Annotated in this window: 58 protein-coding genes and 2 tRNA genes (2 of these 60 running past the window's edge); 39 read left to right on the top strand and 21 right to left on the bottom strand. The window is 65.1% G+C overall.

All coding sequences use genetic code 11. The features are described from left to right. Positions 1-249: the 5' portion of an ABC transporter permease gene (locus AC5Y3Z_RS07870; protein WP_463824934.1), read on the bottom strand. 2,301 nt of this gene lie to the left of the window's left edge; 249 of the gene's 2,550 nt are visible here — the first part of the coding sequence; the start codon lies at positions 247-249; its stop codon lies beyond the left edge, outside the window. 125 nt (positions 250-374) lie between these two features. Further along, complete coding sequence (locus AC5Y3Z_RS07875) at positions 375-851, bottom strand: MarR family winged helix-turn-helix transcriptional regulator (protein ID WP_463824727.1); 477 nt, start codon at positions 849-851, stop codon at positions 375-377. 96 nt (positions 852-947) lie between these two features. Between AC5Y3Z_RS07875 and AC5Y3Z_RS07880 the strand changes: the two genes are divergently transcribed. From AC5Y3Z_RS07880 to AC5Y3Z_RS07895, 4 genes are read left to right on the top strand one after another with little or no spacing between them, the layout of a single operon-like run. Further along, positions 948-2,993, top strand: a complete 2,046-nt coding sequence (locus AC5Y3Z_RS07880; protein WP_463824726.1) for an ATP-binding cassette domain-containing protein — start codon at positions 948-950, stop codon at positions 2,991-2,993. Beyond that, positions 2,990-3,838, top strand: a complete 849-nt coding sequence (locus AC5Y3Z_RS07885; protein ID WP_463824725.1) for a CbiQ family ECF transporter T component — start codon at positions 2,990-2,992, stop codon at positions 3,836-3,838. Before AC5Y3Z_RS07880 ends, AC5Y3Z_RS07885 begins: the two co-directional genes overlap by 4 nt. A gap of 37 nt (positions 3,839-3,875) precedes the next feature. After that, positions 3,876-5,288, top strand: a complete 1,413-nt coding sequence (locus AC5Y3Z_RS07890; protein ID WP_463824933.1) for an amino acid permease — start codon at positions 3,876-3,878, stop codon at positions 5,286-5,288. After that, complete coding sequence (locus AC5Y3Z_RS07895; RefSeq protein ID WP_463824724.1) at positions 5,285-6,151, top strand: universal stress protein; 867 nt, start codon at positions 5,285-5,287, stop codon at positions 6,149-6,151. The genes AC5Y3Z_RS07890 and AC5Y3Z_RS07895 overlap by 4 nt, the downstream gene beginning before the upstream one ends. A 150-nt stretch (positions 6,152-6,301) precedes the next feature. Here the strand turns inward: AC5Y3Z_RS07895 and AC5Y3Z_RS07900 are convergent, their stop codons facing one another. The 4 genes from AC5Y3Z_RS07900 to AC5Y3Z_RS07915 all read right to left on the bottom strand — a co-directional run bounded on the left by AC5Y3Z_RS07900 (position 6,302) and on the right by AC5Y3Z_RS07915 (position 10,056). Continuing rightward, positions 6,302-6,592, bottom strand: a complete 291-nt coding sequence (locus AC5Y3Z_RS07900) for a hypothetical protein (RefSeq protein WP_463824723.1) — start codon at positions 6,590-6,592, stop codon at positions 6,302-6,304. A gap of 479 nt (positions 6,593-7,071) precedes the next feature. Then, positions 7,072-8,388 (bottom strand): extracellular solute-binding protein, encoded by a 1,317-nt coding sequence (locus AC5Y3Z_RS07905; protein WP_463824722.1) that lies wholly within the window; start codon positions 8,386-8,388, stop codon positions 7,072-7,074. Further along, on the bottom strand, positions 8,385-9,197 hold the full coding sequence (locus AC5Y3Z_RS07910; protein ID WP_463824721.1) for a carbohydrate ABC transporter permease: 813 nt from the start codon (positions 9,195-9,197) through the stop codon (positions 8,385-8,387). The genes AC5Y3Z_RS07905 and AC5Y3Z_RS07910 overlap by 4 nt, the downstream gene beginning before the upstream one ends. Beyond that, positions 9,184-10,056: a carbohydrate ABC transporter permease gene (locus AC5Y3Z_RS07915; protein WP_463824720.1), complete on the bottom strand. Its 873-nt coding sequence runs from the start codon at positions 10,054-10,056 to the stop codon at positions 9,184-9,186. The genes AC5Y3Z_RS07910 and AC5Y3Z_RS07915 overlap by 14 nt, the downstream gene beginning before the upstream one ends. Before the next feature lie 33 nt (positions 10,057-10,089). On the opposite strand from AC5Y3Z_RS07915, the gene AC5Y3Z_RS07920 reads away from it, so the two are divergent. From AC5Y3Z_RS07920 to AC5Y3Z_RS07955, 8 genes are all read left to right on the top strand, one after another. Then, on the top strand, positions 10,090-11,607 hold the full coding sequence (locus tag AC5Y3Z_RS07920; RefSeq protein WP_463824719.1) for a TldD/PmbA family protein: 1,518 nt from the start codon (positions 10,090-10,092) through the stop codon (positions 11,605-11,607). Beyond that, complete coding sequence (locus tag AC5Y3Z_RS07925) at positions 11,604-12,977, top strand: metallopeptidase TldD-related protein (RefSeq protein WP_463824718.1); 1,374 nt, start codon at positions 11,604-11,606, stop codon at positions 12,975-12,977. The genes AC5Y3Z_RS07920 and AC5Y3Z_RS07925 overlap by 4 nt, the downstream gene beginning before the upstream one ends. Positions 12,978-12,986: 9 nt before the next feature. Further along, a complete protein-coding gene (locus tag AC5Y3Z_RS07930) occupies positions 12,987-13,832 on the top strand; it encodes a carboxymuconolactone decarboxylase family protein (RefSeq protein WP_463824717.1) in 846 nt (281 codons plus the stop codon). 7 nt (positions 13,833-13,839) lie between these two features. Beyond that, on the top strand, positions 13,840-14,565 hold the full coding sequence (locus tag AC5Y3Z_RS07935) for an Rv1352/Rv1906c domain-containing protein (RefSeq protein WP_463824716.1): 726 nt from the start codon (positions 13,840-13,842) through the stop codon (positions 14,563-14,565). A 12-nt stretch (positions 14,566-14,577) separates the two neighbouring features. Further along, positions 14,578-14,790 (top strand): hypothetical protein, encoded by a 213-nt coding sequence (locus tag AC5Y3Z_RS07940; RefSeq protein WP_463824715.1) that lies wholly within the window; start codon positions 14,578-14,580, stop codon positions 14,788-14,790. A 28-nt stretch (positions 14,791-14,818) separates the two neighbouring features. Next, positions 14,819-15,328 (top strand): nitroreductase family deazaflavin-dependent oxidoreductase, encoded by a 510-nt coding sequence (locus tag AC5Y3Z_RS07945; RefSeq protein ID WP_463824714.1) that lies wholly within the window; start codon positions 14,819-14,821, stop codon positions 15,326-15,328. 53 nt (positions 15,329-15,381) lie between these two features. After that, positions 15,382-15,455, top strand: a tRNA-Ile gene (locus AC5Y3Z_RS07950). 354 nt (positions 15,456-15,809) lie between these two features. Further along, a complete protein-coding gene (locus AC5Y3Z_RS07955; RefSeq protein ID WP_463824713.1) occupies positions 15,810-16,622 on the top strand; it encodes a DUF4062 domain-containing protein in 813 nt (270 codons plus the stop codon). Between the two features lie 27 nt (positions 16,623-16,649). Here AC5Y3Z_RS07955 and AC5Y3Z_RS07960 read toward each other — a convergent pair whose 3' ends face one another. Both AC5Y3Z_RS07960 and AC5Y3Z_RS07965 read right to left on the bottom strand, forming a co-directional pair. After that, entirely contained in the window at positions 16,650-16,775 is a 126-nt protein-coding gene (locus AC5Y3Z_RS07960; protein ID WP_463824712.1) for a hypothetical protein, read from the bottom strand. Positions 16,776-17,232: 457 nt separating this feature from the next. Continuing rightward, positions 17,233-18,387, bottom strand: coding sequence for a hypothetical protein (locus tag AC5Y3Z_RS07965; RefSeq protein ID WP_463824711.1), 1,155 nt, complete (start codon positions 18,385-18,387; stop codon positions 17,233-17,235). A 204-nt stretch (positions 18,388-18,591) separates the two neighbouring features. On the opposite strand from AC5Y3Z_RS07965, the gene AC5Y3Z_RS07970 reads away from it, so the two are divergent. The 10 genes from AC5Y3Z_RS07970 to AC5Y3Z_RS08015 all read left to right on the top strand — a co-directional run bounded on the left by AC5Y3Z_RS07970 (position 18,592) and on the right by AC5Y3Z_RS08015 (position 26,991). After that, a complete protein-coding gene (locus AC5Y3Z_RS07970) occupies positions 18,592-18,843 on the top strand; it encodes a hypothetical protein (RefSeq protein ID WP_463824710.1) in 252 nt (83 codons plus the stop codon). Next, positions 18,840-19,538: a hypothetical protein gene (locus tag AC5Y3Z_RS07975; RefSeq protein ID WP_463824709.1), complete on the top strand. Its 699-nt coding sequence runs from the start codon at positions 18,840-18,842 to the stop codon at positions 19,536-19,538. Before AC5Y3Z_RS07970 ends, AC5Y3Z_RS07975 begins: the two co-directional genes overlap by 4 nt. A 318-nt stretch (positions 19,539-19,856) precedes the next feature. Next, on the top strand, positions 19,857-20,096 hold the full coding sequence (locus AC5Y3Z_RS07980) for a hypothetical protein (protein ID WP_463824708.1): 240 nt from the start codon (positions 19,857-19,859) through the stop codon (positions 20,094-20,096). Between the two features lie 77 nt (positions 20,097-20,173). Then, entirely contained in the window at positions 20,174-22,753 is a 2,580-nt protein-coding gene (locus tag AC5Y3Z_RS07985; RefSeq protein WP_463824707.1) for a bifunctional DNA primase/polymerase, read from the top strand. 230 nt (positions 22,754-22,983) lie between these two features. Then, entirely contained in the window at positions 22,984-23,439 is a 456-nt protein-coding gene (locus tag AC5Y3Z_RS07990) for a hypothetical protein (RefSeq protein ID WP_463824706.1), read from the top strand. A 323-nt stretch (positions 23,440-23,762) separates the two neighbouring features. Next, positions 23,763-24,299, top strand: a complete 537-nt coding sequence (locus AC5Y3Z_RS07995) for a hypothetical protein (RefSeq protein ID WP_463824705.1) — start codon at positions 23,763-23,765, stop codon at positions 24,297-24,299. A 110-nt stretch (positions 24,300-24,409) separates the two neighbouring features. After that, entirely contained in the window at positions 24,410-25,099 is a 690-nt protein-coding gene (locus AC5Y3Z_RS08000; protein WP_463824704.1) for a recombinase family protein, read from the top strand. Further along, positions 25,096-25,293 (top strand): hypothetical protein, encoded by a 198-nt coding sequence (locus AC5Y3Z_RS08005; protein WP_463824703.1) that lies wholly within the window; start codon positions 25,096-25,098, stop codon positions 25,291-25,293. Before AC5Y3Z_RS08000 ends, AC5Y3Z_RS08005 begins: the two co-directional genes overlap by 4 nt. Next, positions 25,290-25,631: a hypothetical protein gene (locus tag AC5Y3Z_RS08010; RefSeq protein WP_463824702.1), complete on the top strand. Its 342-nt coding sequence runs from the start codon at positions 25,290-25,292 to the stop codon at positions 25,629-25,631. Before AC5Y3Z_RS08005 ends, AC5Y3Z_RS08010 begins: the two co-directional genes overlap by 4 nt. A 1-nt stretch (position 25,632) precedes the next feature. Further along, the gene (locus tag AC5Y3Z_RS08015) at positions 25,633-26,991 is read left to right on the top strand and encodes a tyrosine-type recombinase/integrase (protein ID WP_473139515.1); all 1,359 of its coding nucleotides are present in this window, start codon (positions 25,633-25,635) and stop codon (positions 26,989-26,991) included. On the opposite strand, the gene AC5Y3Z_RS08020 is transcribed toward AC5Y3Z_RS08015, so the two are convergent. Next, positions 26,988-28,064 carry a TIGR02391 family protein gene (locus AC5Y3Z_RS08020; RefSeq protein WP_463824700.1) on the bottom strand — a complete coding sequence of 359 codons (1,077 nt, stop codon included), beginning with the start codon at positions 28,062-28,064 and terminating at the stop codon, positions 26,988-26,990. The genes AC5Y3Z_RS08015 and AC5Y3Z_RS08020 overlap by 4 nt on opposite strands. A gap of 512 nt (positions 28,065-28,576) precedes the next feature. Continuing rightward, positions 28,577-29,296, bottom strand: a complete 720-nt coding sequence (locus AC5Y3Z_RS08025) for a hypothetical protein (RefSeq protein ID WP_463824699.1) — start codon at positions 29,294-29,296, stop codon at positions 28,577-28,579. Between the two features lie 457 nt (positions 29,297-29,753). Between AC5Y3Z_RS08025 and AC5Y3Z_RS08030 the strand changes: the two genes are divergently transcribed. Both AC5Y3Z_RS08030 and AC5Y3Z_RS08035 read left to right on the top strand, forming a co-directional pair. Continuing rightward, positions 29,754-30,503, top strand: coding sequence for an esterase (locus AC5Y3Z_RS08030; protein WP_463824932.1), 750 nt, complete (start codon positions 29,754-29,756; stop codon positions 30,501-30,503). Between the two features lie 169 nt (positions 30,504-30,672). Beyond that, entirely contained in the window at positions 30,673-32,142 is a 1,470-nt protein-coding gene (locus AC5Y3Z_RS08035) for a PE family protein (protein WP_463824698.1), read from the top strand. Positions 32,143-32,163: 21 nt separating this feature from the next. Here AC5Y3Z_RS08035 and asnB read toward each other — a convergent pair whose 3' ends face one another. Both asnB and AC5Y3Z_RS08045 read right to left on the bottom strand, forming a co-directional pair. Then, positions 32,164-34,080 carry an asparagine synthase (glutamine-hydrolyzing) gene (asnB, locus tag AC5Y3Z_RS08040; protein WP_463824697.1) on the bottom strand — a complete coding sequence of 639 codons (1,917 nt, stop codon included), beginning with the start codon at positions 34,078-34,080 and terminating at the stop codon, positions 32,164-32,166. Positions 34,081-34,194: 114 nt separating this feature from the next. Continuing rightward, on the bottom strand, positions 34,195-34,761 hold the full coding sequence (locus AC5Y3Z_RS08045; protein ID WP_463824696.1) for a dihydrofolate reductase family protein: 567 nt from the start codon (positions 34,759-34,761) through the stop codon (positions 34,195-34,197). Between the two features lie 145 nt (positions 34,762-34,906). Between AC5Y3Z_RS08045 and AC5Y3Z_RS08050 the strand changes: the two genes are divergently transcribed. Continuing rightward, positions 34,907-35,344, top strand: a complete 438-nt coding sequence (locus tag AC5Y3Z_RS08050) for a hypothetical protein (protein WP_463824695.1) — start codon at positions 34,907-34,909, stop codon at positions 35,342-35,344. 10 nt (positions 35,345-35,354) lie between these two features. On the opposite strand, the gene AC5Y3Z_RS08055 is transcribed toward AC5Y3Z_RS08050, so the two are convergent. The 4 genes from AC5Y3Z_RS08055 to AC5Y3Z_RS08070 form a co-directional block, all read right to left on the bottom strand. Then, positions 35,355-36,011 carry a TNT domain-containing protein gene (locus AC5Y3Z_RS08055; protein WP_463824694.1) on the bottom strand — a complete coding sequence of 219 codons (657 nt, stop codon included), beginning with the start codon at positions 36,009-36,011 and terminating at the stop codon, positions 35,355-35,357. Between the two features lie 85 nt (positions 36,012-36,096). Then, positions 36,097-38,049 (bottom strand): aconitate hydratase, encoded by a 1,953-nt coding sequence (locus tag AC5Y3Z_RS08060; protein WP_463824693.1) that lies wholly within the window; start codon positions 38,047-38,049, stop codon positions 36,097-36,099. 67 nt (positions 38,050-38,116) lie between these two features. Further along, a complete protein-coding gene (locus AC5Y3Z_RS08065) occupies positions 38,117-39,358 on the bottom strand; it encodes a putative hexosyltransferase (protein ID WP_463824692.1) in 1,242 nt (413 codons plus the stop codon). A gap of 166 nt (positions 39,359-39,524) precedes the next feature. After that, positions 39,525-40,043, bottom strand: a complete 519-nt coding sequence (locus AC5Y3Z_RS08070) for a hypothetical protein (protein WP_463824931.1) — start codon at positions 40,041-40,043, stop codon at positions 39,525-39,527. A gap of 392 nt (positions 40,044-40,435) precedes the next feature. Here AC5Y3Z_RS08070 and AC5Y3Z_RS08075 point away from each other — a divergent pair, with 392 nt between their 5' ends. Then, a complete protein-coding gene (locus tag AC5Y3Z_RS08075) occupies positions 40,436-41,683 on the top strand; it encodes a fatty acid desaturase family protein (protein ID WP_463824691.1) in 1,248 nt (415 codons plus the stop codon). On the opposite strand, the gene AC5Y3Z_RS08080 is transcribed toward AC5Y3Z_RS08075, so the two are convergent. Further along, the gene (locus AC5Y3Z_RS08080) at positions 41,668-42,489 is read right to left on the bottom strand and encodes a mycofactocin-coupled SDR family oxidoreductase (RefSeq protein WP_463824690.1); all 822 of its coding nucleotides are present in this window, start codon (positions 42,487-42,489) and stop codon (positions 41,668-41,670) included. The two genes, AC5Y3Z_RS08075 and AC5Y3Z_RS08080, sit on opposite strands and share 16 nt — an antisense overlap. 310 nt (positions 42,490-42,799) lie before the next feature. Next, a complete protein-coding gene (locus AC5Y3Z_RS08085) occupies positions 42,800-43,288 on the bottom strand; it encodes a glutathione peroxidase (protein WP_463824689.1) in 489 nt (162 codons plus the stop codon). A 42-nt stretch (positions 43,289-43,330) separates the two neighbouring features. On the opposite strand from AC5Y3Z_RS08085, the gene AC5Y3Z_RS08090 reads away from it, so the two are divergent. The 3 genes from AC5Y3Z_RS08090 to AC5Y3Z_RS08100 all read left to right on the top strand — a co-directional run bounded on the left by AC5Y3Z_RS08090 (position 43,331) and on the right by AC5Y3Z_RS08100 (position 45,981). After that, positions 43,331-44,197, top strand: coding sequence for a TPM domain-containing protein (locus tag AC5Y3Z_RS08090; protein WP_463824688.1), 867 nt, complete (start codon positions 43,331-43,333; stop codon positions 44,195-44,197). 134 nt (positions 44,198-44,331) lie between these two features. Next, entirely contained in the window at positions 44,332-44,775 is a 444-nt protein-coding gene (gene arr, locus AC5Y3Z_RS08095; protein ID WP_463824687.1) for an NAD(+)--rifampin ADP-ribosyltransferase, read from the top strand. A 375-nt stretch (positions 44,776-45,150) separates the two neighbouring features. Next, positions 45,151-45,981 (top strand): LLM class F420-dependent oxidoreductase, encoded by an 831-nt coding sequence (locus AC5Y3Z_RS08100; protein ID WP_463824686.1) that lies wholly within the window; start codon positions 45,151-45,153, stop codon positions 45,979-45,981. A gap of 22 nt (positions 45,982-46,003) precedes the next feature. Here AC5Y3Z_RS08100 and AC5Y3Z_RS08105 read toward each other — a convergent pair. Continuing rightward, a tRNA-Cys gene (locus AC5Y3Z_RS08105) sits at positions 46,004-46,077 on the bottom strand. Between the two features lie 80 nt (positions 46,078-46,157). Between AC5Y3Z_RS08105 and AC5Y3Z_RS08110 the strand changes: the two genes are divergently transcribed. After that, complete coding sequence (locus tag AC5Y3Z_RS08110; protein WP_463824685.1) at positions 46,158-46,730, top strand: hypothetical protein; 573 nt, start codon at positions 46,158-46,160, stop codon at positions 46,728-46,730. 12 nt (positions 46,731-46,742) lie between these two features. Beyond that, a complete protein-coding gene (locus AC5Y3Z_RS08115; protein WP_463824684.1) occupies positions 46,743-47,693 on the top strand; it encodes a TIGR03564 family F420-dependent LLM class oxidoreductase in 951 nt (316 codons plus the stop codon). Here AC5Y3Z_RS08115 and AC5Y3Z_RS08120 read toward each other — a convergent pair. Beyond that, positions 47,649-48,614, bottom strand: coding sequence for a LysR family transcriptional regulator (locus tag AC5Y3Z_RS08120; RefSeq protein ID WP_463824930.1), 966 nt, complete (start codon positions 48,612-48,614; stop codon positions 47,649-47,651). The two genes, AC5Y3Z_RS08115 and AC5Y3Z_RS08120, sit on opposite strands and share 45 nt — an antisense overlap. Positions 48,615-48,705: 91 nt before the next feature. On the opposite strand from AC5Y3Z_RS08120, the gene AC5Y3Z_RS08125 reads away from it, so the two are divergent. The 8 genes from AC5Y3Z_RS08125 (at position 48,706) to AC5Y3Z_RS08160 (ending at position 55,987) form a co-directional block, all read left to right on the top strand. After that, a complete protein-coding gene (locus tag AC5Y3Z_RS08125; RefSeq protein ID WP_463824683.1) occupies positions 48,706-49,986 on the top strand; it encodes an aromatic ring-hydroxylating oxygenase subunit alpha in 1,281 nt (426 codons plus the stop codon). Beyond that, the gene (locus AC5Y3Z_RS08130; RefSeq protein ID WP_463824682.1) at positions 49,983-50,306 is read left to right on the top strand and encodes a hypothetical protein; all 324 of its coding nucleotides are present in this window, start codon (positions 49,983-49,985) and stop codon (positions 50,304-50,306) included. Before AC5Y3Z_RS08125 ends, AC5Y3Z_RS08130 begins: the two co-directional genes overlap by 4 nt. A gap of 5 nt (positions 50,307-50,311) precedes the next feature. Next, complete coding sequence (locus tag AC5Y3Z_RS08135) at positions 50,312-51,142, top strand: TauD/TfdA dioxygenase family protein (RefSeq protein WP_463824681.1); 831 nt, start codon at positions 50,312-50,314, stop codon at positions 51,140-51,142. Next, positions 51,139-52,011 carry a TIGR03619 family F420-dependent LLM class oxidoreductase gene (locus tag AC5Y3Z_RS08140; protein WP_463824680.1) on the top strand — a complete coding sequence of 291 codons (873 nt, stop codon included), beginning with the start codon at positions 51,139-51,141 and terminating at the stop codon, positions 52,009-52,011. The genes AC5Y3Z_RS08135 and AC5Y3Z_RS08140 overlap by 4 nt, the downstream gene beginning before the upstream one ends. A gap of 111 nt (positions 52,012-52,122) precedes the next feature. Beyond that, positions 52,123-54,693 (top strand): SpoIIE family protein phosphatase, encoded by a 2,571-nt coding sequence (locus AC5Y3Z_RS08145; protein WP_463824679.1) that lies wholly within the window; start codon positions 52,123-52,125, stop codon positions 54,691-54,693. Then, positions 54,693-55,013, top strand: coding sequence for an STAS domain-containing protein (locus AC5Y3Z_RS08150; protein WP_463824678.1), 321 nt, complete (start codon positions 54,693-54,695; stop codon positions 55,011-55,013). Before AC5Y3Z_RS08145 ends, AC5Y3Z_RS08150 begins: the two co-directional genes overlap by 1 nt. Before the next feature lie 4 nt (positions 55,014-55,017). After that, positions 55,018-55,701 (top strand): GAP family protein, encoded by a 684-nt coding sequence (locus AC5Y3Z_RS08155; RefSeq protein WP_463824677.1) that lies wholly within the window; start codon positions 55,018-55,020, stop codon positions 55,699-55,701. Positions 55,702-55,771: 70 nt separating this feature from the next. Beyond that, on the top strand, positions 55,772-55,987 hold the full coding sequence (locus tag AC5Y3Z_RS08160) for a DUF3072 domain-containing protein (RefSeq protein WP_463824676.1): 216 nt from the start codon (positions 55,772-55,774) through the stop codon (positions 55,985-55,987). A gap of 26 nt (positions 55,988-56,013) precedes the next feature. Here the strand turns inward: AC5Y3Z_RS08160 and AC5Y3Z_RS08165 are convergent, their stop codons facing one another. Further along, positions 56,014-56,385 carry the 3' portion of a sensor domain-containing protein gene (locus AC5Y3Z_RS08165; protein ID WP_463824675.1) on the bottom strand. The gene runs 285 nt beyond the window's last position, so the window shows 372 of its 657 coding nt (coding positions 286-657); the start codon falls outside the window, past its right edge; its stop codon occupies positions 56,014-56,016.

Raw genomic sequence — 56,385 nt, forward strand, 5'->3', positions numbered from 1 at the left:
GATTGTCTGGCCATCCCGGATGTCCACTGTCGACAACCGGGTGCCGTCCACGAACAGGCCGTGCTGACTCTGATCGACGGCCAACCAGTGGGTGCCGGCGAACCGCAGCACCAGGTCGGGGACCGGTTGGGACGCATCCTCGACCCCACCCAGGCCGGGGCGGTCCAACCGGATGTCGCAATGCCCGCCGTGGCCCACGATCACGTCGCGGCCCGGCGTGAAGAAATACCGCAACGATCCGACCCACACGGTCAACGGGGAGGCATCAGGTATGGCCGGCACCCTTCTCTAAAGAGCGGTCCAGGGCGCACCATTCGCGCCCTGGAACCAGTGTCTACCCGCTGAGGCGGTACATCCACCTGCAAAATCGGGGCTCAGAGCGTGTTGCGTCCCGGCGCGCTCGCCGCGTTCTGCAACACCCGCCGCAGCACGTCGACGGCGTCGACCAGCACCTGGCGTTCGGCGGGTCGCAAGCGGGCCAGTTGCGGTTCGATGGCGGCGGCGCGGTCGCGGCGCACCGCGTTGAGCATGTGCAGTCCCTCAGGCGTGATTCGGATGCGGACCGCCCGCGCATCGCCGGGGTCGACGGTGCGCGAGACCAGTCCGGCCTCTTCGAGCCGGCGCACCTGGGTGGTCATCGTGGGCTGGGAACAGTGGTCGACGGCGGCCAGGTCGCCGATGCGAGCTTCGCCCTCGGCGTCGATGGTGGCCAGCAGCCGGGCCTGCGCCGCCGGCAGCGGCATCTGGATGCGCTGAGTTGCCAGCCGATTCAGCCGTGCGACCACGGCCAGCAGATCCGCTCCCAGGCCGTGCGGGACCTCGGCGTCATTTGCCGTGGCGGACGAACTCATGAACTCATCGTTGCATAGCTTTGCTATGCGCCACCAATCGCGGTTAGTCCTACGTGCTGCGCCGGTGCAGGGCCTGTGCCTGGCAGAATCGGTCGAGTGACACCGCCCGGCCCATCACCTTCGCGCCATCGGCGCGGACCCCTGCGCCCCCCTGAATTGGCGCAGGCCGCGGTGATGGCGGCGTTATGTGCGGTGACCGCGATCATTTCCGTTGCCGTGCCGTTTGCCGCGGGTCTGGCGCTGTTGGGCACTGTGCCCACCGGCCTGCTGGCCTACCGGTACCGATTGCGGGTGTTGCTCACCGCGACGGTCGCCGCGTCCATCATCGCTTTCCTGATCGCCGGCGGCGGTGGGCTGGGCGCGGTGGTGCAGAGTGCGTACATCGGCGGGCTCACCGGGGTGATCAAACGCCGGAACCGGGGCACGCCGACGGTGGTCGTGGCCTCGCTGATCGCCGGGGTGATCTTCGCGGCCGGCAACGTCGGGCTGCTGATGATCCTGACCCGGCTGCGGCACCTGATGCGCGACGCCATCACCGCCAATGTGGACGGTCTCGCGTCCTTCCTGAACGGCGTGCATGGTGAGCGCCTCGGTGCCTGGCTGAAATCTGCCTACGCCTTCTCGTTGCATTACTGGCAGCTGGTGCTGCTCGGCATCGTGACGATCGGGATCGTGTTCATGTCGCTGATCGGCTGGTGGGCGCTGTCGCGGCTGCTGGAACGCATGCGCGGCGTGCCCGACGTGCACAAGCTCGACGCGGCCGTCGGCGACGCGCAGGATGCCGCCGTCGGGCCGGTCCCGGTGCGCTTGGACAAGGTGCGCTACCGCTATCCCGGTGCAGACCAGGACGCGCTGCCCGAGATCAGCATGGAACTCCGCGAAGGCGAACACGTCGCCATCACCGGGGCCAACGGTTCCGGAAAGACCACGCTGATGCTGATCCTGGCCGGCCGGGAGCCCACGTCGGGCACTGTGCACCGGCCCGGCGCGGTGGGTCTGGGCAAGTTGGGTGGGACGGCGATCGTGCTGCAGCACCCGGAAAGCCAAGTGCTGGGCACCCGCGTCGCCGACGACGTGGTGTGGGGGCTGCCGCCGGGCACCAAGATCGATGTCGAAAAGTTGCTCCGCGAAGTGGGACTGGACGACCTCGCTGAACGGGACACCGGCAGCCTGTCCGGCGGTGAGCTGCAGCGCCTCGCGCTGGCGGCGGCACTGGCCCGCGAGCCGGCGATGCTGATCGCCGACGAGGTCACCACGATGGTCGACCATCAGGGCCGCGAGGGTCTGCTCAACGTGCTGTCTGGTCTGACCAAACGGCACCGCATGTCGCTGGTGCACATCACGCACTACAGCAACGAAGCCGAATCCGCCGACCGCACAATCAAACTCAGCGACTCGCCGGACAACACCGGCATGGGCCAGGCGACCGAGGCCCCGGCGCCGGACGTGGGTGACACCCGCCATGCGCCAGCCCTGGAACTCGTCAACGTCGGGCACGAGTACGGCGTCGGCACGCCGTGGGCCAAGACCGCGCTGCGCGATGTTTCGTTCGTGGTCGAGCAGGGCGACGGCGTGCTGATCCACGGCGGCAACGGCTCGGGGAAGTCGACGCTGGCGTGGATCATGGCCGGGTTGACCACACCCACCAGCGGCGCCTGCCTGCTGGACGGGCGGCCCACCCACGAGCAGGTCGGCGCGGTCGCGTTGTCGTTCCAGGCGGCCAGGTTGCAGTTGATGCGCAACCGGGTGGACCTGGAAGTCGCCTCTGCCGCCGGCTTTTCGCACAAGGACGAAGACCGCGTGGTGGCCGCGCTCGGCGTGGTCGGGCTGGATCCGGCGCTGGCCAAGCGCAGCATCGACCAGCTCAGCGGCGGCCAGATGCGCCGGGTGGTGCTGGCCGGGTTGCTCGCGTGCTCGCCGAAGGCGCTGATCCTCGACGAGCCGCTGGCCGGTTTGGACATCGCCAGCCAGACCGGCCTGCTGCGCCTCTTGGAAGACCTGCGCCGCGACACCGGGCTGACCGTGGTGGTCATTTCGCACGACGCCGTCGGGATGGAGACGTTGTGTCCCCGGACGCTGCATCTGCGGGACGGCGTGCTGGAATCGGCGTCGGCGTCCAGTTCGGCAGGGGGTGCGTCGTGACGGTGGCGTCGTCTCCGGCGGGGCGGGAGAAGCGCAAACCCGGCCGTCCGGTCGTGCTGCTGGTGCCGATACCGGGCGGCTCGCCCATCCACGATCTGTGGGCCGGAACGAAGCTGCTGGTGGTCTTCGGGATTTCGGCGTTGCTGGCGTTCTACCCCGGCTGGGTGACGATCGGGTGCATGGCGGCGCTGGTACTGGCGGCGATCCGGATTGCCCGCATTCCCCGCGGGGCGCTGCCGTCGATACCCCGCTGGTTGTGGATTGTGTTGGCAATCGGCGGTATTACCGCCGCCCTGGCTGGCGGCGATCCGGAAATCCCGGTCGCCGGTGTCGAACTCGGACTCGGCGGAACGCTGAACTTCCTGCGCATCACCGCGCTGACACTGGTACTGCTGGCGACCGGTGGGCTGGTCTCCTACACCACCAATGTGGCCGAAATCGGTCCTGCGGTAGCCACTTTGGGCCGCCCGCTACGGCTGTTGCGGCTGCCGGTCGACGAGTGGGCGGTGGCGCTGGCGCTGGCGCTGCGCGCCTTCCCGATGCTGATCGACGAATTCCAGGTCCTCTACGCCGCGCGTCGATTGCGGCCCAAGCAGACCCCGAAGAGTCGCAAGGAGAAACGTCAGCAGCGCCGGCTGGAGATGATCGACCTGCTGGCCGCCGCCATCACGGTGACGCTGCGGCGCGCCGACGAGATGGGCGATGCGATCACCGCCCGCGGTGGCACCGGTCAGCTGTCGGCCAATCCGCGGGGGCCCAAGCTGGCCGACTGGGTGACGCTGGCGATCGCCGTCGTGGTGGGTGGCGCGGGCGTCGCAATCCAGACCATCCTCACCGCGGCCTGACGAGTTGGCGGCTACTTCGATCGGTCTCAAACAGCAGATGCTGCGTCGCCGGCCGGTGGGTGGTGCCCCAGTCGCTGTGGGCGCCGACTCCGGTCTGAAGCGAAGTTTCGGCACCTTCCAGCTGACCCTGTTCGGGGTCGGATCGACGATCGGGACCGGGATCTTCTTCGTGCTGTCCCAGGCGGTGCCCGAGGCCGGCCCCGGGGTGATCGTGTCGTTTCTGGTAGCTGGTGTCGCAGCCGGGCTGGCCGCCTTCTGTTACGCCGAATTGGCTTCGGCGGTACCGGTTTCGGGCTCGTCGTACTCGTATGCGTACACGACCATGGGCGAGGTGGTCGCGATCGTGGTGGCGGCGTGCCTGCTGCTGGAGTACGGGGTGGCCACCGCCGCGGTGGCGGTCGGGTGGAGCGGGTATTTGAACAAACTGCTGCACAACCTGTTCGGATTCGAATTGCCGCATGCACTGTCCGCGGCGCCGTGGGACAAGCCGCCGGACGGCGTCGCGCACGGTTGGGTGAATCTGCCGGCGGTAATTCTGATCGTGATGTGCGCCCTGCTGTTGATCCGCGGCGCCAGTGAATCCGCGAAAGTCAACACGGTGATGGTGTTGGTCAAGTTGGGCGTGCTGGGCATGTTCGTGGTCATCGCGTTCACCGGGTTCGACGACGGAAACCTCAAGGACTTCGCCCCGTTCGGGGTGGCGGGCATCGGCTCGGCGGCGGGCACCATCTTCTTCTCTTACATCGGCCTGGACGCGGTCTCGACCGCCGGCGATGAGGTGAAGGACCCGCAAAAGACGATGCCGCGGGCGTTGGTGTCGGCGTTGTTCATCGTGACCGGGGTGTACGTGCTGGTCGCGCTGGCCGCGTTGGGCACCCAGCCGTGGCAGAACTTCGGGGCGCAGGAAAACGCCGGGCTGGCAACCATTCTCGACAACGTCACCCGGGGCACCTGGGCCGGCACAGTGCTGGCCGGTGGCGCGGTGATCTCGATCTTCACCGTCACGCTGGTCACCCTGTACGGGATGACCCGGATCCTGTTCGCGATGGGCCGCGACGGGCTGCTGCCGGCGCGGTTCGCGAGGGTGAATCCGCGCACCATGACGCCGGTGAACAACACCGTGATCGTGGCGATCGTCGCGTCGGCGTTGGCGGCGTTCGTGCCGCTGGACAAGCTGGCCGACATGGTGTCCATCGGCACGTTGACCGCGTTCATCGTGGTCTCCACCGGGGTGATCATCCTGCGGGTGCGGAATCCTGACCTGCCCCGCGGCTTCCGGGTGCCGGGTTATCCCGTGACTCCGGCACTTTCGGTGCTGGCCTGCGGCTACATCCTGTTCAGCCTGCACTGGTACACCTGGCTGGCGTTCTGCGGCTGGATTGTGGTGGCGTTGGTCTACTACCTGGCCTGGGGCCGGCACCACAGCGCGCTCAACAAGGACGCACCGTGACCGTCGTCGTGGGGTACCGGGCCGGCAAAGTCGGCTTGTCCGGGCTGAACTTGGCCGCCGGCGCCGCTCGCACGCTCCAGACGTCGCTGACCGTGGCCACCATCGTGCCCAGGCCGTGGCTGACGCCGTCGCTGGCCCGGGTGGACGCTGAATACGAGCAGTGGGCGGATTCGTTGGCCGAGAATTCGGCTCGGGAAGCCGAGCGGATTCTGTTCCCGTTGGCTGAGGGGATCGACATCAGCTACCTGCATCGGGCGCATCGGTCGGTGTCGGGCGGACTGCTGGAAGTCGTCGCGGACGTCGACGCCGAGATGCTGGTGCTGGGGTCGCTGCCCAGCGGCGGGCGCGCACTGGTGGTGGTCGGCACCACCGCGGATTGGCTGCTGCACTCCTCACCGGTGCCGGTCGCGATCAGCCCGCCCGAATATCGTTCTCATGCAGCGGGTTTGACGCGACTTACCTGTGCGTATTCGGCTACCCCGCAGTCAACGGAGGTGGTGCGCCGCTGCGTGGAGTACTCGGAGCGGTTCTCGGTGCCGCTGCGGGTGATCACCTTCGCGGTGCGGGGTCGGACCATGTATCCGCCGGAGGTGGGGCTGGACGCCGAGGACGCCGTGCTGGAGGCGTGGGCGTCACAGGCGCGCGAGATCCAGTCTCAGCTGAGCGTCCCCGACGACGTCGACTTCGAGGTCGTCACCGCGCACAGTTGGGCGGAGGCACTGTCGAGCACCGTATGGGTGGACGGGGAGATCCTGGTGATGGGCACCTCGCCGCGCGGCGACATCCGGCGGGTGTTCCTGGGGGCGCGCAGCGGCAAGATCATTCGGCACAGCCCGGTGCCGGTGTTGGTGCTGCCGGGTTAGCGTTTCTGGCCGCTCTGTTGCGTTTTGCGGGCGTTGGCTGCGTCGAGCGTCACGCCAGCGTGGCTGCGGGCGTCGAGCGTCACGCCAGCGTGACGAGCCGGGGGCTGGCTGCGTCGAGCGTCACGCCAGCGTGGCTGCGGGCGTCGAGCGTCACGTCAGCGTGGCGAGCCGGGGGCTGGCTGCGTCGAGCGTCACGTCAGCGTGGCTGCGGGCGCCGAGCGTCACGCCAGCGTGGCGAGCCGGGGGCGGCGTTGCGTCGAGCGTCACGCCAGCGTGGCTGCGGGCGTCGAGCGTCACGCCAGCGTGACGAGCCGGGGGCGGCGTTGCGTCGAGCGTCACGTCAGTGTGGCTGCGGGCGTCGAGCGTCACGCCAGTGAGACGAGCCGGGGGCGGCGTTGCGTCGAGCGTCACGTCAGCGTGGCTGCGGGCGTCGAGCGTCACGTCAGCGTGGCGAGCCGGGGGCTGCTGCGTCGAGCGTCACGCCAGCGTGGCTGCGGGCGTCGAGCGTCACGCCAGCGTGACGAGCCGGGGGCGGCTGCGTCGAGCGTCACGCCAGCGTGGCTGCGGGCGTCGAGCGTCACGCCAGTGTGACGAGCCGGGGGCGCTGCCCGGGTGCGGTGTCCGTTGACGACGGTCCCCCGTCCGGCGGCCGATGTTTCCGTGCCCGGCTCGTAGCGACTTTCTCACCTACGCGCGACTTTCCTTGCCGCAGCGATGTTCTGCAGCATCCGTCTCGGCTAGCACCCTCTACAACGCTGCCCTGCCGGCTCGGTCAAAAGTCGCGCACGGTGAGAAAGTCGCTCGGAGGCGGGCTTTCAAGTAACCATTCCGGGCTCGTGACGGATGAGGCGCATGTGGTCCCGCCCGCCGTTCTTGGCCTCTTTGTGCCCGGCGTCGACGCACAGTCAGGTGCGGCGGAGTTAACGCCGGGCTGCGGCATTAGCCGCCACCTGCGCCTGCTGCAACGTCGTCGCGATATCGCCGCGGCCCAAGTACATGTCGTCGAAGTACGGCTGGAGCGCCTCGTTGCCGGCAGCGAACCCGGCCCCGCCGGGGGCCGGGATGCGCGGCCCGTCGAGCACCGTGAAGAACGGCGCCACGTCCACGCCCCTGGCTTTCCAGTAGGCGAAGTAGCCCGGCTGGGCCGACAGCACCGCCGGGATGGCCGCACCCTCGCGTCCCAGGTACGCATTCCCCTCGGCGCTACCCATCCAGGCCAGCACCTGACGTACGGCATCGGGATGCTTGGACGCCGAATTACCGGCTGCGGCAATGCCATTGGTGACACTCACCCGGCCGCGCGGACCGGTCGGCAGCAGCGCGATACCCCACCGGAAGGTGGCGTCGCGGGACACCGCGGCCAGGCTGTAGGTGCCGGACTGGAACAGCGCCATCTTGCCGGCCAGGAACTGGTTGAGCGAGAAGTCGCCGTTGTCGTTGGTGTCCGACGCCGGTGGCGCGACGTGGTCGTGGTTGATCAGGCCGACGAGGTAACCGAATGCTGCCGAGGCTTCGGGATTGTCGAACGCGAACTCGTTGCCGCGCTGGAACACCCCGCCGTTGGATCCGATGTAGTTGAGGTAAATGCCCTGCGGGTCGTTGGCGGCGTTGTACCCCCACTGGCGGACCCGGCGGAACTCGAAATCCGGTGCGTCGGCGCGATGCCCGTCGGCGTCGATGGTGAGCCGGGCCAGTAGCGGCCGCAGCGTGTCGTCACTACCGGGACTCCAGCGCATGTCGGAAAGTTCCGCGGGATCGACACCGGCGGCGGCCAGCAGGTCGGCGTTGTAGAACACCGCGATTCCCGCGTCGGTCAGCTGCGGCACCGCCCACAACGACCCGCTGTGGGTGAACTGGGTGACCACCGAGCGTTCCCAGTCCGCAGCAGGCTCGCCGATCCGGATCAGCCGACCGCTGTCGGCGTAGGCGTCGAGGTAGGCGTTGGAGATCCAGAAGATGTCGTCGGCACTACCGCCGGCCACGTCCGTGCGCAGGGTGTCGAAGTAGTTGGAGAACGCCACCATGTCCAGGCGCACCTCGATGTCGGGGTGGGCCCGGCTGAACGCGGCGAACGAATCCCGATACGCCCGCGCGATCGGCTCGGCCCACAATCGCACGGTGACCACGATCTTGCCGTCGTCGCTCGAGCGCCCCATCATCACCGCCGTCGTCAACAGCAGCGCCACCACCAACAGCAACGAACCGGCGAACAGAGTGGAGAACCGCAGCCGCTTCACTTCAGACCCGACACCAGGATCGACGAGACAATGTGACGCTGGAATACCACGAACAGCGCGATCAGCGGCACGATCGCCACCGTCGTCGCCGCCATCACCAGCGTCCACTGCGAGTTGTACCGGGACTGCAGATCCGCGGTGGCCACCGTCAGCACCCGCCACTTGCGCCCGCTGGTGATCACCAACGGCCACATGAAGTTGTTCCACTGGGAGACCACGGTGATCATCGTCAACGCGGCCAGCACCGGCTTGGAAGACGGCAGGATCACGTGCACCAGCACGTCCAGAGTGTTGGCACCGTCCAACGACGCGGCGTTGATCAGATCGTCGGGGATCAGCCGAAAGTGCTCGCGCAGCAGGAAGATGGCATACGGCGAGCCGAACATGAACGGAATCACCAACGCCCAGAACGTGTTCCGCAACCCGAGCTGGGCCATCATCAAATACAGCGGCACCACCGTCACGGTGCCCGGCACCATCAGCGTCGCGACGTACACCCAGAACAACCCGTCGCGGCCGGGGAAGTGCAACCGTGCGAACGCGTAGCCGGCCAGCACCGAGAAACTCAACTGTCCCAACAGGATCAGCGCCGTCATCAACGCGGTCACTGCCGCCGCCCGGCCGAACCCGCTGCCCACCAGGTCGGTGTAGTTGGACACCGTGAACGGCTCCGGCCACTGCAGCGGCGATCCGGTCGCGAACTGGTGTGCCGAGGTGAACGACGTCAGCAAGCCCAGGGCGAACGGCGCCAAAGTGATCACCGCGCCGAAAATCAGGCCGACGTAGATCAGCGCGTTACGTGAGTTCATAGGTGATCCGCTTGCGGAAATACATGTGCTGGACAAACGTGACGCCGACCAGGATGACGAACAGCACGACCGCCATCACCGCGGCCCGCCCGATCGCGGCCGCACCGAACGCCTCAGCGTAGATCTGATGCGCGACCAGGTCGGTGCTGCCTTCCGGCCCACCGCCGGTCAGCGCATAGACGGTGTCGAAAACCTGTGCGGTGCTGACGATCCCGGTCACCAGCACGAAGAACGTGGTGGGTCGCAGCATCGGCAGCGTGATGCGCCAGAACCGCTGCCAGGCGTTGGCGCCGTCGGTGCGCGCCGCACGGTGAATGTCCTCCGGGATCGCCAGCAGGCCGGCCAGGAACGACAACGAGACGTAGCCGACGTTGGTCCAGATAACCACCGCCGACACCACCGGCAGCGCCAGGTCGGGGTTGGTCAGCCATTCGATGCGCCGGCCCAGCAGGGTGCTGACCGCGCCGTCGGTCGGTGCCAGGATCCAGCGCCACATCACCGCGATCGCCAACGGCGCGCAGATCCACGGCAGCACATACAGGGTGCGGAACAGCCCGGTGCCGGGCAATTCCCGGGCCAGCATCATCGCGGCGATCAGCCCCAACACCGTCTGTGCCGGCACCACGATCGCCACGAAGATGGCGGTGACCACCAGCGAGTCGGCGAAGTCGCCGTCGTGCAGCACCGAACGCCAGTTGGCGAAGCCCACATAATGCAGTGGCCCCAGCAGGTCCCACCGGTACAGACTGAGCCACACCACCACCAGGATCGGCAGCAGCAGGAAGGCGATCACGCCGAACAGGCTGGGCGCCAACAGGGCGTACGCCAGCGCGGTGGAACGGCGCGGCGAGTCTGACATGAATGTATTAAAGCCGGTCGATACGGTGGACCCGTGACACCGAACCGGGGGATCGATGCCGACTTCCTGGACCTGCCGCGCCACCAGTTGGCGGACGCCGCGTTGTCGGCGGCCCGAGCGGCCGGGGCCAGTTATGCAGACCTGCGGATACACCGCATCAGCACCGAAAGCATCCAGCTGCGCGACGGCGAGTTGGAGACGGCGGTGCTCAGCCGCGAGGTCGGGCTGGCGGTGCGGGTGATCGTGGCCGGCACCTGGGGGTTCGCCTCGCATTCCGAGCTGGTGCCCGACGCGGCGGCCCGCACCGCACGGCACGCGGTGCAGGTGGCGACGGTACTGGCTGCGCTGAACACCGAGCAGGTCCGGTTGGCGGCGGAGCCGGTGTACGCCGACGTCAGCTGGACGTCGGACTATCAGATCGACCCGTTCGGCGTGCCCTCGTCGGAGAAGATCGGGGTGTTGCAGGACTACTCGGGACGGTTGCTGGACGCCGACGGTGTCGACCACGTGTCGGCCAGCCTGACCGCGGTCAAGGAGCAGACCTTCTACGCCGACACGTTCGGCTCCTCGATCACCCAGCAGCGGGTGCGGCTGCAGCCGTCGCTGGAGGCGGTCAGCATCGACGCGAAGGCGGGCGGGTTCGACTCGATGCGTACCTTGGCACCGCCGACGGCGCGCGGCTGGGAGGCCGTCGCCACCGACGAGGTGTTCAATTGGAGCGCCGAGCTCGCCGAGCTGCCCGACCTGCTTTATGAGAAGGTGCACGCGCCGTCGGTGATGCCCGGGCCCACCGATCTCGTGATCGATCCGACCAACCTGTGGCTCACCATCCACGAATCCATCGGGCACGCAACCGAATACGACCGGGCTATCGGCTACGAGGCCGCCTACGCCGGTACCTCGTTCGCCACCCCCGACAAACTCGGCAGCATGCAGTACGGCTCGTCAGTGATGAATGTGACCGCCGACCGTACCGTCGAACACGGCTTGGCCACTGTCGGTTTCGACGACGAAGGCGTGGCCGCGCAGAGCTGGGATCTGGTGCGCGACGGGGTGTTCGTGGGCTACCAGCTGGACCGGGTGTTCGCTCCGCGGCTGGGCGAGCAGCGCTCCAACGGCTGCTCGTACGCCGACTCCGCACACCACGTGCCGATCCAGCGGATGGCCAACGTGTCGTTGCAGCCTGGCCCGGAGGATCTGTCCACCGCAGACCTGATCTCCCGCATCGACGACGGGATCTACATCGTCGGCGACAAATCCTGGTCAATCGACATGCAGCGCTACAACTTTCAGTTCACCGGGCAGCGTTTCTACCGGATTCGCGACGGTGCCCTGTACGGGCAGCTGCGCGACGTCGCGTACCAGGCGACCACCACTGACTTCTGGAACTCGATGGAAGCAGTCGGTGGCCGCTCGACCTGGCGGCTCGGTGGCGCGCTCAACTGCGGCAAGGCTCAGCCCGGTCAGATCGCCGCGGTCAGCCACGGATGTCCGTCGGCGCTGTTCCGCGGCATCAATGTGCTCAACACCCGGACCGAGGGCGGCCGATGATCACACCTCAGCACGTCGTGAACATCGTCCTGGACGAGGCCGCCAAGAACGGCCGGGCCGACGAGACCATGGTGTTGGTGACCGACAAGGTCGAGGCAAACCTGCGCTGGGCGAATAACACGATGACCACCAACGGCGTCGCCGTTCAGCGCAGCGTGACGGTGATTTCGATTGTGCGCAAAGGAGACAGCGCCTACGTCGGCTCCGTGGTCTCCGGGGAGGCGGACCCGTCGGTGCTGCCCGGGCTGGTGGTGTCCTCGCAGGACGCCGCGCGTTCGGCGCCGGAGGCCGGGGACGCCGCGCCGCTGCTCGCCGACACCGGGGAACCCGCGGATTGGGATGCGCCGGTGCCCGGCACCGGGGTGGGGGTGTTCACCGGGATCGCCGGCCCGTTGAGCAAGGTGTTCCGGGGCCGCGACAAGCTGTACGGCTATGCGCACCACAGTCTTTCGACGACGTTCCTGGCGTCCTCGACGGGACTGCGGCGGCGCTACACGCTGCCGACCGGGGCGATCGAACTCAACGCCAAGCGGGGCGATGCCAGCGCCTGGGCGGGCGTCGGAACCCCGGATTTCGTTGACGTGCCTATTGATTCGCTACTGTCCGATCTGTCGACGCGGCTGGATTGGTCGTCGCGAACCGTGGAGCTGCCCGCCGGCCGGTACGAGACGTTGATGCCGCCGTCGACGGTGGCCGACATGATGATCTATCTGGCCTGGACGATGGCCGGGCGTGGCGCGCAGGAAGGGCGCACCGCGTTGTCGGCGCCCGGCGGTGGGACGCGGGTGGGGGAGCGGCTCACCTCGCTGCCGCTGACGTTGTTCTCCGATCCGATGGCCCCGGGCCTGGTGTGCACGCCGTTCGTGGCGGTGAGCAGTTCCTCGGAGACAGCGTCGGTGTTCGACAACGGCATGGAGATCGGGCAGGTCGACTGGATTCGCGACGGCGTGATCAACGCGCTGGCCTATCCGCGGGCGACCGCCGCCCGCTACGACGCCCCGGTGGCGGTGGCCGCCGACAACCTGGTCATGACCGGTGGCACCAACGAGTTGGCCGACATGATCGCGTCCACCGAGCGCGGGTTGCTGCTGACCACGCTGTGGTATATCCGCGAGGTCGACCCGACGTTGTTGCTGTTGACGGGCCTGACCCGGGACGGGGTGTATCTGATCGAGGACGGCGAGGTGACCGGCGCGGTCAACAATTTCCGGTTCAACGAGAGCCCGCTGGACCTGTTGCGGCGCGCGACCGAGGCCGGGGTCAGCGAGAAGACGTTGCCGCGGGAATGGGGTGACTGGGCGACGCGGGCGGCGATGCCGTCGTTGCGGATCCCGGACTTTCATATGTCGTCGGTGAGTCGGGCGCAGTAGCGTTGGGCTATGACCGGCCTGGATGCTGACTTTTTGGCGCGGTTCGTCGCGCTGTCGGCCGGGGACGGGCGCCTGGCCGGGATGGTGCGACGGGTGTGCGCGCAGGCGTTGGGTTTGCCGCCGCTGCCGTCGGGCCCGGATGATGACGGAGTCTCCGAGGCGGACGCGGTGGTCGCGGCGTTCGCCGAGCAATTCAGCGTCGACGTCTCGGTGATCACCGTTGAACAACGCTCGCAGTTGCTGAAGAACCTGGGGGACAGGGCTTTTCGAACCGTTGTCTCGATCTTCATTGCCGACTTCGTGCCGCGGGTGCGGGCCGGGTTGGAAGCGTTGGACGTCGGGTCGGAGTATCTGGGCTGGGTCGGTCAGCCGGTGGTGTGGGACCACGACAGCGACCCGTCCGCGGTGTTGCTGGGCGAGTTCGCGCCGGCGGTGGCGCGGCTGCGGGCGCTGGATCCGGTGACTTCGGAGCTGGTGCGGTTGCGGGTGGCTGGTGCGCACAACTGCCGGCTGTGCAAGTCGTTGCGCGAGGGCAACGCCCTGGATGCCGGCGGTTCGGAGACGCTGTACGACGAGCTTGCGCGGTTCGAGAAGTCCGCGGTGCTGGACGCACGCACAAAAGCAGCGCTGCGCTATACGGATGCGTTAATTTGGACCCCTGCGCACCTCGCCGTCGACGATGCCGCCGAGGTGCGCTCTTGGTTTAGCGAGGCCGAGGCTGTGGAGTTGACCTTCGACATCATGCGCAACTCGAGCAACAAGATTGCGGTGTCGTTGGGCGCGGACGCGGCGCGGGTGGAGTCCGGCACCGAGCGGTACCTGATCGATGTTGATGGCCAAACGGTGTTCAGCTGAGATCGTGGTGAGGCGGACGGTTTTCGCGCTGGCGCTGGTATGCGTGGTGAGCGGCTGTTCCGGCGGGGGCACGTCGGCCCGGCCTCCAGTTGCGCCGCACGACACCGCGACGTCTCATCTCGAGCCGATCTATCCGGGCACGACGGTGTCGATCCCGCCGTCGTCGTCGGGCACGTCGACGTCTTCGACGACCACGACGACGACGCCCGCCGGTCGCAGTCTGCCGGGGGACGGCACCTTCCGGATGGGCGTCGATCTGCAGGCCGGGACGTATCGGTCGCCGGGTGGCGAGTCCTGCTATTGGGAGCGGCTGCGCGGGTTCGGGGGACAGACCGCCGACATCATCGTCAACGGTGCGGGAATTCTGCCGCAAACGGTGAAGATCGCGCCGACGGACGCGGGGTTCCGGACGCAGGGATGTGGGCGGTGGACGCTGGATGAGGGGGCTTCGCCTTCGCCGGTTGCGTTGCCGCCCGGGGCGACGGCGTGCCCGTCGACGTCCGGGCCGGCCGGCGGGTTCGCGCACTCCGCGGTCGGGTCCGGTGACACCACGTGTCCGTTCGCCGAGGCGGTGCGGGCGGCGTATGGCGCGGGTGGTCCTGCCGGTTCGGCTCCCAGGCAGGTCGAGGCGGTCAGCCCGGTGACCGGCCAGCGCTACACGATGACGTGTGCGGCGAACGGGTCGCTGGTGGTGTGCAACGGTGGAAATGGGGCGGTTGTCTATGTCTACTGATGGGAGCGTGGGGTGATCGGGGAGATCCTGGAAACCGGGCACAGCTATTGCCTGCGGTGCCGTGCCGACGCCGAGTATCAGGTCATCGATGTATCCGGTAACGGCGACCGGATGGACCGGCAGTGGATGTGTCCTGGCGAGCACCGCGATACCCATGTGCAGGACGAATATCCGCAGCACACGTGGGAAGCGCGGCGCGAGCGTGCGAAGAAGGAGCAAGGTTGATGGCGGCGTTCCTGGGTACGGTCTAGCCGTGTCTTTTCGGCGAGAGAGTCGGGTTCGCGGGCGGCGGTTGCGCTTCCATGAGGCGCTCGGCGAGCGCCTGGCGATGAGTGCTGTGGGTTATCAGCTCGCGGTGCATCTGGCGCCGCATATCGACAAGGTGCTGATTCCCCGGACCAACGGCCGGCTGAGCTCGGCGGGGTTGGACCGGGCGGGGCTAGTGGTTTCTGTTGGCGCCAAGACCGGGCAGCGGCGGGCGACGCCGCTGGTGCTGGTCGAGGATGCGGACGGCCTGCTGGCGATCGGCTCGAACTATGGCGGACCGAAGCATCCGGGGTGGAGTGCCAATCTGAAGGCGAATCCCGAGTGCACGGTCGAGTACAAGGGGCCGCCGCGGCGGTATCGCGCTGAGTTGCTGACGGGTGCCGAGCGGGAAGCCGCGTGGGAGACCGCGGTGGACTTCTACGCCGGGTACGAGGCGTACCGGGAGAAGGCGGCGCCGCGGGAGATTCGGGTGTTCCGGCTGCGGCCTCTGGAGTGACTGGCTGTTGCTTGGTGGGGGCTGTTGCCGCGCTAGGGTGGTCGTGCTTCGCAGGGGCGGTAGCTCAGTCGGTTAGAGCCGCGGACTCATAATCCGTTGGTCGTGGGTTCGAGCCCCACCCGCCCCACCGCAAAAGACCTGCTAGACGCATACCAGCGAACACACGCGGGTACTTCACCCCGGCGTCACCCCGGCGCGGAGGTGAAAAGCACGCCCCGGGCGAGGCACTTCGTGCGTCAGTAGCCACACTGGCCTCGTGAGCCACTCGCGTCACACGGGGTCATCTATCAAAGCAGATTTTGCGCCAGAATCTGGGACGCGACCGGCGTGTCGCAGCAGGGAGTTGTCGGTGGGCGGAGTCATACTGGGATCGACCCGATCGAACATGTGATCGAGTCCGGTAGCGCCTGCACGCACTACCCACGCTCAACCGAACATCAGAAGGAAACTGATCAGATTGTTCCCTGCAACTGTACTGAAGGTGTTGATCGCCACGCCGGGAGATACCGGCGAAGAGGTCGATGCGATCACGAAGAGCATCCACAGCTGGAACGGGCGGCGCGCCGAAACGGTAGGCGTGATCCTGCTTCCGCGTCATTGGAAATCGGACGCTGTGCCGCTGGTCAACGCCACGGGCGCACAGAGCGTCATCGACTCCCAACTGGTGGACAGCGCCGACATCGTCATCGCCGTGTTCGATAGCCGCCTGGGCCAGGCGACCGAGGATGCGGTGAGCGGCACCGCGCATGAGATCGAGCGGACCACCGAGGCTGGCAAGCCCGTGCATGTCTACTTTTCGGACGAGCCGATAAGCCGAAACACCGACCCCAAAGAGCTTGCGCGGCTTAACAAGTTTCGCAAGGAGATGGAATCGAAAGGGTTGTTGGGCGTGTACGCCGACCCAATCGACCTCGGCCACCAGGTCCGCGAAGCCATTGAGCACGACCTCACTCAGATGGACCTCGGGGTAACACCGCTGCCCATCTCAGCCCCGGAGGAGCACGCCATGCCTCGGCTGACATACGACAAGGGAAACAAACAGCTGGTGGCCGAGAACAAGAGTGCAGCCGTAGGCGCAGATCAGCTCGTGTTGGAGGTCGAGGGTGCCCGGGGCGATGGCAGCGATCCATATCTCCTCGACTATGACGGCGAGCCCGTGAACCTGCTTCCGCTGTCGGAAGCGCAGTGGCCGTTGATTTTGTTCTGGCAATCGCCCAGGCAAGCCAACATCACAATGCGATGGATCGAAGGGAACACACCACGCCAAGAGAAGCAGACCGTGTACTTCTACTGACGGGGTTCTTGTGCACGCCGTGCACAACTACCGGCCGCGCTTCTTCTTGGGCGCAGCCTTGCTCTTCGCCCGGCGGCCGACCTTCGTTGCACCCTTGGCGCGGGCCTGCTTGGCGAACTTCGCGCGGGCGGCGGATTGCTTCTTCGTGGCCATCGTCGTGGTCCTCTCGGGTGGGGCAGCCGGTCGCGGGCCGGAAGGACGTCCCGCCCGCGACCGGGCCGACTAGGGGGTGTGCCGCCGTACGGCCTCGTTTGGCCGTAGGCACATGCGGGTGGTCATTCGGGCTCCCGCTTACCGCGCTACCCGGTCGCCGGGGTAGCCGCGTGCCTCGGTGCGCGAGCGCGGGTGTGGTCGGGGAGCGCCGACGCCGCTGGGCGGTGGGTCGACGCGTGGAGCCCTAGGCCGGTAGATCCCACCCTCTGACGGTGGCCGGCCGTTGAGATGCGGGGCGACCGGTCCCGGCCCGAACCCGAACTCACTACTGAGGTCGCCGCCTTGGTCACGGGCGAGCAGCAGTGGGTCTTGTGACCGGCGTTGATTCAGCGGTGGGTAGGGCGGTGGGTCCCGGTAGGGCTCAGGGTTGCGAATGTATTGGCTCACGGCGCAGTCCCTACGGCAAATCGAAGGTCGGCGGGGTGTAGGAACTGCTGGCGGTGATCTGCGCGACGACCGCTGCGGCCCGGTGGCGAACGCCGACGCCGAATGACCGGATGTAAAAGGAATCTTGCAGCGGATACGGGCCGCGACCCGGAATATGAAGTAACCCTTGATAATCCGGGTCGACATGTTCCCGAAATCCGACTGGGTTGAGGGTGCTGTTGGGTCCGCCGGTCGCAATGACCGCCACGTAACCCGCTGGAACGTACAGGCTTTTGATGACCAGGGCATTGCCGTAGCTGCCCCACACGTCCAAGTTGTTGAATTTGGGTTCGGGGACGCTGCCGTGCACAGTTTCGTCACTGATCCATGCCGGCATCAGCGTGCTCGGAATGAAGTCCCACTTCGGTTCCGGCCCGCTGGTGCGGTATTGCTCCCCGGCGCGCCACGCGGAGATCCGCGAGAGCTCAAAGTCCACATCGTTGAGCAAGATCAACATCGTTGTGCCGTAACGCCGCCCGTAGCCGTGCTCAGTCACGTGATTAATCAACGCTTCGATGTGTGTGCTGTCGAGAGTTGTTGAGGCTGAGGCCAAAAAATGGGTGTGATCGCCTGCGAAGGTTTTCCCCATAAACGGCGGTGGGATCATCGAGTCAGCGTTCCACAAGCCGTACACGGTGTTTCCCCAGTCGTTTACGCGTGTCTGGGGGTTGAAAATTCGATTCATGACGCTGTTGGTGCACAGCGACACGTCTGCTTCGAGGGCGCGGGTCACATGGGCAGTAACCTGCTCGGCCGTGGCATTTCTCAAGAATTTCCAAGTGAACGAGGTTCGCAAATCGTGGTCGTGGAATGGGTATCCGAGTCTCAAATAATCGGCGGGCGGCCTAATGGCACGTGGCAAGCCTATTTCAGTCGCGAGCTCGAATTTGTCTGTGGTCCAACTCTGCGGAACGACGTCCGCAACATGGACCGTGCGGAACGTCAATAGGTCGGTGATCTGCTTGCGCTCGGTGTTCCAGAGCCGCAACACATCTTGAATCTCCGCCCAGATTTCATTCAGGTCTACGCCGTCGGCTGTCTTGTTGACGAGCACGTCGCCGCTCGTGCTGATTCCGCCTTTACCGCCAGCGCCGCCCCATATGCGGAAAAGCTGCTTCGTGCCCATATTGCCTTGCCTCCTGTGCTCGCACTTACCGGCGAGGGTACGGAGGAAAGCCTTTGTTGGAGAAACAATTAGGGATGCGCTGGCATAATCGCGGCGGCTCGTGGTTAAGCAGAATCTAAAGCTTGGCGGATCGAGTCGACTAAAGACTAAAATCGGTCGTACGGCGAAATATGCTGCCAGTAAACTGATTAGAGAGATGCTGCAATGGCTAGATTGATACCACTAACCCATGAACCACCGCCCGGCGTGGTCTTGTCGGATGTGCCGACGATCCGGGGCCGCGCCGCTGCGCACCGGTGGCTCAACGACGTGCTCGGGGTGCCGGTGCGGTTGAACTACGTGCGGACCGCTGTCGCCAAAGGCGAGGTTCCCTGTACGATGTCTGGAGCGCTCTTCTTCTCAACGCAAAGCCTGTTCGACTGGATCATGCGGCTATCTGACGAGGCGACATCATGATCGGCGATGCGTTCCGCTGGCAACCAGAGGACAACCTGCACCCGATGGACCCCCGCGTCAGCACGCAGGTCCGCGCGATCAACCGGGCCGAGGACTTGGCGCAGCGGGCTTGGCCAGAAGCGGCGAAGGTTGCAGCGGTCCTATTCGATCCGGCGCGGGTACCGGCCCTGGCCCAGCGAGCCGACGAGGCAGTCGCAGAGTTCTATGCCCGGTTCGGCGAGGGCGGCGACCTGCACGCCGACGCCCATGACGACGATTGGGACCCTCAAGCCTCGCATGAGCAAGGTGTTGTCCGTGTGTGGGCTGTCGGAACGAACCACGTTGAGGTGATCCGGGACCGCTGGCTCGATAACCTCAACCGCGAAGGCAGGCCGGTCGGCTACTTCGTGCGCATGTACGGTAACCGCCTGCCCGACTACTTCGACTGCGCGAACCACGGCTGCACCGGCGACTGTGACCGGGCGTGCTCGGTGCGGTTGGCGAAGGCGTGCGCTGGGCCGACCCGAGCGATGCCGGCTACGCGGGGCACGCTGGTCCTGCTGTTCCGTTGCTGCCGGGAGTGTGAGGCCCTGGCCGGCAAGATCGCCGCCAACAACTACAAGACCGCCATCATCAACGCTCGCGCCGACCTACCTCGTCGATCGGTGATCATGCCTAACCCTGAGCCCCACGTGAACCCTGCCGCCTGGGTGTAGGTGCGCCGAGAATTTGTTGCGTGGACTTTTGGCCCGGTCTGACCCACCAAGCAGGCGCGTGGTCAGAAAGGCATTTGGTCCATAGGTTGTCTAAAGGTTTTGGTTCGGTTGCCACCGAACTATTTGCGGCGCAACGAAATTGTCGTAAGAAGTGCGTCGTAAATGCGTCGGCGCGACGGCGGAAGTTCGGGTAAGCTCCCTAATCGTGTAGGGCCGTGAGGTCCGACCCGCCCCCCGGAAGCCGCGCTTCTATTTAAACCGGGGATTGGACGTGGGCGCTCAAACCAAACCATTGATTGTCGTCGTTGGGATGCGTCCATGGAAGAGTTCGAAAAGCCGACCATGACCGAGCAAGAGCTCTGGGAATGGCTTCACTATGACGAGGGAATTCCCGTTACTCGTCGCGCTGTCAAGCATGCTGTCCTGCGTCGTGAGATTGAGCCGACGCGGCTCGGCAATTCCAACCTGTATTCGAGACAGGATGGCTGGGACTGGATCAAGTCGCGCAAGCAGGCCGGTGCGTATCGCGTGCCGAAAACTGCCGCCGCAAGCCAATAAACGTTGAATGCCGCTAGCCGATCTGGCGGGTGACTAGCGGCGACTTCAACACCTGACGACGAAGAACAGGAGCGATAGTGACTATACCCGCCGAGCGCCCTTTTGGAGGTGCTGCCGAGAAGTACCGTGCACGTGGACTTCTCGGGACACTGCCGCTTCCCAACGGCCAGAAGGCCTCACCGCCAGCGGGTTTCACAGGAGGGGGCAGACCCCACCCAACCGACGACCAGGTTGCCGAATGGGTCGGTCAGCGACCGCGCGGCAATATTGCGCTGCGCCTGGCGGAGGTGCCGCGCGAGTTCTTGAACAATCGGGACGATCGGACGCCGATCTACGCGGGTAACAATGTCGACGGGTGGGAACTGGTCGGCATCGACGTCGACAACTACTCCAAAGGTGACTGCGAGAAGCGCGGCGCGGAGCAGTTGTGCGAGTTGGAACTGCAGCTAGGCCAATTGCCCGCGACCGTGTTGAGCGGGGCCAGATTCGGCACCGGCAGCAGCATCGCCGTCTACTTGGTGCCGCAGGGATATCGGTTCGCCGGAAAAGCCGCTGACTCGATTGAGGTGATCCAGAAGCGCCACCGGTACATGGTGGTTCACCCCAGCACCAACCCGGATGCGCCGGGCGTCGGCGGCCAGCCGGCCATGTACGAGTGGGGTTGGGGTGCCCCGTCGAAGTTCGCGGACGCGGGACCGGACTCGTTGGAACGGTTCGAGGACGGGATGCCGAGTGTGGACCGGATAGCGGTATTGCCGGAGGCGTGGTTCACCCATCTCACGCACGGCGGGATGGGCGAAAGCGATGACCCGATCAGCGGGCTGACCGACGGCGAGTTGTGGGAGTGGTTGGAGGCACGTCCCGGTTACGGCGACGAGATGTGCTCGGTGATGCGAGCCGCCGCCGATGAGTTGGTAGCGGGAATCGAAACCAGTTCGAGTAGTCACGATGTGCTGACACAAGCCCACTGGCGACTACTGAAGTTGGCCGCCGAGGGTCACGCGGGCGTCGAAGCCGCGCTCGATGAGGTCACAGCAGCCGGTTGGCCCGCTGCGGCGGGGAAGCGCGACGTGGAGACGCTGAGCGCGGAGATGGGCCGCAGCATCGCCGGAGCGCTCGACAAGATCCAACCCGCCTACCGGGACTACGTGCCCGACGATTCGTGCGCAGTCGACCCTCGCAAGTTCGACTGCGACGGTTGGGCGGCACGGCTAGACACCCAGGGTGATACCGGCGTGACCGTTGACGATTTGACGGCGTTCTGGGCGGCGCGGCCGGAACTCACACGGCTGCAGCAATTTGCCCGATCGCGGTTGACGGGGCCGTGGTCGACGCTGGGCGCCGTCTTGGCGCGGGTGATCGCGACGATGCCGCCGAATGTGGTCCTGCCGCCGACGGTGGGAGACCACGCGAGCTTCAATCTGTTTGTCGCACTGGTGGCCCCGTCGGGTTATGGCAAGGGAGCATCCGAGGCCGTCGCCGAGGCATTTCTGGACATGGCGACGAATGTGTGGGAGGCGACGCCGGGGAGCGGCGAGGGCCTGCTGAAGCAGTATGCGTATAAGCGTCGCCCCGGTAAAGGCCAACCGCCGGAACAGGTCAACGTCCGCAACGCCGTCCTCTTCACCATCGCAGAAGTCGACACCCTCAACGCGCTCGCGGGCCGGAACGGGGCGACGTTGATCCCCGAACTCCGCAAGGCGTGGATGGGGGAGCGGTTGGGCTTCGGGTATGCCGACGCTGAGAAGGCGGTCGCGATCATGGCACACCGCTACCGGATGACGATGGTCGTCGGTGTGCAACCGGGCCGAGGAGCATCACTGTTGAGTGACGCGGACGGCGGCACGCCGCAACGGTTTCTTTGGCTGCCCACGACGGACCCTGATGCGACTGATGACTTGGTCGAAGCACCCGAGCCCTTTTCGTTGCCCGCGTGGCCGACGGCCAGACCCGCTGAGAACTCGTCGGCGGATGGGATCAGAGACGACGAATTTGCCGAACCCGCCGAACATGATGAACCCGCCGAAGATGATCAAGGTGAGCAGCCGCGTTTGAAGTTCGCGGTCGTGCGCGATGGCTTTCGGCTGGACGAGCCTGCCCAGCGGAGCGCCTTTCACGTTCTGGATCTGCCGCCGAGCGTGGTGGAGGAGATTCGCGCGGAGCACTTGGCGAAGCGGCGCGGCGACATGAGCATCAATCCGCTGGACTCGCACGCGATGCTGGCGCGGTTGAAGGTCGCGGCGGGGCTCATGTGGCTCAACGGTCGCACCGACGAAATCAACGAGGACGACTGGAAACTCGCGGGAACTGTGCTCGCGGTGTCGAATTCGACGCGGGCGACTGTGCTGGCGGCGATGCGCTCGAACGAGACCAAGGTTGCCGAAGCGCGTGGGCGAAGTGATGCCGTGCGTGAGGTCGTGAAAGAGGACGTGCTGCGCGACCGGAAGATCGCACGTCTGGCCGAAGGCATCCGCGAGAAGCTGCGCGTGGAGAACGACCAACCATTCAATCGGTTGAGCAAGAGGTTCCGAAGTCAAGATCGCAGCGTTGTGCGTCCCGCGCTAGACCTTCTGGTGAGCGTCGGAGATGTGGCGTTAAGGGCGATTGAGCACCACGGAAACGCGGGCGAGGTGGCGCATTTGAGGGAGGGTCGATGAACCCGCGCGAGACGGGGACGCGGGGACGATGGTCCCCGCCTGGCGTTCGACGCCACGAAAACGGCGAACCTAAAACCCCTGGTCGTCGGAAAAAGAAGAATCGCGGGGTACGCGCGAGGCGGCGGGTTCCGCGGCGCAGCCGGGGACGCGCGTCCCCGCGTCCCCGCCTGAAGGAGTCGAACGGCGATTTTGGATCGGAGAACCGTAACTATCTGAAACACCAAGGAGGAATGCAGAAAATGGACGCAAATTGGAGGCCGCCCGAGCCTTTGGAGTGGTACCGGCTGATACACGTAGCCGAGACTGTCCGTGCGTGGTGGCCATTAGGTCTGGCGAGTGTTTGGGCCCACATCAACGGCGGCGACTACGAGGCCGCGAAGCGTGAGATCCACCGGGTGTTAGTGGATGTCGAGCGCGGCGTTCATGGCCCGCCACATTCGACGCCGAAAGTAGAAGGCCTCGCAGTCACCCCGCAACATTGGCGGGAAGTCATCGCATACGCGCCAGAAGTGAAGCGCAACAATACTTTTGTGTGCATTAAGCAGGACTGCGGTAACACGCTGACTGTCGGCAGATCCAATGGTGACGGTCGATGTGTGGCGCGTGAGTGCGGTTGGTCGGTCGGCTCAGAAGACATTGGCGACGAAAGCGTTTGCCCGATGCACCGCGCGGAATGGGGCCGATGAGCACAGTCTTTACGCCGGTCGACCCGCCGTATTGGTGGTCGCCCCAAAAGCGCACCCGCCGTGGGCATCCCACGCGACCCCGACGAAACCCACGGGCCGGGTTACCAGCGCCACCAGAGGCGAGTTGGCGGCCGGGACAACGATGAAATTGCAAAGGAGACAACATGACCGACCCTACGAACAGCGAACCTATCGAACGGCCCTGGAAGCGGGGCGATCCGACGAGGCGGTGCGTTGCGCATAAGAAATCGGGCGAGCAGTGCCGACGATGGGCGATACGCGGCGGAGTCGTTTGCCGATACCACGGCGGCTCGGCTCCACAGGTGATCGCGAAAGCGCGCGAGAACATGGCCCTCGCCGCCAACCACAACCGCTCTAACGTCCAGCGATTGGCGGATGCTGCTGAGAGCGAACAGGTTCGGCTGCAAGCGAGCAACAGTCTGATCGACCGCGTTCTCGGCAGACCCACTACAACATTGGAACTTGGCCCAAAACAGCGCCAACCTTGGGAAGACGTTATCGAACACTCCACCGTCGAGGTCGCTCGCCTGACCAAGGCGCAGCACGACGCGATGAAGCGCGGGGAGCCGTTGCCGCTCGCCCCGGCGGCACTGGCCCCCGCCGACGACATAGGCATCCTCGACGCCGAGGTGGTCGACCCCGCCGACGACCCCGCGCGGGCCGCTCCGGTGGACGACGGCACATGCGAGGGTGCCGGCGGGGCCGGGAGCCCGCCCCCGGCGTCCGCGCACCCTACCGGCCCATCTAGCACCGCGCTCGTGACCCTAGAGGAAGCGAACGCTGATATAAACGACACCAACCGGCGCGCCAAGGTCGTGCCGATACGGCGCGGGCATTAGCCAGATAACCCAAAACCGTTGTCACACAGGCAGACGAAGTGTGCTAGCTGGCGTAGCGTAAACGCCGAACCGACCGGTTCGACGATTACCGAATGAACAGGAGGGAGCCCGTGACCGAAACGGGCAAGGCGCTGCGGGTGATTGGCTACGTGCGGGTCAGCACCGCCAAGCAGGGCGAGAATGGGCACGGGCTGGGTGCGCAAACCCAAGCGCTCCAACAGTTTTGCTCAGTGCGAGGCTATGAGCTGTTGACGATTACGAGCGATGTCGTGAGCGGCGGCGCATCAGATCGCATGTACGGCAGGGCAACTGCCATCGCCGCCTTGGAAGCGGGCATCGCCGACGCACTCCTGGTCCGCGCGTTGGACCGGGCGACCCGCGACCAGTTGGACGGGGCCAAGCTGTTCAAGCGCGCCGAGCAGAATGGTTGGCGGTTGCTCGACTGCGAAGGCGCGGACAGCGGGAACCACGACCAGCGACTCACCGCCGATGTGCGGATTGCGGTCGCCGCCGAAGAGAAACGAAAGATCAGTGCCCGCACCAAAGAAGGGCTCGCCAAGGCCCGCAGACAGGGCACCAAAAGCGGCAAGGCCATTGGTCGGCCAGTAGCCGTGGATGCGAAGTTGGCCGAGCGAATCGCCATAATGCATACGCGAGAGTTGTTGAGCGCCTATGCAATCGCGCGCCGTCTCACTGAGGCAGGCGTGCCCACCCCACGCGGCGGCATCCGTTGGCACCAGACGACAGTCCGCGACATCCTCGCCCGCGAGACGCGGCGGGAGCTGGAGGACGCATCGTGACCCTTCACCCACAGACGCGCGTGCTCATCACGAAGCCAAACGATCCGCCCTATACCGGCGAGGTCGGCACGGTCCAGCGGGTCACGGGCGACCGCGACGGGCTCGTGTACGTGGTGCGGTTCTGCGAAGGCCACCCGGGCGCACGCTGCCACACGGCCTACTTCCGGCGTGACGAATTGGCGGAGACCGCATGACCTTTCAGCGGCGGCCACTCGTGCGCCGTGCGCCCGACGGCAGGCCCTACATCGCCGCGAGCGACGTGCTGCCCCGGCCTCGGTACACGGCGGCGGTAAAGCCCGCGCAACTCGCGAGCGCGCCAGCGGCAACCTCGGAACCGGCGGCGAAAAGCAAGTACGCCAACCGGCTCACCGACGCCGACGCCGACGCGATCCGCGCGGACTATGCGACGGGCCGGTGGACCCAGGCGGACCTGGCCTACATCTATAGCGTCAGCAAGAACGCCATCAGTCAAATTGTCCGCGGCCTCAACCACGCGCGCGCCAAAACTCAACCACCCGAACAGGAGTCATGACATGGCGTACATACGCAGCTACGACACGAAGCAGAAGCGCAAGGGCAAGCCGGTAAAGCGGTACGAGGTGGTCTGGCGCGAACCAGCAACGGACGCAACTACAGGCCTGCCCACGGGCAAGATGCGGTCACGGCAGGAGAGCTACCCGACCCGAGAGACGGCGGAAGCTCGCCGCGACGAACTCAACAACGCGAAGCATACGACGGGTACGGCGACGCTGGGCGACCAACGAAAGGCCGGCAAGGAGACCTTCGGCTACTACGCTGCTGCGTGGCTAGCATCGCAGCGGACCAAGGCCGCTGCCAGCGACAAGCTGCGTGCTGAGACGGTGGACGGCTACGGGCGGCGACTGGCGGTGTACGCGCTACCGGCGTTCGGTGCGCGGCCCATCGCGTCGATCACGACCACCGACTGTGAAACGTACCTCGCGGAGTTGGTTGCGCGGGGGATGAGCCCGGCGACGCTTAAGCACCACTGGTCAGTGTTCAGCCATGTGTTCGCCTACGCCCGCCGTAGGCACGCGTTGGTGTCAAATCCCATTGAGGGTGTGGACTTCAGGGGCAAGAGCGCCGCACGGCGAAACAAGCGGCATCACCCGCTGACGGCGGAACAGGTTGCAGCCGTGGCGAAGAGCATCGGGGAGCGATACCCGGTGTACGAGTTGTTCACGTTGTTCGCCGCGTACACGGGACTGCGCGCTGAGGAACTGGCGGGCTGCGAAATACGGGACTTGGTGTTGAAGCCAGGCATCAACGGCGCCAGCGCCGAAATCTGCGTGCGCCGTTCCAAGAAGCGCTCAGGCGGCCAGTGGGTCGAAGACAAGCTCAAGAGCGCGACCAGCGCTCGCACGGTACCGCTGCCAGGATGGTTGGCGGGCCGGATGGCCGACTACCTGGCGGACGACCACGAACGTGCCGACGAGCCGACCGCGCCACTATGGCCCAACCGCGCACTCGGCGGGGCACGCAGGCGGGGTTGCCGTGCGGTCGCTCCGCTCGACTACTCGGAGTCGGTCGACACCGGAGCCTTCTACAAGAACCTGTTCCGGCCTGCCCTGGAGGCGGTAGGGCTGCCTGCGAGTCACCCCGCAACAGCCGATAACCCTGCCGTGCTCGGCATCCGTGTGCACGACCTCCGGCACACGGCGGCGACCCTGTGGTTGTCGGCGGGCGTTCACTTTATGCAGGCGTCGAAGTGGTTGGGACACAGCACTTTCACGCTCACGTTGGATGTCTACGGCGACTTCATCCCCGAGACTGACGGCGGTGCAATTAATCCGCTCCCCGAACCAACCGCCCCGGCAACGCAAGCCGACCTACCGAGGAACGTGGTGCCGTTATTTGGTCGGCAGGCGAACTAGGCCGAATTGTCACCCAACACACCAATTTCCCTGAAACCTTCGACCCATTCGTCATAGTAGTGCTGGACGCTCTGCATCTGCCGGACCCCCTCTCGAAGGTCTGCAGATGGCGTCTTTAAAGCCCTGCTGAGTTTTGCCAGGTCCTGGAATTCTTGACTCATCGTGGTTGCCGCGCCGACCGCTCCGATGCTTGCGTCGCGCATCTCCCGGATCGCCTCGGCCAGTATTAGAAACTCTTTCTGACCGTCTATCGACATGTCCTCGTAAGGTTGCAGGTTAATGAGCGCATCAATCCCGCCGTTCAGGTCAACCACCTGACCAACGTAGTCCGCCGCCAACTTTCGGAACTTCTGTGCTGGAGGCTTGAGCTCATTTGCGAACGTTTGCACGACTGCTAAGCGTGCAGACATGGTCGGCAAATTTCCAGCGGCAGCAACCTTCGGTGCATACGAATCGGTGATTTCTCCGAACTGTTCGAGGCAGACTGCCATCGCGTTGATCGTCGCATTCAGCTCCGGTAACCCGTCTTCGGTCGCCGCGATTAGATCGAGGGAACCTGGCTTGCCATCACCACCACCGCCATCCTCATCCCACTCCCCGCTATCGTCCGGCTCGGAGGGTTGAAGGACTAGTTGTTCCTCTGCCCGATCCAGGACTCGCATCAGCAGGCTCGCAACGGCGAGCATCTCAGCGGCTTCGTCCTCCGGAGTGTCGAGATGACCCCCGTGCCCCCGCGGATTTCGAAGTCCTTGCGCCGCGCCCATGAACAAGAATTTGTATCCCTCTCGCTCGTCCGCCTTTTGATCTTTGTCGGCGTTGGGCGAGGTAACGTCGAGCGTTGGCGCATTTTCGTTGAACACATAGGTCATTAACCGCTTACCGATTTCCGACTTGCCCGATAGCCGCTTTACGCGGTCTTCGACGGCCTTGAAAGCGTTGAAAACGGCATCGTCGTAGAGGCCGTTCGTAAACTGCCGACTGCTCGAAGCATCTATTAAGCGATGAAGGCGCGGCGCGCCTACAGGGTTTGGTCCATCGGGTGACTGCACCGTCGCCTTGCGGTTGGCCGCCATGTCGATGCGTTCCTTTCCCTGGGCCGATAGCACAAACGTTCGGGTTACCAGTGTAGGTCCTACCCCCGACAGGGTCCTCACGGTTTTGGCACCGTTGGCAGTCGCAACGAGCCTTAGTCTCGGCGGTCTACCCCGGCCTCACCCCGGCGACTGGGGGCGATTTGTAGCCGTACCGCGCTCGTACTCGACCCGTACCGGGCGACACCTAAAACACCGTCTAGCAGCCAATTTGGTGGCTCGCGGCTTTCCATTTGCGCAGGTCACAGCGCCGTTGAAAAGCGACTCATAATCCGTTGGTCGTGGGTTCGAGCCCCACCCGCCCCACACTGTGGTTGACCTGCGATGTTCGGTGCGTTGTTGCTTCGGGTGCCAAGTGACAGTATTTCGGCGGATGCTCGACAGTTGTTTCGGCTGATCCCTCACACTCCTTCGTATGAAGGGACGGAGTATGGCCGAGGTCGTGATGTTTGTCCGATTCCGGTTATCTGCTCGTCCTGTCCAAGCCGGTCAGCTCACTCCTCGAGGGCAGCCTGCTCGACGGTGGGCTTGGAACGCACCGGCGGCCGCGTCGACCGCCGCCTGGGAATGCGCTCGGTGATGCCACTGAGCGAGTTGACCATCCTGTTGAGGGTATCGACGGCAGACTCAAGGGTGTCCGCGGTGGGCGTCATCCTATCCATGGCGGGCTGTAGCCGGCTCAGGATTTCAGCGGCTTCGGTGAGTTGTTCAAGCGGTCCGTTCTTGGCGAGCAGCTTGTCGACGATGCCGTCCTCGGCAAACATCCGCTCGATGATGCCGTCCTCGGCGAGCATGCGCTCTATCGGTCCGTCCTCTGCGAGCAGCCGTTCTACGAGCCCGCCAGGCGCGAGGATCCGCTCCAGCGAGGCGCTACCTCCGACAGATGTCCGATCGAGTAACCCGCCGGGCGCGGTCAACAAATCGACCACCCCCCCGGGACGCATCAGCTTGTCCGCCGGCCCGCCGCGGACCAGAGCGCGCCCCATCGCCCTATCTTTTTCGGTGAATTCGGCGACTCGGTTCGCGCCTACGAGTGCGCCGCGTATTGGTAGTAGATCGGTAATCGGGTCTACCGATTTCGGGCCGTCCTCGCCCATCGATTGCTTCACGGCCCCGAGCGCCATGGTCGCAGCGGCGAGTCCCGCGTCGGCCACTTTGACGCCGGCCCGGACGGGGGCTATCACTACACCGACAAGGAGCTCGTTGATGTTCACTCGGCAACTTTATAGCTCAGTATTGTCACCGAGGAATGGCCCATTTTTTCGGTGACGTGACCCATGGGCAAAGAGCGGAACTCGGCTCGCGGGGAAGAAGGCGCGGTCAACCGATAGGGCGGGAACGGTGGGCAAGTACGGCGGGGGTGCAGCTGTCCGCGCCCCTGGCCTGGCGCGTCAGCGGGACAGGTTGGAATCCGCGAAGTCAACGGCAAAATCTTCGCGCAACCAGGGGCGACACGCTGTGGACTGCATTGCACCTAGATCCGCATTGCCCGAAGACAACCAAGCTGATCCCGCTGCACAAATGTCGGGGCCGCCACCCGCACGCCCCGCCCGAGCTTCCACCCGCACGTCGCCAACCAGCGCAAACCCCGGCGGATTTACCTCCCACAAGCACTTCACGCTAACGTCGCATGCGCGGCGCGCTGCCGCGTTTGCTCGGAGGGATTCACATATGCGCCTGTTCAACGTCGCCGTACTCGTCACGGCTGGCACCATCTTCAGTTCTCCTGCCCTCGCGGTAGCCGCACCAAAGGATTACTGCGCCGACCTCAAGGGCAACAGCACCGGCAGCTCGTGTGAGATCCAGGTCACCGACCCCGCGTACACCGTCGACATCAGCATCCCGCTCGATTACCCCAACCAGCAGCCGATTGCTGACTACATCTCCCAGACCCGCGAGACGTTCATTAACGCGGCCAAAGGCGCGCCCCAAGGCCAACCCGCCGAGCTGAAGATCAAGCCGTCGGAATACAGCTCGGCAATTCCGCCGCGCGGCACGCAGGCTGTGGTGTTCAAGGTGTACCAAAACGTGGGCGCACAACCGCGGACCACGTTCAAGGCGTTCAATTACGACCAGACCTATCGCAAGGAAATCCTCTACACGGCCAAGCCGGACGACAAGAAAAATACGCCGTTGTGGCGGGTCGACGATCCGCTGAGGGTCGTAGCGCCCGTCGTCCAAGCGGAACTGCAGAAGCAGCAAGCACCGCCCGCACCGCCCGCGCAACCGGGACAACCGGCCACGACCGCACCGGCGCCGGCATTGCCGATCTCACAAGCCGCGTTGAACGACCCCGCCAACTACCAGAATTTCGCGGTGGTCAACGAAGGGGTGATCTTCTTCTTCGACCAGGGCACCCTGCTGCCCGACGCGGTGCAGGTGTTGGTGCCCCGGTCGGCGATCGACCCGATGCTTGCTTGACGACCCACCTCGCACCCGCAGCACCTCAGTCCCGCTCGAACAAACTGAGGTAGCCAACTACTCAATCCCACCGCGATTCCCCTGGATACGGTCGAAATCTCGACGTCGTCCAGGTCGGCGAAGTAACCCCGGACACCGTCCCGGGCCGATACGCGGTAGGAGAACAGCAGTGTCGTACGTATTTGCTGTGCTGGATTGGGTGGGCTCGGCGGCCGCGGACATGGCGCGCATCGGATCGTCTCTGCAAACCGCGAATGCGTCCGCGGCGGTCTCGACCAGCACCGTCCTCAGTGCGGCCGGGGACGAGGTCTCCGCCGCAATCGCCGCCATGTTCTCCGATTATGGGCAGGAGTATCAGGCGCTCAGCGCCCGGTTGTCGACATTCCACGATCAGTTCGCGGCCGCTCTGTCCGGGGCAGGAACTGCCTACGCTGCGGCCGAGGCGGCCAGCGTAAACCCGCTGGAAGCCCTTGCGCAGGGCGTGCTGAACGTGATCAACGCGCCCACCAACGCTTTGCTGGGCCGTCCGCTGATCGGTAACGGCGCCGACGGCGCGGCCGGGACCGGTCAGAACGGTGGCGCAGGCGGATTGTTGGTCGGCAATGGCGGCGCCGGCGGCTCAGGAGTTGCCGGTGCTGGCACCGGCGGGCGAGGCGGCGATGCCGGGTTGTTCGGCGACGGCGGCCGCGGAGGGGCCGGTGGAATCGGGTCGACCGGAATCCAGGGCGCCGACACCGTCACGCGCAACGGAGGCATCGGCGGCACCGGTGGCCGGGGCGGGGCCGGCGGCACCGGCGGATTGCTGTGGGGCAACGGCGGTGCCGGTGGCACCGGAGGTGCCGGTGGCTGGGGAGGCTACGGCGCCACGGCCCCGAACGCCGGGGTTGCCGGGGGCACCGGGGGCAACGGCGGCACCGGAGGTATGGGCGGACCCGGCGGCGCCCACCTGTCCCTGCTCGGCCACGACGGCGCCGCGGGACAACTGGGCGACGGCGGCCGCGGCGGCAACGGCGGCAGTGGCTCCATCTACGGTGGCACCGGCGGCCTCGGCGGTGACGGAGGCATGGGTGCCAACGGTGGCCGCGGCGGCGACGGCGGCAGTGTCTCGGCCGAAGCGAGCGGCACGAATAGCACCGACATCACCGGCGGTATCGGCGGCAAAGGTGGCACCGGCATCGCCGGAGTTGGCGGAGACGGCGGCAACGGAGGCAGCGCGTACATCCGGGCCGGCAGCGGATCCGGAAACGCCGTCGGCGGCCAAGGCGGGATGGGCGGCACCGGGACCACCGTCGGCGGAGACGGCGGTGACGGGGGACCCGGCTCGCTCATGGGTTACGACTATGGCCCAGGCGGGGGAAGCGGTTATGCGATCGGCGGTGCCGGCGGCATGGGTGGAACCGGCCCTACCGGCGGCCGCGGCGGCGACGCCGCTTACGCCTTGAACTGGGGAAGCGGCACCGCCACCGGCGGCCACGGCGGCTACGGCGGTACGGGCAATCCTGGTCACGGAGGTAGCGGCGGAGAGGGCGGCGACGCCATGGCGACCACGCTGGCAAAAGCCTCCGCAGGCTCTGGTGGCATGCCCGGAACCGGGGGAGGCGGCTCAGTCGGCGAGTGGGGAACGGCCAGCAAGCTGTAGGTCCCGGACAACAGACGCGATTTACGTCATCGAAAACAGCTGCTGCATCACGATCACGCTCGCCACCCGCTGCAGGCCGCCTTCTACTGCGATCCGCTGATCGTCGGGCGACTCGAGCAATTGATCGAGCGCCGTGGAAACTCTGTTCATGTCGTAGATCGGCTGGTCTTTCGCCGCTTTCGAAGCAAAAGTATCCCGGTAGAAAGCGAGCATCGGGTCGTTCGGGTCGCGCGTCGGCGGCGTGGTGAACGGATGCTTCTGTCGGTCGTACACCTCGGGTATCAGCACGTCTTTCGCCGCTTCGCGCAGCACATGCTTTTCGCGAATTCCCTTGATTTTCATGCTGACTGGCACGCGGGCCGCGGCCTCGGCGACACGGTGGTCCAGGAACGGCACCCGCCCTTCGATGGAGTGCGCCATCTCCATCCGATCGGCCAGGTAATTCAGGATGAAGTTCGGCAGGACCGTTTTGGCGTTGATGTACAGCACCTGATTCAGGTGATCGCGTGCAGTGACGCGCTGTGCAATCGGCAACCGATCCAGCGACGACACCAGCGGCTGGTACGCCCGGACCCAGTCCGGCAGGTCGTCGCGCAATAATGGCGCCACGCTATTGGTCTGCGCCGCACCGACATTCAGCGTTGCCGGCAGCCAGCCGAGTCTGCGCTCCACCGCCTGCATCTCGGGGCTGCTCACCTGTTCGGGCATCATCAGCGCACGCGTTGCAGCATTGGCGCCGAGCATCTCATCGAGGAGTTTCAATCTCTGGTCGGCGCGCAATGTCTTGTCGTCGTTCAGCGCATCGACGCGGTAGTAGGGATACCCGCCCAGCATCTCGTCGGCGCCCTCACCGGTGAACACCACCTTGATGCCGGCGGCCCGGACGGCACGGCTCAGCAGATACTTGGCCACGCCGTGGCCGTTGAACATCTGCGTCTCGGCATGCCAGATCGCATCCGCGAAGGACTCGGCGATCTCACGCCCGGTGATCGGAATCGGGTGATACGTCGCACCGACCCGCTTGGCCTGTTCTTCGGCGACCCGGGCCTCGTCGTAAAGCGGATTCTCGAAGGTGAGGGTGAACGCGCGAATGGGCCGGTTCAGTTCCTGCTGCGCCAGCCCCAGGACGGCACACGAGTCGATGCCACCGCTGAGATACGACGCGACCTCGACATCGGCGACCAGCCGCTCCCGCACCGCGTCCTGCAGCGCGTGACGGAAGTCGGCGACGACCTCTGCTTCACTTCGTGTGTCTGCGCGCATCTGATCAGCCGTCGGGATCTCCCAATCCCAGTACGCATAGATGCGGACAACGCCATCTCGCGCAATCGCATAACACCCCGGCGGCACGGTGCTGATTCCGGCGAACTCGGTCTTCTCGTGGGATCTGCCGAACCCTCCGGTAGCACCCTCGAGGTCCCATCGGGCCGGCACGCCCAACGCCAGCAACGCCTTGATCTCCGACGCGAAGTACACGTCGCCGTCCACCGCCGCGTAGTAAAGCGGTTTGACGCCGAACCGATCCCGGATCGCATACATGGCGCGCTGCCGTTCGTCAGCGATGATCACCGCGAACTCGCCGCGCAGCTGCGTCGCCGCCTGGATACCCTGCTCGGCGTAGAGGTGCAGCGCGATCTCGCTGTCGCTGGCGGTGGAGAACGAATACCCGTTGGCACGAAGGCGCTCGCGAATCTCGCGGTAACCGTAGAACTCACCGTTGACGACCAGGTGCACCACGCCATCCGGGCTTGTCATCGGCTGAGTCCCGTTGTGCAGACCGATGATTGACAACCGTGTGTGTCCGAGCGTCCACTGCCCGTCGCGCGAGGTCCAGGTGCCACAGCCATCGGGCCCGCGGTGCTCCAACAGCTTGAGCGCGGCGTCACGCCGCTCGGTCGCAAGGCCGCGGCGCGTCATCGCAGCGAAGATTCCGCACATCGGTGTGCCCTTTCAAGACGTCCACGGTCACGCGCCAACTGGGCACGAACACACGTCACCGAGTCGGCAACGCTGCTGTTGGAGCCTAACGCCGCGGGCCTTCCGGCCAGCACATCAGTCGTGTTTCGCTGCGTACCGCAGCAGGACCGTGCCACCCGGAAAGGTGCGATTCTCCAACAGCCGCAACGAGATCCACGACGGCAGTGTCGGGAAGAACGGGATGCCGCCGCCCACCGCGGTGGGCGCCACCACCAGCCGGTATTCATCCACCAGTCCGGCCGCAACGATCGGTGCGGCCAGCGTCGCGCCGGCCACCTCCAGGGTGCCGTCGGTGTCGGCCTTCAGCTTGCGCACCACCTCGACCGGGTCGCCGCGTTCCAGCCGGGAGTTCCAGTCGACGGACTCCAGGGTGCGCGAAAACACGACCTTGGGCATATCGCGCCAGGTGCGGGCGTAGTCGACGATGAATGGGGTGGCGTCCGGGTCCTGGTCGGCGGTCGGCCAGTACGCGGACATCAGTTCGTAGAGTCGCCGCCCGTAGAACGACAGGGCGGTCTCCCGCTCGAAGTCGTTCCAGTACTGGTGCAGTTCGTCGCTTGGTGCAGACCAGTCGATGTTGCCCTGCGCGTCGGCGATGTACCCGTCCACCGACACGTTGAAGCCATAGATGAGTTTGCCCATGCAGATCAGACTGCACCGCAGGACCACATTCATCGCGGCGCCACGCGAGCGGGCAAGACTGCACGCAACGGGCAACTCCATTTACTCCGTCACTGTGCTATAGCAAATTGAGGAGCTCACACGTCATCAGGGAGGACTCGGCGTCATGTCAATCTCACGAGGCATCGTCACACTCGCCCTGCTTGCCGGGTGGGGGACCGTCGGGTCCGCCGGAACCGCGTGGGCGGCACCCGTAATGAGCGGACACTACCTGTCGACCGTGATTTCGGATTCGGGTGAGATCACCACGAGCGATTGGTATTTCACCCCGTGCGGGGAAGGGTGCGCGTCGGTCGCCAACACACCCGGCGCCCCAGCCTTCGGCAACGCGCGCATGGTCAACGGTCAGTGGACACTGGTCTGGCATTCGGACGCGTTCTGTCCGGGCGGATCGCGGGTTCCCGACGTGTACGTCAGCTACGCCACCTGGGATCCGATCACCCTGGAAGGCAAAGACGACTCAGGCATCGCCACCCCGATCTGCGGGTCGGGTGGTAGGCCGCCGCGCGTGACGCAGCATCTGCAACTCACTGCAGTCGGGTGAGCGGCTTGGGTTAGCCGTCGAGCCCGTACTTCGGCGGCACCTCGATGAGCTGGCCGGCGGCCAACAGGTCTTTCACCCTGGTGTTGCCGAGAAAGTACTGGTAGCCACCGCCCGGCTGGCCGGCGAAGTCTTTGATTTTCCCGTACTGGACCGTCAGCTCTTTCACGACGCAGTAAACGTGATAGTTGGCTTCGGGGGAGCCCTTGTAAGTGTTGAGGGATTGCGGCGGCAAACCCCGAGACGCGAACGGGGTGTGCTTCTCGTTGGCGAGGAAGTTCGCTTCGTCGGGTTTCCCGAACCGGTCGAACAAGTGACCCTTCTTCATGGTGAACGGCTTAGCTTCACCGGCGAACCCGAAGTTGGTCGGCCATTTCCACCCGTTGGTTTGGTCGTAGTACTTGTCCAGAAAAGCTTTGGGTTCCAGCGGCGGCGTGCCGAGTCGTTGGTAACCGACCAGCAGTCGCTTCACCGGCCCGGTGGGCAGAGTGTTGGGTCCCAGGATGTTGCCGGAATACGGGGCCGGGACGGGGAAAGGCTGGGAGTCTGCCGCTGCGGGTTCTCCGGTCCCGGCTTCCGGGCACTGCTGGTCCGCCTTCGCGGTAGCGGGAGATACGAGAGAAAGGCACACTGCGATCAACGCGCCGATGACCAGAGATTGGCTCCGCATCCAAAGCTCCTTCAGATTTGCTGTCTAGGCCCGAATATGGACCCTAGCGGATCGCTGCGTTGTCGTCCTCCGGTTCGCCCGGCCCCTACTTCTCCTCTTCCGCAATCCGCGGAATCAACCCACCGGCCAACACATCTTTCACCTGGCGCGGTGAAAGTCGGTGTCGCACAGTAAAAGTCGAGTCTCTATCGACGATCGAGACCTCGAAAGACTCCTCTTTCTCCAGCTGATCGAGCCCCTCGATGCGCAGTTTGTCGTCCTGGTCGACAGCGTCGTAGTCATCCGGATCGTCGAACTCGAGTGCCAAAATCCCGTAGTTGGCCAGGTTTTGCCAGTGGATGCGCGCGAACGACTTGGCGATCACCACCCGCAGCCCCAGATAGCGCGGTGCGATCGCGGCATGCTCGCGAGACGAGCCCTGCCCGTAATTCTCGCCGGCCACGATGATGTGCCCTGTCTCCTCAGCCTCCTGCGCCCGCTTCGGGTAGGAGTCGTCGACCCGCATGAAACTGAACTCCGCCAGCTTCGGGATGTTGGAGCGGTAGGGCAGCGCCTGCACGCCGGCCGGGGAGATCTCATCTGTCGAGATGTTGTCCCCGACTTTCAGTAGCACCGGCGCCTCCACCTCGTCGGGCAAGGGCGACAGTTCCGGCAGGCTGGAGATGTTCGGTCCCTTCACCGGCTCCACCTTGGCCGCCTCGTCGGGATCCAATGGGGGTACGAGCATGGCGGTATTCACCGAATTCTCTTCGGGCAGATCAAGTTTCGGGTAGTCCATGCCGACATCAGCAGCCCAGTCCCGCGGATCAGTGATCCGTCCCGTCAACGCCGACGCCGCAGCGGTTTCCGGCGAGCACAACCAGACCGCGTCTTCCTTCGTGCCCGACCGGCCCGGGAAGTTGCGCGGCATGGTGCGCAATGAGTTGCGACCCACCGCCGGCGCCTGGCCCATGCCAATGCACCCCATGCAGCCGGCCTGGTGGATGCGGGCGCCGCCCATGACGAGTTCCAGCGTCGCGCCCATCTTCGTCAGGTCCGCCAGGATCTCTCGGGACGTCGGGTTGATGTCGAAGCTGACCTCCGGGGCGGTTTGGCGCCCAGCGACCATCGCCGCCGCGATCGCGAAATCGCGCAACCCCGGGTTGGCGCTGGACCCGATCACCGCCTGTGCAATCTCCTCGCCGGCCACCTCCCGCACCGGCACCACATTGCCGGGCGAGGACGGCTTTGCGATCAGCGGCTCGATCTCGGACAAATCGATGGTGTCCTCGACGTCGTACTCCGCCCCGTCGTCGGCCAGCAACTCGACCCAGTCGTCTTCGCGTCCCTCGGCGCGCAGGAACGCCTTGACGGCGTCGTCACTGGGGAACACCGTCGTCGTCGCACCGAGCTCGGCCCCCATGTTCGCGATCACGTGCCGGTCCATCGCAGTCAGGTTCGCCAACCCCGGACCGTAGTACTCGATGATCCGATTCACCCCACCCTTGACGTCATGTCGGCGCAGCATCTCCAGGATCACGTCCTTGGCCGAGCACCACTGCGGAAGTTCGCCCTCCAACCGGATGCCCCACACCTCGGGCATGCGGATATGCAGCGGTCGTCCGCTGATGGCTAGCGCCACCTCGAGTCCGCCGACGCCGATCGCAAGCATGCCCAACGATCCGGCGGCCGGGGTGTGCGAGTCCGACCCCACCATGGTCTTGCCGGGGATGCCGAAGCGCTGCATGTGCGTGGGATGCGAAACGCCGTTGCCCGGTTTGGAGAACCACAGCCCGAACCGCTGGGCTGCGGTGCGCAGGTACTCGTGATCCTCGGCGTTCTTCTCGTCGCCCTGCAGCAGGTTGTGATCGACATACTGCACGCTCACATCGGTCTGCGCCCGGTCGAGTTTGAGTGCTTCGAGTTCCTGCATCACCAGCGTGCCGGTTGCATCCTGGGTCAATGTCTGGTCGATATGGATCGCGATCTCTTCGCCCGGTGTCATCTCGCCGTCTTCTAGGTGCGAATCAATCAGTTTCTGGGCGACATTCATGGACATGGTGGCTCCCTCCAGATGCGCGACAGTGCATTCAAAAGCGGAATACCCTCGAATGGCCGCGTCTAGCTCACCCGACGAAATCCTTCGTCACGTACAGGTAGTGGATGATCGTGGCCTGCGCGACGAGCATGGCCAGCGCGATGGTCACTACCACCACCCGCGCTGGTCGGTACTTCGCGTATATCAAAGCCAGGACAAGGTAAATACTCAAACATGGCAGCGCATAGCGGTGGACGGCCACCAAACTGCTGTTGATCGAAAAGAAGACGATCGAGCACAGGCCGAAAATACCGAGCGGAATGCCCTTGCCCCGGTACCCCCATAACAGGTAGATGGAGCAGGCGAAGAGCACGGTGAGACACAACAGGGGAATGGCGAAATTCACGGTGATGTCATTGTCGAAACCGCGCGGGCCGAAGACAGCTTTGCCGGCTTCCCGGAAGTTCCGGTAGAGGGTAAAGACGACGTTCGGTTCGAACGTCAGGTAATTCCACGATTTGTCCGTCTTGTAGGCACTGAACATGGCGAAAAAGTCTCGGCGCACATCCAGCAAATAAAAGCCGTACAGTAGAAATCCTGCAGGTGCCAGCAGAAAGTAGGCAAGGTTGCGATTGATCGCCGCGCGGACACGCCACCGGTAGGCGCGAAGGTATTCCAGTCCGCACAGCCCGACAAAGAGGAGCGACGGCAGCCGCGTTGCCGTCAGAAATGCCAGCATGACCGCCATCGGGAGCCAGCGTCGTTGCAGTGCAAAGGCATACGCCCAGAATGCGAGTGCGACAAAGACAGCCTCGGTATAGAACTGGTGCATGAAGATCGCGGCCGGTGCCGCGAGGAACATCACCACACTGACGAAGCGGTATTTCGTCAACCCGAATTCGCGGCAGATGGTCAGCAGCGCCGCAATGGCGAAGCCGAGAGCAACAGTATTGACCAGCAAACAGAGCTGAGGATACGGAATGCTGTGAAACGTGACGGCCGACAGGGCGCCGACGATCGAAGGGAACAGCGGATAGAAAGCGGGCGACATCGGATTCTGGGTGTAATGCTCGTGGAGGATATTCAGATACCAGACCGCATCCCACTTCATGATGTGCTCGAGGAAGCCAGTCCTATCCGGGAGCAGCAGGGCGCCGAGCAGCGTGGCGAACGTTTGCCACCCCAGCGCCACAATGAATGCGATCGCAATATCGGAAGCCAGGACCGCTTTCAGCCATCGGTTGCTCGCGGTGGGCGTGGGCGTCGGCGCAGCCGCTGAATCGGCCGCGTGCTGAGCGACCGAACGCTCAGCCACGACTTCTTGCGTCACCCGATCCTGCTTGCGCTCGGCCCGTACGTCATGCGCCCTCCTCGACAGGCGTCGCTGCAATGTGCCTGCGCCGCCGATTCGTGTTTACCTACCCACTTGCGCAGAAATTTCCACGCTGAGGTGGAAGCGCGCTATCGACGCTCAGGAAGCTTGCCCGGTCAGGCGCCTACGAGCAAAACGTGTAGCCGATGAACTGCCGGTCAGCGGTACCGGAGGGGTAGTTCGTATAGTGCGCCGCGGGCATTCCGTTGTACTGGGCGTTCATCTGCTGTACCGCTGGCGGGGGAACACCCTTACCGAAGGCCAGAATCAGATCCGCGAATATCTTGAGGCCCTCGCGGCAACCGGAGTTCGCCCGCGGCGGCTGCGGGTTCCACGCATGCACGACGACCTCATGGGTGACCTGGTAGCCGGCGGCGCAATTGGGATCGCAGATCTTGAAGACGGCCACGCCGGTCCCGTCGGCACCCTGGGACCCCCAGGAACTCCACACGACGTCCTGCAGTGCGACGGCGACGCTGGCGCACCCCACGATCTTGAGCTTGCCCGGCCGTTCGTCCGGCGGGACCGTGCGGCTGTAACAGCCGGGAATGGCGAAGGTCGTCGCCGGGGTCGCGGTGTGCACGGGCGTCCTATCCGGGTGGCGCGTCACCTGTGTGGCAACGACCCCGACACCACCGATCATCGCGACTACCAAAGCGAAGAAGACCGCTGCTCGGGTGCCGCGGGGTGCCGCACGCCCCCGGCTCGACCAACGGTCGGTGGATTTGACGCTCACGGCCAACAGGTTTACCGCGTTAGGCCACAATCACACCCGATTGCGCGGGACTGTTAACCGAGTCGTCATGCCGCGCGGGCCGTGCGACACCCACCACCGGGGCCCGGCATGCGCAGGAATCCCAGATCTTCTACTAACCTGGGGCATCAGCACGAGCCATCATCAAGGCGTGACGCGTTGATTCGCCGGCCGGTGGGATGGCGATAAGAAAGTCAGCGATCGAGCGGGGGGCTCGGTCGTCGATCAGACACCCGCCAGCAGTGCGGCGGAGATGTCTACTCAGCACAGGGGGACAAACCATGGCGATTACGGATGTGCCGGCCTTCGCCCACTTGACCGATGCCGACATCGAGAACCTGTCGGTCGAACTCGACTCCATCCGCCAAGACGTCGAAGACTCCCTGGGCGCGCGCGACGCCCGCTACATCCGCCGTACCATTGCCGCCCAGCGCGCACTGGAAGTCGCCGGCCGGGTGCTGCTGGCCGCCAGCGCGAAACGCGCTGGATGGTGGGCCGGAACGGTGACGCTTGGTCTGGCCAAGATCATCGAGAACATGGAACTGGGCCACAACGTCATGCACGGCCAGTGGAACTGGATGAACGATCCCGAGATCCACTCCACCACGTGGGAATGGGACATGAGCGCGGCCTCCAAACACTGGGTCGCCGCCCACAACTTCCAGCACCACAAGTTCACCAACATCCTCGGCATGGACGACGACGTCGGTTACTTCGTCCTCCGGGTCACCCGCGACCAACCGTGGCAGCGCTACCACCTGGGCAACATCCTGTTCAATGTGCTGCTATCGATCGCGTTCGAGTGGGGAATCGGCTTGCAGACCGTCGATGTGGAGAAGCTCTTGCGGTCCGGCCCGGAACGCGACACCACCTGGCAGCAGACCCGCGAGTTCACCACCAAAGCGTTCAGGCAGCTGGTCAAGGACTACGTTGCGTTCCCCGCGGTCACATCGTTGTCGCCGCGTGCGACGTACGCATCGACGCTGAAAGCCAACGCGGTGGCCAACGTCATCCGCAACGTCTGGGCCAACGCGGTGATCTTCTGCGGCCATTTTCCCGACGGCGCAGAGAAGTTCGCGAAAACCGACATGGTGGGCGAGACCAGGGGCGAATGGTATCTGCGCCAGATGCTGGGCAGTGCCAATTTCGAAGCCGGGCCGCTGCTGCGTCTGCTCAGCGGCAACCTGTGCCACCAGATCGAGCACCACCTGTTCCCCGACTTGCCGAGCAACCGGTTGCATGAGGTGTCGATCCGAGTGCGCGCATTGTGCGACAAGTACGACTTGCCTTACACCACAGGACCATTCGCGATGCAGTACGCCAAGACGTGGCGTACCATCGCCAAATTGTCGTTGCCGGACGAGTACCTACGCGACACCGCCGACGACGCTCCGGAAACCCGCAGCGAGCGGATGTTCGACGATCTGGAGCCCGGCTTCGGCGCCACCGATCATCGGACGGGGCGCCGCCGCGGACTGCGAACAGCGATTCAGCGTCGCCGGGGAGCCAAAGCTCAGATCTTCAGATAGCCCTTCTCGGCGGGAATCTGCGCTGCGGTGACCAGCGACGAGGCGTCACCGGCCAGCCAGACCACGATGTCGGACACCAGGTTCGGGTCGGCCAGCGCATCCGTCGGCAACGCGCCCGGCGAGAAGCTGTGGATGAAGGTCGGATGGTCCTGGAACAGCTGATACATCGACAGGTCGTTGCCCATCGGAGTATCGGTGCCGTACGGGTGCACCGAGTTGACCCGGATACCGAACTCGCCGAGTTCGACGGCCAGCGAATTGGTCAGACCGACCACGCCGAACTTGCTGGCGCAATAATGCCCGCAACCGGGCACGGCCTTGATCCCGGCCGCCGAGCTGATGGTAATGATTGATCCGCCATTTCCCGCTGAGATCATCGGCGGCACAACTGATTTGATGGTATTCCACAGGCCGGTCAGGTTGATGTCGATAATGTCCTGCCACTGCTGAGCCGAGATCTCCCACAGCCGGCCCCAATTGAGCACCGCCGCATTGGCCACCACGATGTCGAGCCGGCCGAACTGCTCGATCGCCTTGGACACCAGGCGTTGCTGGCCTGCCAGATCACGGACGTCGACTTCTTCGGCCAGGATCTTGCGGCCTTCGCCTTCGACCAGGCCCACGGTCTCAGCGAGATCCTCCGGGCTGGCCGGGGGATACCCGTTGTGCTCGGCCACCGGGGAACACGCATCGAGGGCGACGATGTCTGCACCGGCCCGGGCGAGGCGCACACAGTGCGACCGGCCCTGGCCGCGCGCGGCGCCAGTCACGTACGCGACCCGGCCCGCTAATGGGTATCCGCTCATCCCGGCAGCTCCTTTGCTTACGGCCTGTCAGCTGGCCGAAAGTGAATGGTAGCCGCCTGCCGCGCCGCGCCGCATGCAGCGACCTGCCGCGGAAATCACCGGGATGGCGCCAAGGCGGATCAAAGGTGTTGCAGCCCGTACGCTTTCAGAGGTCCGTCACCGACCGTGCGGGCCGCCGCCGACCTACCGCGACGGGGAGTTGCGGCTGTCCTTCGTCGTGACCAACATTCAGCAGAATGGCTCCATTCCGAATCTGATGTTCGTCAATGAGGACGGCAACTGCGGGTTGTCCAGTCCATCCGCGACACCGCTAGCGGGGAAGCACCTCCTCGATAGCGCTGATGACCTCGGGCGCGTCCGGTTCGGTACGGGGCCGAAACCGCTTGACCACTTCACCGTCCGGTGCGATCAGAAATTTTTCGAAGTTCCACTGAATGTCGCCGGCGTTGCCTTCGGAGTCGGCGGTCTTGGTCAGCTCGGAGTAGAGCGGGTGGCGGTTCGCGCCGTTGACGTCTGTCTTTTCCAGCAATGGGAACGTGACCCCGTAGGTCGTCGAGCAGAACGTCTGAATTTCTTCGGCCGTTCCCGGCTCCTGGCCCATGAACTGATTGCAGGGCACGCCGACGACGGTGAGCCCCCGGTCGCGGTAGTCCTTGGCCAGCTTCTCCAACGCCGCATACTGGGGGGTGAGTCCGCACTTGGAGGCGACATTCACGACAAGTGTTGCGCCGTCGGACAATTCGGTGAGCGTGGCCGGCTTGCCATCCAGGGTGGTCAGGGCGATATCTTTGAGGGTCACGTCGACGACGCTAACACCTGGCCCGCGGGCTAGATTGCCCGTATGCGCATTGTTCGCCTGTTCGCTGTCGTCCTGTCGATCCTCACCACAGGGTTGTTGCTGAGCACACCGGCCGGCGCGCAACCGCCGTCCAGGCTGGCCGATCACATCACCGACAACACCGGAGCGCTGACAGACTCCGATCGCGCGGCGGTCAGCGCCGCGATCGACCGGCTCTATCGTGATCGGCACATTCAGTTGTGGGTCGTTTACGTCGACAACTACTCCCGGTTCAAACCCGAGAACTGGGCCGACCAAACCCGCGGCGCCAGCGGCATGGGCCGCAATGACGCACTGCTGGCCGTCGCCACCAACACCAAGCTGTACTCGTTCACCGCGCCGAGCCTCTCGGCCGGTGAATTGAACAGCCTGCAGAGCGACCGGATCCAACCGGCAGTGATCGCGAAGAACTGGAGCGGCGCCGCGCTCGCCGCCGCTGACGGGTTGAGTAGATCCGCAAGTCCGGCGCAGCGGAACTGGCTGCCGTGGGTGATCGGTGCCGGCGTCGCCGTGGTTCTACTTCTGTTGGTATTGGTGATTATTCGGGCGCGACGGCACCGGCGGTCGGTTACCGCGGGCGGGCAGATGCCGGTGGACGGTTCACTGGGGCAGGCGCTGTCCACCGCCGACGCTCGTTTGCGTCAGATCTCGGACTACGTCGCCAAGCACCGCGCGCACATCGGCGCCGAAGCCCAGGGCCGATTCGAAGAGGCGAAGCGTTGCCTTTCCGCCGCGCACGACAAGCAGGCGAGCAACGAGCAAGAAGCAATTGCCTACGCCAACCGCGCGTCGACACTGGCCGCTCAGGCGCAGACGCTGGCCAACTCCGACGTGCTGGGGGCGCCCGGCAAGCGACGTCGAACTAAATAGCCGCCGGGCGTCACGGCGCGCTCGGCATCCCGAACGCCTGCTCGGCTGGTTCGAGCGGGACCTGAACTGACCGAAGGAGTTGGCATGCTTGAACTCTCGCTGCACCACGATCCGCTTCTCGTTCTCGGCGCCGAATGAGTGAGCGCGGAGTGTCGCACCCGCCGAAGCCTTTCGAAGTGTACGAATCCGGGGCGCTCCTGCACGGCACCAAAGCCGATCTCGCGGTCGGTGATCTGCTGGTGCCCGGACGTCGGTCGAACTACGACCCGAATCGAATCATGAATCACGTCTACGTGACCCGAACGTTGGACGCCGCGGTGTGGGGTGCCGAACTGGCGCAGGGGGAGGGGCCGGGCCGTATCTACCTGGTAGCGGCCCAAGGCGCTCTCGAAGACGATCCGAACGTCACGGACAAGAAGTTGCCCGGCAACCCGACTCACTCTTACCGCACCCGTGAGCCCGTGAAAATCATTGGCGAACTTACGGATTGGGTGGGGCATCCCCCCGAACAGCTGCAAGCCATGCGCGACGTCTTGGCCGACCTGCGCCGGCGCGGGCTTGACGTCATCTACGACTGACTCTGTCTGACGTCGGCTGTGCTGCCCGACCGGAGTCGCGCGGTTGGGGACCGAACAGATCAGTGCCCACCTCAGCGCGACTTTCCCACGCAAGCGCGACATTTGCACGTCGCCGCGCTCGGCTTCGCTGCGACGATCAATTGTCGCGCTTGCGTGGGAAAGTCGCTGTGAGGTGGGCTGCGGGGTGGGTATCTCCGCACTGTTACGCCTGGTGCGGATGTGACCCGTGGTACCTAGCGAAGCCACGTACGTTCTACGTGCCGGCACCGAAACCCCTGGCCACACGGTTTCGTCCCGCGCGCAGCTGGAGCCTGCGGGGAATAAATGGGCGGCCTTGGTGGGCTGCACACTCAGAATCGAGTGACAGGAGTAGCAATGAAGTTCGGGATCGCCACGTTCGTCAACGACGACAGCATCGACACGGTGTCACTGGCGCGCGGCATCGAAGAGCGCGGATTCGAGTCGCTGGTGGTCGCTGAACACACGCATATCCCGGCCAGTCGCCAATCGCCCTACCCGCTCGGGGGTGACTTGCCGTCGATCTACTACCGCACGCTCGACCCGTTCGTCACGCTGGCCGCAGCCGCGGCGGTGACGTCGAAGATCGAACTGTTCACCGGCATTGCGCTGCTGATTCAACGTGACCCGATCATCACGGCCAAGGAAGCTGCGAGCATCGACCTCATTTCCAACGGCCGCTTCGTGTTTGGCGTCGGCGCCGGCTGGAATCTCGAGGAAATGCGCGACCACGGCACCGACCCGAAGACCCGCGGTGCTCTGCTGGACGAACGCATCGAGGCGATCAAGGCGCTGTGGACCGAGGAACCCGCCGAGTATCACGGCAAATATGTGGATTTCGAACCGTCGTACAGTCGCCCCAAGCCCGTGCAGCAACCCCACCCGCCCATCTTCATCGGCGGCGACTCGGATGCCACTGTAAAGCGCGTGGTGCGGCATCAAGCGGGCTGGATTTCCAATCCCTTCCCGATCGACCGCATCAGCCGACGGGTCGACCAATTGCGCGACGCAGCCTCGCACGACGTTCCACTGGCGATGTTCGGTGCGCCGCAGGATCCCGAATATTGGCGCGCTGCAGAAGAATTGGGATTCGGGCAACTGGCGCTGTTGTTGCCGACAAAACCGACCGACAAGTCGCTGCGCCTGCTCGACGAATACGCCGAACGGGTGGCGCAATACCGCGCCTAGACGCGTGTGCCACGCCGAACCTTGGAGCGAGTGACGGGATTCGAACCCGTGTATACGGCTTTGCAGGCCGCTGCCTAGCCGCTCAGCCACACCCGCGCACCCCATGACCGTGCCAGACTGCTCGCCAACTGCCCAGGGTTTGACTCGCCCGAATCATTTCGGTCTAGCCTGCCCTTGTGAAGTCATTCGCGGCCGGCCCGGTCATCCGCCGCCAACTGAACATCTACGACTTCCGGGGCTGGCGCGGCTGGGCCGCTTTCTTGATGGATTACACCTGGGGCGCCGCGGGCACCGCGCTGGGATATGGCCTGCAACTGGTCAACGAGGTCATGCCGGATTCCGGATACGATGCCGTGCTCAGCCGGCGCGCCGGCGCTCATGTCTACCGCGGTGGCATCGGCATCCCCGGCTTCGTCACCACGTTGGGCAATGTCACCACCAGCCTGGGCACCGGTCCGGAGGCAGACAGTCTGATGCTCGATCACGAAATGGTGCATGTCTGGCAGAGCAGGCTCTTTGGCCCGTTGTTCCCGCTCAGCTACGCCGGCTGGATGGCCGCCGGATTCGTCGTCGCTACCGGGTACTGGCTGTTCCACCGAAACCAGAACTGGTCCAGCCTGGTCCAGGCAGCGGGCTATTACGACAATCCGTGGGAGGTGTGGGCCTACGCCAACCACCGCAACTGGCCACCGCCGGGCGCTGACCCGACGCTGCTCTGGTGCACAACAGGCGCACTCGAGCGCCGGTGAGGAGGACATTCGATGCGCCTCGGACTGATGGTCGGTTCCGACAAAGAGCGGACCCGCGCCGACCGCCTGGCGGGCCTGCTGGCTGATGCCTCAGCCGCCGAGGCGGACGGCTTCGCCTCATTCTGGATGCCGCAGGTCCCCGGCTATCTGGATGCGATGACCGCTGTGGCACTGATCGGTCAAGTGACTGCACGCATCGAACTGGGCACGGCAGTCGTCCCGATCCAGACGCGGCATCCGATGATCATGGCGCAGCAGGCGTTGACCACCGACGCCGCCTGCAACGGCAGATTCACCCTCGGTCTGGGCCCGTCGCACCACTGGATCATCAGCGACCAACTCGGGCTGCCCTACGACCGGCCGGCCCGTCTGGTGCGCGACTACCTCGACGTGCTGCACGCGTCATTCGCGGGACCCGGACCCGTGCAGATCGTCAACGACACCTACCGGGTCAACGCTTCTATCGACGTCGCGGACACACCTGGGATGACGGTTCTGCTTGCCGCACTGGGTCCGACGATGCTGCGGCTGGCTGGCGAACGAGCTGGCGGCACCATCCTGTGGATGGCCGACGAACGTGCCATCGGCGACTATGTCGCCCCCCGAATCACTGCCGCCGCCGAAGGACGTCAACCGCCGCGCATCGTGGCCGGCATCCCGGTCGCCGTGTGTGAGAACAGCCGCGTCGACGATGCCCGCGCTTACGCCAGTGAGATCCTCGGACACGCGGATTTCTCCCCGAACTACGTTCGACTGCTCGAGCAGGGCGACGCCCAGGACGTCGGCGACACGATGGCCGCAGGCGACGAAGCGGCCGTCGTCAAACGGCTGAACAGCTATCGGGACGCCGGCGTTACCGACCTGGCCGCCCGGATCGTCCCGCTCGGTGACGATCCCGCATCCAGGACCGAATCCCGGCTACGAACCCAACGGTTCCTCGCGTCCCTGTGCCCCGAACTCTAGATCGCGGCTGCGGGCGATGTTCTCGGTGATGATTTGGCAGGCCGTGTCGTAGAACGCGCTGATCAGGGTGGAGAACGACAGCTCGAACGGGTAGATCATGTGCACCGGCAGCGGGTCCAACGTCCACTGCGGCAGGATCGGCACAAGGCTGCCCTCGCGCAGTTCCGCGGTGCAGATGATCTGGGTGGGCATGGCGCCGACGCCGAGGCCCTGCCGAATGTACTGCTTGCACACCTGAAAGTTGTTGGCCCGGGCGCGAACTGGCGGGGACAGTTCGCAGCGCTGCTCGTCCCTGACCACGGTGAGCTTGCGCGGTCCGCCGAAGCCGAAGTCGATGAAGGGCAACTCGTTCAGCTGGGCCGGGTCGGTGATGGGCGCACCGAGTTCAGCCACGAAGGCGGGTGCTGCGCACAGAAACAGTTCAAGGTCGAACACCTTGCGTGCGATCAGTGTCGAATCCTGCAGTGGCCCAGGGCCGAACACCACGTCGAAACCGTCTCTGACCGGGTCGACCATGGTGTCGACCAGCCGAATGTCCAACCGCGACTGCGGATAACGCTGCAGAAAGCTGGCGCCCACCCGGGATGCGTAGTCGATGCCGACGAACACCGGTATCGCGACGCGCAGCTCACCCTGTGGTTCCTGCCTGCTCGCTTCGACCAGGGCGCGTACGCCGTTGGCTTCGCCAAGAATGTTCGTCGCATGGGCGTAGATCTGCTCGCCGAGGTCGGTGACGGTGAGTTGATGGGTGTTCTTGCGCAGCAGCTTGATGCCGAGGTCGGATTCCAGCTTGGTCAACTTGCGGCTCACGGTCGACTTCGGCATACCCAATAAGGCGGCTGCCTTCGACAGGCTGCGACTCTCCACGACCCTGCCGAAAATCAGCAGGGCATCGAGGTCGAAGGTCAGGTTCTGCTCCATGGGTTCGTTCCAACTATGCAACAGGGTGTTGCGCTTTTGCATCTGTTTGGAGCATTTCGACAGCTGTTACCGTCGGCGCGAGGAGGGCCTCATGAGTCACAACAGCCTGGTGACCAAACCCGCAAGCGGACACTGGACCGACGCCTACCCCGAACTCGGGCGCGGTCCGGTCTCGCTGGAAGACTGCGTGTCGACAGAGTTCTACGAAAAAGAACGCGAACACATCTTCAAGAAAACGTGGCTCTACATGGGCCGCGTCGAGCGCGTCCCGCGTTCGGGCAGCTACTTCACCCGCGAGCTCAGATTTCTGAACACCTCGATCATCATCGTGCGGGGCAAGGACGGCGTGGTCCGCGCTTTCCACAACATCTGCCCGCACCGTGGCAACAAAATGCTGTGGGAGGACGATCCCTTCCAAGAGGTGTCCGGCCGCGCGCCGTTGCTGTACTGCCGCTTCCACGGATGGCGTTATAAGTTGGACGGCACGCTGCACGCGGCCACCCGCAAGGATCTGCTGCTGGACTTCGACGCCGACAGTTGCCGGGTGCCGGCGGTCCAGTGCGAGGTATGGGAAGGCTTCATCTTCATCAATCTCAACCCCGATAACACCGAGTCCCTGCGCTCCTACCTCGGTGAGCTCGCCCACGGCATCGAGGGCTACCCCTTCGAAGGTCCGCACCAGGTCTACAAGTTCACCGCCGAATTGCAGTGCAACTGGAAGATATTCGTCGATGGCTTCGCGGAAAGCTACCACGGCCCGTATCTGCACGCGACCTCATTCGGCAGCGTCACCGCGGAGGCCAGAGACGCCCTGGACAAGCCCAACCCGTTTACCGACGCGCTGGCCTATCAACTGAACGGCCCGCACCGGATGTTCTCCTTCTCCGGTGAGCCGTCGCGAAAGACGGAGTACTCCAAGCCAATCGAATGTGTGATGGAAGCCAGCGCGGCTGGGCCGTGGAACAAGAAACTCGATCGGGGTCCGATGCCGGAGGGCATCAACCCCACCAAATCCGAGAAATACGGCTTCGATTCGTTCCAGTTCTTCCCCAACTTCGTGATCATCTTCGGGTCGTCGGGATTCAGCACCCATGCACACTGGCCGACGGGTCCGCACTCGCACATCTTCGAGGCCGAGATGTACTACCAGCCACCGACATCGCACAAGGAGCGACTCGGCCAGGAACTCACCGTGACCTACCTCAACGACATCATCCTGGAAGACGCCAGTCCTTCCGAAGGGTTGCAGGCGATGCTCAACAGCGGTGTCCTCACGCATTTCACGATGAACGACGAGGAGATCTTGTTGCGGCATCTGCACAAAGTGGTCGGCGACTATGTCGAGGCCGGCGAAAAGGCAAAGATCAAGTGAAAAGCATCCTGCCGGAGGGATTCTCACATCTGGAACATCTGGTGCCGGAGTGGGCGATCGAAGACGGGCACCAGCGCTACGTCAAACGGGTGAGCAGCTCGATGGATCAGATCCGGACGTTCTATGACGAAATCTTCCCGTATGCCGAAGAGGCGGTCGCCTACGTCGACAAGTTCGACTACGCCGAGGAGTTGCCCGAAGACGTCGCGAACCTGCGCAACCTGCTCTATTCGCTGATCACCGTCTCGCTGGCCGTCGAGTTGTGGAAGCAGCCGCGGGTCAAGCATTCGGCCACCACGATCCTCACGAGAGTGAGCTGAAGCTCATGGGCCTCAGCTCCGCGCAGCTTGAAATCGTCGACGCGACAACGACGATCGGCAGCGAGATCAGAACCGACCTCGACACGCTGCTCAGCGGCCGCGAGGCCGCCTCGATCCGCGAGATCCTCGAACAACGCGGCGTGGTGTTCTTCCGCGGGCTGGACATCGGCGACGAGCAGCAAGTGGCTATCGCCAACACACTCGGCACTGTGGTCGCCAACGAAGGTCAGGGCGGCATCAACAAGATCTCACTCGACGAGAAGGTGAACCAGCGGGCCAAATACCTGAAGGGATCCATGTTTTGGCACTTCGACGGTTCCCTGCAGCCGCTGCCGAATCTGGCCACGCTACTGCGGGCGGTCACGCTCTCCGACACCGGCGGCCAAACCGAATTCTGCAACACCTACGCGGCCTACGACGACCTGCCGGAGACAGACAAGCAACAGATCGCGCAACTGCGCGTCGTGCACAGCGCGGAACGCTCGCAGTACTACGTGACGCCGGAGATGAGCTACACCGAAGTGGCATTCTGGCAACAGTCGTCCACCAAGACCTGTCCGCTGGTGTGGACCCATCAATCTGGCCGCAAGTCACTGCTGCTGGGCGCAACCGCCGATTACGTCCTCGGATTGTCGGTCGAGGACAGCCGCGCGTTGCTTGCGCGCCTTCGTGATTGGGCCACCCAGCCCCAGTATGTCTACCAACACCAGTGGCAGCCCGGCGATCTGCTGATCTGGGACAACACCGGCACCATGCACCGGGTGCTGCCCTACCCGGAGGACAGCGGTCGCCTGATGCACCGCACCATCCTGGCGGGCGAAGAGCCGTTGCGGTGAAACTCGGCATCGCCACCCCGGTCGTCACCAATGTCGGTGGGGCGCCGCTGCAGTGGGAGAAGGACGCAGGTATCCAGGAAATCGGACGGGTCGCAGAGGTCGCCGACCGACTCGGCTACCACCACATGACGTGCAGCGAGCACATCGGGCTGCCCTCGACCGAGACGGCGCGACGCGGCGCGCGCTACTGGGATCCGCTCGCCACGTTCGGCTACGTTGCGGCGCGCACCACGCGGATCCGCTTCGCCACCATGACCCTGGTGCTCGGCTATCACCACCCGCTGGAAATCGTCAAGCGTTACGGCACACTCGATCACGTCAGCGCGGGACGGGTGATCCTCGGGCTGGGCGTCGGGTCCCTGAAAGAGGAGTTCGACCTGCTGGGCGCCCCGTTCGAAGACCGCGGCGCCCGCGGCGACGACGCTTTGCGCGCACTGCGAGTCGCGCTGCCGAGCAACGAACCCACCTATGCAGGCGACTACTACTCATTCCGCGGACTGACGGTCGACCCGTGTGCGCTGCAGCAGCACCTGCCGCTGTGGATCGGCGGCCGCACCCGACGCTCCCTGCGGCGGGCGGTCACCCTCGCCGACGGCTGGTGCCCGTTCAACGTCTCCATCGAGACAGCAGCCCAGTGGCTGCCGAGGTACGAACTACCCGCCGGCTTCGAGGTCGTCATGCCTGCCGAGCATCCCCTCGATCCCGTCGCGAAACCGGACGCGACAGCGGAGACACTGCTGGCCCTGGCCGCCGGTGGCACCACCACAGTGTCGGCGCGCTTCGTCCATCACTCGCTGGAGCACTACCTCGAGCAGCTGCATGCGCTGCGCGAAGTGCAGCGGGCGGCGTTCGGCGCCGACGACGGGTAAGCAACCCGAGTAGTCGATTACTCACCCGCTGCGGCTCGGCTCGGGGCCCCGCGCGCCACGACGATTCCAGCGTTGAGCAAGAACCACCCACCCAGGGTTTAGGTTGTTTCTATGACCAACCACCGGGGAGAAGCTGCTCTCGCCTGGCTGGGACGGCGTGACCTGGTTACCCGCATGCATGAACAGCTCGATGAGCTGGTGGCGGCACGGGACCAGATGGAACAACTGGTCCGGGTCATCGTCGAGATCGGTTCGGATCTTGACCTGAACGTGACGTTGCACCGGATCGTCAACGCGGCGATGGAACTGACCGGCGCCCCGTACGGGACCCTCGCTATCCGCGCATCGGATGAAGCGCTGACAACGTTCGTGCACAACGGCCTCGACGACACCACCGCGCGGCAGCTGGGCGCCCTGCCGGTGGGCGAGGGTATCCGCATCGACGACCTGGGCACTCACCCGCAGGCCGGTGCCCTAACCGCCTGCGACCCGCCACTGCGGGCACTGCTCGCAATACCCATCACAGTGCGGGGCGTCGACTTCGGCAGCCTCTACCTCGCCGACGACCGGCCCGGCCGGGTGTTCAATGACTCCCACGAAGGTGCCGTGTGGGCCTTGGCCTCCGCCGCGGCCGCCGCCATCGATAACGCGCGACTCTTCGAAGGGGAACGTGAGTCGGCGAAATGGACGAAGGCCAGCCGCGAAATCACCACCGCGCTGTTATCCGGCGACCCGCAGACGGGCCCGTTGCAGCTCATCGTGAACAGAGCGCTGGAGCTGGCCGACGCCGAGCAGGCGATTCTGCTGGTCCCGGGGGAGCCCGACCTGCCGGCCGACGAGGTGGACACGCTGGTCGTGGCCGCTACCGCCGGCCGGTACGCGTCGGAGGTGATCGGTCGGCAGGTCCCGATGGAAGGCTCCACCACCGGTGGCGTGGCGCGGCGCGGCCTGCCGTTGATCACGGATTCCTTCGCCTACCCGATCGAGGGGTTCACCGACGTCGGCGAACGCCCGGCGATCGTCATGCCGTTGATCGCCCAGGATGCCGTGCTGGGCGTGATCGCGGTCGCCCGGCACCCGCAGCAGCCGCAGTTCGGCGCCGACTATCTCGACCTGGTGAGTGACTTCGCCCGCCACGCGGCCATCGCCTTGGCCCTGGCAGCCGGCCGCGAACATGCGCTCAACCAGGAACTCGCGCAAGCAGACACCCTCGACGACGCACTTCGCGCCGCGGCTGAGGAGTTGCGCCGGCAGTGGCGCGCCCGTCGTGTCCTGGCGGTCACCTTTCCCGCCGGCAGCTCCCAGCCAAACCCCGGCTACACCCCTCAGGTCGTGGCGGTCGGTGAGTCCGTGCAGTGGGCCGATCTTCCGGCGCGCACCCGCCAACTGCTGAACGCGTTACGCGAGGGCGACCTGCTCACGCCGAACACCACCGAGCCGGGTACCGCAGGCATCGCTCTGCAGCATCCCGAGGGCGTGCTGGTCGTCTGGATCGATCTGGACGACCGTCGACGGTTCACCCTCGAGGACCAGACGCTGCTCACGGTGCTGGCCGGCCGTCTCGGACAGGGCCTGCAGCGGGTGTACCAGGTCGACCAGCAGCGCGAGACGGCCCTGGCGCTGCAGCACGCGATTCTCGGACCGGCCCACCTGCCGGGCGGATTCGTGGTGCGATACCAGGCCGCCAGCCGGCCCCTGCAGGTCGGTGGCGACTGGTACGACGTCGTCGAGCTGGACGATGGTCGCATCGCGATGGTGGTTGGCGACTGCGTGGGCCACGATCTGACCGCCGCGACGGTGATGGGTCAGGTGCGCAGCGCGTGTCGCGCGCTGCTCTTCGACAACCCCAGTCCCGCCGCCGCCCTGTCCGGGATGGACCGCTTCGCTGCGCGGCTGCCCGGCGCCCAGTGCACCACCGCCGTGTGTGTGGTGCTCAACCCCGGGACCGGTGAGTTGGTGTATTCCAGCGCCGGCCATCCGCCGCCGATCCTCGTCCATGCCGATGGCACCGTCCAGATCCTCGACGATGGGCACACCATTGCGTTAGGGGTGCGACGCGACTGGTCTCGTCCCGAAGCGTCAGTGATCATGCCGGTCCGTTCCACACTGGTGCTCTACACCGACGGTCTGGTTGAGCGCCGCCGCGTCCCGCTGGAGCACGGTATCGCCGAGGTCGCCGCCGTCGTGCAAGGCGCCCAAACCGCCGAGCTGGATCAGCTGGCCAATGAGATCATGTCCCGCGTCGAACCGACGGGTGGTTATCAGGACGACGTCGTCCTGCTGCTCCACCGCCACCCGGCCCCGCTGGAATTGAAGTTCCCCCCCGATGCCAGCCACCTGGCTCCGACGCGTAGCGCTCTGCGCCGCTGGTTGACCAGTACCCGCATGCGTCCAGAGCAGACCACGAACGTGCTGATCGCCGCCGGCGAAGCCGTCTCCAACGCCATCGAGCACGGCCACCGCAACGATTCGCCGGGCACCATCTGTCTGGATGCGGTCGCGCTGGTCGACGAAGTGCAATTGACCATCACCGACACCGGTTCCTGGAAACCCGCCACCGAGCCGTCGGTCAAATCCGAGCGCGGACGCGGAATCGCACTGATGCGACGCCTGATGCAAGAGGTGACCATCGACACCGACAACGCCGGAACCATCGTCCGCCTATCTGCGAGGATTGCCTGATGTCCACCCTGCTGACCCTCGATACGGCGCGTACCGACGGCGGAAGGCTGGTGCTGCTTGCGGTGGGGGAGATCGATCTGAGCAATATCGATGCTTTCAACCAGGCTTTGGCCAATGCAACCGGCCAAGCCGCGGAGGAAAAGCTGACCGTCGATCTCAGTGCCGTGGAGTACCTGGACAGTGCCGCGATCAACGCGTTGTTCGCCCATGCCGACGACATTCATCTCATCGCCCACCCCCTGCTGATGTCGGCCCTCACCATGAGCGGTCTGGCCGAACTGGTCAGCATCGACACCGCTTCTCCGGCAGCGGAAATCTGACGCATTGTGGATCACCATCCTGGTGATGGCCCTGGCCGTCAGCCTGGAACCGTTCCGGATCGGCATGACGGTGCTCATGCTCAACAGACCGAAACCGACCCTGCAGTTGCTCGCGTTCCTGTGCGGCGGCTTCGCCATGGGAGTCACCGTGGGTCTGGTCGTGATCTTCGTGCTGCGACGACGGGTAATTGCCGTTGGCCATCTCTCCTTGCCCAACGTCCAGGTCTTTCTCGGCGCATTGGCCGTGCTGGCCGCCGCTGTGCTGGCCGCGACCGTTCTCTGGCGTCGCGTCCGTGGCCCGGCCGCAGATGCTGACCGGCGTGAGTCCATCGTCCAAAGACTGCCGGCGCGGGTTCGGCAGCTCCTGAACGGCGAAGCGCTGTGGGTCGCGACGGTGGCCGGGCTGGGGATCGCCCTGCCGTCGGTGGACTACCTGGCGGCGCTGGCCGTCATCCTGGCCTCCGGCGCCGCCGCGATGACCCAGGTGGGTGCGTTGTTGTTGTTCAACGTCGTTGCTGCTGCGGCGGTGGAGATCTCGCTCGTCGCCTGCTTGCTGGCGCCGGATGCCACCCGCCGAACGATGACCGCAGTGAACAACTGGGTGGGCTCGCGTCGGCGCCTGGAAGTCGCCGGTCTGCTTGCTGCGGTGGGGTGCGTCCTGCTCGCCGTGGGCGTCGCAGGGCGCTGATCAACGGCCAAACTTCCGATGTTTCGAACAGGTGTGCGACGGCTATCCCTCCCGGCGGAGGTGGGATGACATGAACGAAGAGAGCCGACAGGCGCCGCTGGAGAACGCGGAGAAGGATACGTCCGAGTGGGTCACCGGAGATGAGCCGATGACCGGAGCCCAGCGCAGTTATCTGGACACGCTCGCCCGGGAAGCCGACTACGACGTACCAGATGAGCTGACCAAGGCGAAAGCCTCGGACCTCATCGACGAATTGCAGCAGCAGACGGGCCGCGGCTCACGCTGACGAATCCGGTTGATTCGCAACGATGTTCACGAGGTCGACCTGAGCAGTTCGGCAATTTTCTTGAGGCGCTTGGCGACCAGTGCCTCGAGGTCCACGGATCGGTCGGGGGAGCAGCCGACGATCTCCGAAATCACATCGGCTTTGGCGATCACGGCGAATTCGCAAGTCCATTGCTGCCCGGCCAGGTTGGTGATCCACTGTGCAACATCGGGCGGACTCTGCATCAACGGCGTCGGGTTGACGGTGCTCTTGCGTCCGCTGTCACCCCAGGCGGTGACGGGGTGATGGCAGTCGGTCACGGTTTTGCGCACCGAGTTCAGGAAATCGGCGGCGTTGAAGGTGGCCGGATAGGTGGCCGAAACCTCCAGCAGCTGATGCTGGTCTAAGCGTCGGTCCTG

The sequence above is a fragment of the Mycobacterium sp. NGS61 genome (assembly GCF_059812325.1).

Coding starts and splice junctions, on each gene's coding strand:
- AC5Y3Z_RS08070 (WP_463824931.1), bottom strand. CDS start 40,043: ATGATCGGTGGTGTCGGGGTCGTTGCCACACAGGTGACGCGCCACCCG.
- AC5Y3Z_RS07980 (WP_463824708.1), top strand. CDS start 19,857: ATGGAAGAGTTCGAAAAGCCGACCATGACCGAGCAAGAGCTCTGGGAA.
- AC5Y3Z_RS08135 (WP_463824681.1), top strand. CDS start 50,312: ATGGGCCTCAGCTCCGCGCAGCTTGAAATCGTCGACGCGACAACGACG.
- AC5Y3Z_RS08115 (WP_463824684.1), top strand. CDS start 46,743: ATGCGCCTCGGACTGATGGTCGGTTCCGACAAAGAGCGGACCCGCGCC.
- AC5Y3Z_RS08075 (WP_463824691.1), top strand. CDS start 40,436: ATGGCGATTACGGATGTGCCGGCCTTCGCCCACTTGACCGATGCCGAC.
- arr (WP_463824687.1), top strand. CDS start 44,332: ATGAGTGAGCGCGGAGTGTCGCACCCGCCGAAGCCTTTCGAAGTGTAC.
- AC5Y3Z_RS08060 (WP_463824693.1), bottom strand. CDS start 38,049: ATGTCCATGAATGTCGCCCAGAAACTGATTGATTCGCACCTAGAAGAC.
- AC5Y3Z_RS07875 (WP_463824727.1), bottom strand. CDS start 851: ATGAGTTCGTCCGCCACGGCAAATGACGCCGAGGTCCCGCACGGCCTG.
- AC5Y3Z_RS07975 (WP_463824709.1), top strand. CDS start 18,840: ATGATCGGCGATGCGTTCCGCTGGCAACCAGAGGACAACCTGCACCCG.
- AC5Y3Z_RS07960 (WP_463824712.1), bottom strand. CDS start 16,775: ATGGCCACGAAGAAGCAATCCGCCGCCCGCGCGAAGTTCGCCAAGCAG.
- AC5Y3Z_RS07910 (WP_463824721.1), bottom strand. CDS start 9,197: ATGAACTCACGTAACGCGCTGATCTACGTCGGCCTGATTTTCGGCGCG.
- AC5Y3Z_RS08145 (WP_463824679.1), top strand. CDS start 52,123: ATGACCAACCACCGGGGAGAAGCTGCTCTCGCCTGGCTGGGACGGCGT.
- AC5Y3Z_RS07890 (WP_463824933.1), top strand. CDS start 3,876: ATGCTGCGTCGCCGGCCGGTGGGTGGTGCCCCAGTCGCTGTGGGCGCC.
- AC5Y3Z_RS08125 (WP_463824683.1), top strand. CDS start 48,706: ATGAGTCACAACAGCCTGGTGACCAAACCCGCAAGCGGACACTGGACC.
- asnB (WP_463824697.1), bottom strand. CDS start 34,080: ATGTGCGGAATCTTCGCTGCGATGACGCGCCGCGGCCTTGCGACCGAG.
- AC5Y3Z_RS08045 (WP_463824696.1), bottom strand. CDS start 34,761: ATGGGCAAACTCATCTATGGCTTCAACGTGTCGGTGGACGGGTACATC.
- AC5Y3Z_RS08150 (WP_463824678.1), top strand. CDS start 54,693: ATGTCCACCCTGCTGACCCTCGATACGGCGCGTACCGACGGCGGAAGG.
- AC5Y3Z_RS07925 (WP_463824718.1), top strand. CDS start 11,604: ATGATCACACCTCAGCACGTCGTGAACATCGTCCTGGACGAGGCCGCC.
- AC5Y3Z_RS08080 (WP_463824690.1), bottom strand. CDS start 42,489: ATGAGCGGATACCCATTAGCGGGCCGGGTCGCGTACGTGACTGGCGCC.
- AC5Y3Z_RS07990 (WP_463824706.1), top strand. CDS start 22,984: ATGCAGAAAATGGACGCAAATTGGAGGCCGCCCGAGCCTTTGGAGTGG.
- AC5Y3Z_RS07930 (WP_463824717.1), top strand. CDS start 12,987: ATGACCGGCCTGGATGCTGACTTTTTGGCGCGGTTCGTCGCGCTGTCG.
- AC5Y3Z_RS08050 (WP_463824695.1), top strand. CDS start 34,907: ATGTCAATCTCACGAGGCATCGTCACACTCGCCCTGCTTGCCGGGTGG.
- AC5Y3Z_RS08120 (WP_463824930.1), bottom strand. CDS start 48,614: ATGGAGCAGAACCTGACCTTCGACCTCGATGCCCTGCTGATTTTCGGC.
- AC5Y3Z_RS08090 (WP_463824688.1), top strand. CDS start 43,331: ATGCGCATTGTTCGCCTGTTCGCTGTCGTCCTGTCGATCCTCACCACA.
- AC5Y3Z_RS08160 (WP_463824676.1), top strand. CDS start 55,772: ATGAACGAAGAGAGCCGACAGGCGCCGCTGGAGAACGCGGAGAAGGAT.
- AC5Y3Z_RS08010 (WP_463824702.1), top strand. CDS start 25,290: ATGACCTTTCAGCGGCGGCCACTCGTGCGCCGTGCGCCCGACGGCAGG.
- AC5Y3Z_RS07970 (WP_463824710.1), top strand. CDS start 18,592: ATGGCTAGATTGATACCACTAACCCATGAACCACCGCCCGGCGTGGTC.
- AC5Y3Z_RS08020 (WP_463824700.1), bottom strand. CDS start 28,064: ATGGCGGCCAACCGCAAGGCGACGGTGCAGTCACCCGATGGACCAAAC.
- AC5Y3Z_RS08100 (WP_463824686.1), top strand. CDS start 45,151: ATGAAGTTCGGGATCGCCACGTTCGTCAACGACGACAGCATCGACACG.
- AC5Y3Z_RS08015 (WP_473139515.1), top strand. CDS start 25,633: ATGGCGTACATACGCAGCTACGACACGAAGCAGAAGCGCAAGGGCAAG.
- AC5Y3Z_RS07965 (WP_463824711.1), bottom strand. CDS start 18,387: ATGGGCACGAAGCAGCTTTTCCGCATATGGGGCGGCGCTGGCGGTAAA.
- AC5Y3Z_RS07915 (WP_463824720.1), bottom strand. CDS start 10,056: ATGTCAGACTCGCCGCGCCGTTCCACCGCGCTGGCGTACGCCCTGTTG.
- AC5Y3Z_RS08055 (WP_463824694.1), bottom strand. CDS start 36,011: ATGCGGAGCCAATCTCTGGTCATCGGCGCGTTGATCGCAGTGTGCCTT.
- AC5Y3Z_RS08030 (WP_463824932.1), top strand. CDS start 29,754: ATGCGCCTGTTCAACGTCGCCGTACTCGTCACGGCTGGCACCATCTTC.